Origin of the sequence: Lysinibacillus sp. FSL W7-1291 (assembly GCF_038593415.1) — a bacterium.
GTDB lineage: Bacteria > Bacillota > Bacilli > Bacillales_A > Planococcaceae > Lysinibacillus > Lysinibacillus fusiformis_D.
Genome location: NZ_CP151994.1, coordinates 403,699 through 461,369 on the forward strand (window position 1 = coordinate 403,699; position 57,671 = coordinate 461,369).

44 protein-coding genes (2 of these 44 only partly in view) are annotated in these 57,671 nt (G+C 37.8%); 26 read left to right on the plus strand and 18 right to left on the minus strand.

Going from position 1 to position 57,671, the window contains the following annotated elements:
* The 3 genes from NST76_RS01955 to NST76_RS01965 all read left to right on the plus strand — a co-directional run.
* Positions 1–505 carry the 3' portion of an undecaprenyl-diphosphate phosphatase gene (locus tag NST76_RS01955; RefSeq protein WP_036117790.1) on the plus strand. The gene continues 329 nt to the left of window position 1, outside the view, so the window shows 505 of its 834 coding nt (coding positions 330–834); the start codon falls outside the window, past its left edge; the stop codon is at positions 503–505.
* A gap of 340 nt (positions 506–845) precedes the next feature.
* The gene (locus NST76_RS01960) at positions 846–2,138 is read left to right on the plus strand and encodes a globin-coupled sensor protein (RefSeq protein ID WP_342544558.1); all 1,293 of its coding nucleotides are present in this window, start codon (positions 846–848) and stop codon (positions 2,136–2,138) included.
* A 641-nt stretch (positions 2,139–2,779) separates the two neighbouring features.
* A complete protein-coding gene (locus NST76_RS01965) occupies positions 2,780–3,742 on the plus strand; it encodes a D-glycerate dehydrogenase (RefSeq protein WP_058844775.1) in 963 nt (320 codons plus the stop codon).
* A 316-nt stretch (positions 3,743–4,058) separates the two neighbouring features.
* On the opposite strand, the gene NST76_RS01970 is transcribed toward NST76_RS01965, so the two are convergent.
* Entirely contained in the window at positions 4,059–4,859 is an 801-nt protein-coding gene (locus NST76_RS01970; RefSeq protein ID WP_089933090.1) for a TIGR00266 family protein, read from the minus strand.
* Positions 4,860–5,276: 417 nt separating this feature from the next.
* Here NST76_RS01970 and NST76_RS01975 point away from each other — a divergent pair, with 417 nt between their 5' ends.
* The 4 genes from NST76_RS01975 (at position 5,277) to NST76_RS01990 (ending at position 11,391) form a co-directional block, all read left to right on the plus strand.
* A complete protein-coding gene (locus NST76_RS01975) occupies positions 5,277–6,755 on the plus strand; it encodes an aldehyde dehydrogenase family protein (protein WP_036117723.1) in 1,479 nt (492 codons plus the stop codon).
* Between the two features lie 26 nt (positions 6,756–6,781).
* Positions 6,782–7,954: a saccharopine dehydrogenase C-terminal domain-containing protein gene (locus tag NST76_RS01980; protein WP_036117720.1), complete on the plus strand. Its 1,173-nt coding sequence runs from the start codon at positions 6,782–6,784 to the stop codon at positions 7,952–7,954.
* A gap of 9 nt (positions 7,955–7,963) precedes the next feature.
* On the plus strand, positions 7,964–9,157 hold the full coding sequence (locus NST76_RS01985; protein WP_340810251.1) for an acyl-CoA dehydrogenase family protein: 1,194 nt from the start codon (positions 7,964–7,966) through the stop codon (positions 9,155–9,157).
* A 134-nt stretch (positions 9,158–9,291) separates the two neighbouring features.
* The gene (locus NST76_RS01990; protein ID WP_230593746.1) at positions 9,292–11,391 is read left to right on the plus strand and encodes a beta-propeller domain-containing protein; all 2,100 of its coding nucleotides are present in this window, start codon (positions 9,292–9,294) and stop codon (positions 11,389–11,391) included.
* Positions 11,392–11,462: 71 nt separating this feature from the next.
* On the opposite strand, the gene NST76_RS01995 is transcribed toward NST76_RS01990, so the two are convergent.
* Positions 11,463–12,881, minus strand: coding sequence for a polysaccharide deacetylase family protein (locus tag NST76_RS01995; RefSeq protein ID WP_342544559.1), 1,419 nt, complete (start codon positions 12,879–12,881; stop codon positions 11,463–11,465).
* A 336-nt stretch (positions 12,882–13,217) separates the two neighbouring features.
* Here NST76_RS01995 and NST76_RS02000 point away from each other — a divergent pair, with 336 nt between their 5' ends.
* Positions 13,218–13,970 (plus strand): threonine/serine exporter family protein, encoded by a 753-nt coding sequence (locus NST76_RS02000; protein WP_036117711.1) that lies wholly within the window; start codon positions 13,218–13,220, stop codon positions 13,968–13,970.
* Between the two features lie 21 nt (positions 13,971–13,991).
* Positions 13,992–14,459, plus strand: coding sequence for a threonine/serine exporter family protein (locus NST76_RS02005; protein ID WP_170829849.1), 468 nt, complete (start codon positions 13,992–13,994; stop codon positions 14,457–14,459).
* 43 nt (positions 14,460–14,502) lie between these two features.
* Here the strand turns inward: NST76_RS02005 and NST76_RS02010 are convergent, their stop codons facing one another.
* Entirely contained in the window at positions 14,503–16,527 is a 2,025-nt protein-coding gene (locus NST76_RS02010; RefSeq protein ID WP_330493625.1) for an EAL domain-containing protein, read from the minus strand.
* A gap of 186 nt (positions 16,528–16,713) precedes the next feature.
* Between NST76_RS02010 and NST76_RS02015 the strand changes: the two genes are divergently transcribed.
* The 4 genes from NST76_RS02015 (at position 16,714) to NST76_RS02030 (ending at position 22,859) form a co-directional block, all read left to right on the plus strand.
* On the plus strand, positions 16,714–17,607 hold the full coding sequence (locus NST76_RS02015; protein ID WP_342544560.1) for an EamA family transporter: 894 nt from the start codon (positions 16,714–16,716) through the stop codon (positions 17,605–17,607).
* Between the two features lie 65 nt (positions 17,608–17,672).
* Positions 17,673–19,394, plus strand: a complete 1,722-nt coding sequence (locus NST76_RS02020) for an ABC transporter ATP-binding protein (protein ID WP_249645813.1) — start codon at positions 17,673–17,675, stop codon at positions 19,392–19,394.
* On the plus strand, positions 19,394–21,226 hold the full coding sequence (locus tag NST76_RS02025) for an ABC transporter ATP-binding protein (protein ID WP_330493624.1): 1,833 nt from the start codon (positions 19,394–19,396) through the stop codon (positions 21,224–21,226). Before NST76_RS02020 ends, NST76_RS02025 begins: the two co-directional genes overlap by 1 nt.
* A gap of 766 nt (positions 21,227–21,992) precedes the next feature.
* Positions 21,993–22,859, plus strand: coding sequence for a GNAT family N-acetyltransferase (locus NST76_RS02030; protein WP_330493623.1), 867 nt, complete (start codon positions 21,993–21,995; stop codon positions 22,857–22,859).
* A 265-nt stretch (positions 22,860–23,124) separates the two neighbouring features.
* Here the strand turns inward: NST76_RS02030 and helD are convergent, their stop codons facing one another.
* Complete coding sequence (gene helD, locus NST76_RS02035; RefSeq protein WP_330493622.1) at positions 23,125–25,353, minus strand: RNA polymerase recycling motor HelD; 2,229 nt, start codon at positions 25,351–25,353, stop codon at positions 23,125–23,127.
* 157 nt (positions 25,354–25,510) lie between these two features.
* Between helD and NST76_RS02040 the strand changes: the two genes are divergently transcribed.
* Positions 25,511–26,227, plus strand: a complete 717-nt coding sequence (locus NST76_RS02040; RefSeq protein WP_036117556.1) for a glycerophosphodiester phosphodiesterase — start codon at positions 25,511–25,513, stop codon at positions 26,225–26,227.
* 93 nt (positions 26,228–26,320) lie between these two features.
* Here the strand turns inward: NST76_RS02040 and NST76_RS02045 are convergent, their stop codons facing one another.
* Positions 26,321–27,343: a DUF2804 domain-containing protein gene (locus NST76_RS02045; protein ID WP_036117552.1), complete on the minus strand. Its 1,023-nt coding sequence runs from the start codon at positions 27,341–27,343 to the stop codon at positions 26,321–26,323.
* Positions 27,344–27,524: 181 nt separating this feature from the next.
* On the opposite strand from NST76_RS02045, the gene NST76_RS02050 reads away from it, so the two are divergent.
* Positions 27,525–28,019, plus strand: a complete 495-nt coding sequence (locus NST76_RS02050) for an amidase domain-containing protein (RefSeq protein ID WP_036117549.1) — start codon at positions 27,525–27,527, stop codon at positions 28,017–28,019.
* A gap of 97 nt (positions 28,020–28,116) precedes the next feature.
* Complete coding sequence (locus tag NST76_RS02055; protein WP_036117546.1) at positions 28,117–28,689, plus strand: nitroreductase; 573 nt, start codon at positions 28,117–28,119, stop codon at positions 28,687–28,689.
* Positions 28,690–28,743: 54 nt separating this feature from the next.
* On the opposite strand, the gene NST76_RS02060 is transcribed toward NST76_RS02055, so the two are convergent.
* The 7 genes from NST76_RS02060 to NST76_RS02090 form a co-directional block, all read right to left on the minus strand.
* Positions 28,744–30,126 (minus strand): dipeptidase, encoded by a 1,383-nt coding sequence (locus tag NST76_RS02060; RefSeq protein WP_036117543.1) that lies wholly within the window; start codon positions 30,124–30,126, stop codon positions 28,744–28,746.
* Positions 30,127–30,385: 259 nt separating this feature from the next.
* On the minus strand, positions 30,386–32,197 hold the full coding sequence (locus NST76_RS02065; RefSeq protein ID WP_036117541.1) for an AraC family transcriptional regulator: 1,812 nt from the start codon (positions 32,195–32,197) through the stop codon (positions 30,386–30,388).
* A gap of 185 nt (positions 32,198–32,382) precedes the next feature.
* A complete protein-coding gene (locus NST76_RS02070; protein ID WP_170829840.1) occupies positions 32,383–33,426 on the minus strand; it encodes an NAD(P)/FAD-dependent oxidoreductase in 1,044 nt (347 codons plus the stop codon).
* The gene (locus NST76_RS02075; protein WP_186436128.1) at positions 33,426–34,403 is read right to left on the minus strand and encodes an ABC transporter substrate-binding protein; all 978 of its coding nucleotides are present in this window, start codon (positions 34,401–34,403) and stop codon (positions 33,426–33,428) included. Before NST76_RS02075 ends, NST76_RS02070 begins: the two co-directional genes overlap by 1 nt.
* 98 nt (positions 34,404–34,501) lie before the next feature.
* The gene (locus tag NST76_RS02080; protein WP_058843599.1) at positions 34,502–36,103 is read right to left on the minus strand and encodes a helix-turn-helix domain-containing protein; all 1,602 of its coding nucleotides are present in this window, start codon (positions 36,101–36,103) and stop codon (positions 34,502–34,504) included.
* A 142-nt stretch (positions 36,104–36,245) separates the two neighbouring features.
* The gene (locus NST76_RS02085; protein ID WP_036117533.1) at positions 36,246–36,989 is read right to left on the minus strand and encodes a glucose 1-dehydrogenase; all 744 of its coding nucleotides are present in this window, start codon (positions 36,987–36,989) and stop codon (positions 36,246–36,248) included.
* A gap of 20 nt (positions 36,990–37,009) precedes the next feature.
* Complete coding sequence (locus tag NST76_RS02090; protein ID WP_342544562.1) at positions 37,010–37,765, minus strand: glucose 1-dehydrogenase; 756 nt, start codon at positions 37,763–37,765, stop codon at positions 37,010–37,012.
* A 191-nt stretch (positions 37,766–37,956) separates the two neighbouring features.
* Between NST76_RS02090 and NST76_RS02095 the strand changes: the two genes are divergently transcribed.
* Both NST76_RS02095 and NST76_RS02100 read left to right on the plus strand, forming a co-directional pair.
* The gene (locus NST76_RS02095) at positions 37,957–39,087 is read left to right on the plus strand and encodes a LuxR C-terminal-related transcriptional regulator (RefSeq protein ID WP_340810259.1); all 1,131 of its coding nucleotides are present in this window, start codon (positions 37,957–37,959) and stop codon (positions 39,085–39,087) included.
* Positions 39,088–39,388: 301 nt separating this feature from the next.
* On the plus strand, positions 39,389–39,937 hold the full coding sequence (locus NST76_RS02100; protein ID WP_036117528.1) for an RNA polymerase sigma factor: 549 nt from the start codon (positions 39,389–39,391) through the stop codon (positions 39,935–39,937).
* Between the two features lie 113 nt (positions 39,938–40,050).
* On the opposite strand, the gene NST76_RS02105 is transcribed toward NST76_RS02100, so the two are convergent.
* From NST76_RS02105 to NST76_RS02125, 5 genes are all read right to left on the minus strand, one after another.
* Complete coding sequence (locus tag NST76_RS02105) at positions 40,051–40,497, minus strand: MarR family transcriptional regulator (protein ID WP_036117526.1); 447 nt, start codon at positions 40,495–40,497, stop codon at positions 40,051–40,053.
* Between the two features lie 22 nt (positions 40,498–40,519).
* Entirely contained in the window at positions 40,520–40,924 is a 405-nt protein-coding gene (gene spx / locus NST76_RS02110; protein WP_036117523.1) for a transcriptional regulator Spx, read from the minus strand.
* A gap of 511 nt (positions 40,925–41,435) precedes the next feature.
* Positions 41,436–43,001, minus strand: coding sequence for an ABC-F family ATP-binding cassette domain-containing protein (locus tag NST76_RS02115; protein WP_036117522.1), 1,566 nt, complete (start codon positions 42,999–43,001; stop codon positions 41,436–41,438).
* A 34-nt stretch (positions 43,002–43,035) separates the two neighbouring features.
* On the minus strand, positions 43,036–43,221 hold the full coding sequence (locus tag NST76_RS02120) for an SE1832 family protein (protein WP_330493619.1): 186 nt from the start codon (positions 43,219–43,221) through the stop codon (positions 43,036–43,038).
* A gap of 192 nt (positions 43,222–43,413) precedes the next feature.
* The gene (locus NST76_RS02125) at positions 43,414–44,460 is read right to left on the minus strand and encodes a hypothetical protein (protein WP_058843602.1); all 1,047 of its coding nucleotides are present in this window, start codon (positions 44,458–44,460) and stop codon (positions 43,414–43,416) included.
* 230 nt (positions 44,461–44,690) lie between these two features.
* Between NST76_RS02125 and NST76_RS02130 the strand changes: the two genes are divergently transcribed.
* The 5 genes from NST76_RS02130 to NST76_RS02150 all read left to right on the plus strand — a co-directional run bounded on the left by NST76_RS02130 (position 44,691) and on the right by NST76_RS02150 (position 52,085).
* Complete coding sequence (locus NST76_RS02130; RefSeq protein ID WP_058843603.1) at positions 44,691–45,524, plus strand: oxidoreductase; 834 nt, start codon at positions 44,691–44,693, stop codon at positions 45,522–45,524.
* A 129-nt stretch (positions 45,525–45,653) separates the two neighbouring features.
* Positions 45,654–46,208 (plus strand): NADPH-dependent FMN reductase, encoded by a 555-nt coding sequence (locus NST76_RS02135; RefSeq protein ID WP_036117514.1) that lies wholly within the window; start codon positions 45,654–45,656, stop codon positions 46,206–46,208.
* Positions 46,209–46,320: 112 nt separating this feature from the next.
* The gene (locus tag NST76_RS02140) at positions 46,321–50,103 is read left to right on the plus strand and encodes an AAA domain-containing protein (protein ID WP_342544564.1); all 3,783 of its coding nucleotides are present in this window, start codon (positions 46,321–46,323) and stop codon (positions 50,101–50,103) included.
* Between the two features lies 1 nt (position 50,104).
* Positions 50,105–50,857, plus strand: coding sequence for a hypothetical protein (locus tag NST76_RS02145; protein ID WP_036117511.1), 753 nt, complete (start codon positions 50,105–50,107; stop codon positions 50,855–50,857).
* A gap of 157 nt (positions 50,858–51,014) precedes the next feature.
* Positions 51,015–52,085: a glycosyltransferase gene (locus tag NST76_RS02150; protein WP_141903947.1), complete on the plus strand. Its 1,071-nt coding sequence runs from the start codon at positions 51,015–51,017 to the stop codon at positions 52,083–52,085.
* Positions 52,086–52,320: 235 nt separating this feature from the next.
* On the opposite strand, the gene NST76_RS02155 is transcribed toward NST76_RS02150, so the two are convergent.
* On the minus strand, positions 52,321–54,510 hold the full coding sequence (locus NST76_RS02155) for a DNA topoisomerase III (RefSeq protein ID WP_340810261.1): 2,190 nt from the start codon (positions 54,508–54,510) through the stop codon (positions 52,321–52,323).
* 365 nt (positions 54,511–54,875) lie between these two features.
* Between NST76_RS02155 and NST76_RS02160 the strand changes: the two genes are divergently transcribed.
* The 3 genes from NST76_RS02160 to NST76_RS02170 form a co-directional block, all read left to right on the plus strand.
* On the plus strand, positions 54,876–55,493 hold the full coding sequence (locus NST76_RS02160) for a TetR/AcrR family transcriptional regulator (RefSeq protein WP_036117492.1): 618 nt from the start codon (positions 54,876–54,878) through the stop codon (positions 55,491–55,493).
* Between the two features lie 120 nt (positions 55,494–55,613).
* A complete protein-coding gene (locus NST76_RS02165; protein WP_036117490.1) occupies positions 55,614–56,756 on the plus strand; it encodes an acyl-CoA dehydrogenase in 1,143 nt (380 codons plus the stop codon).
* A gap of 183 nt (positions 56,757–56,939) precedes the next feature.
* Positions 56,940–57,671 carry the 5' portion of an AMP-binding protein gene (locus tag NST76_RS02170; RefSeq protein ID WP_340810262.1) on the plus strand. Its footprint extends 903 nt past the window's final position, so the window shows 732 of its 1,635 coding nt (coding positions 1–732); the start codon lies at positions 56,940–56,942; the stop codon falls past the right edge of the window.

Sequence of the window (57,671 nt, forward strand, 5' to 3'; positions counted from 1 at the left end):
GTTTAAAGATTTTATAGACGACCATTTATTTAAAGTAGAGCATGTAGTTTATGCTTTAGTGGCAGGAGCAATTCTAATGATTGCAGCAGATAAATTGGCACCAAGAAAACCAAAAGTAGATTCTTTAGACAAGATATCCTATGGCTTAGCATTTAAAGTTGGGTTAGTTCAATGTCTATCTTTATGGCCAGGTTTTTCACGTTCAGGTGCGACTATTTCAGGTGGGGTACTCTTTGGTATGAGTCACCGAGTTGCAGCCGATTTTACATTCATTATGGCAGTGCCAATCATGGCAGGGGCTAGTCTAGTATCCGTTCTGAAAAACTGGGATACTTTATCAATGGACTACTTTGGATTTTATGCAGTTGGATTTATTAGTTCATTTATCTTTGCCTTACTATCCATCAAGTTTTTCCTAGCACTTATTTCAAAGGTGAAGTTAATGCCTTTTGCGATTTATCGTTTAGTTTTAGCCGCAGTTCTTTGTGTAATTATTTTTATGTAAATAAAAAAGGTCACTCTTGGTCCTGCACCCCTAAAGTTAGAGTCAAAAATCTAAACTTTAGGGGTGCAGGACTCTTCTTTGATAAGAAGCAGTGGCTTTTTTTATTACTCCAGCCATCATTTTTTTGAAAAAATGAGTAAAATGGTCATAAAGACTTATTGAATAGTACAAATGTATAGAGGATTATAATGATAATAGCTATCATTTACCTCTTTATTATTCATTTGTTTATTTTGAGATTATAATTGATACATAGAATGTCCAAATATTTGTTGTTATTGAATAGCATTTAGGATAATAGACTTAGTTCGGTATATGATTATAATATGAGGTGGAGAAAATGTTTCAAATTGTAAATAGATCTAAGAAAAATACAATTGAAATTAGTGATGAAGCAGCTGTCGGTATTTTTATTGAAGAGCCAGAACGTTTATTTCAGTTAAATCTTGTAGGATTAAGTGTATACGACCTTCAATTGATTAAAAGCTTAAAGCCTTATGTGGAAAGAAACGTTGTTGAGGTGGTTGGTGCATTTTATCATGCTATTGAAAGCGTGCCCTCTTTACAGGCTGTGATACAAAAGCATAGTTCTAGCGAGCGCTTACGGCAAACATTACGCCATCATATTATTGAAATGTTTGAGGGGCGTATAGATGAAGCTTTTTTAGAGAAGCGAAGTCGTGTGGCAAAGATGCATGTGAAGATTAATCTCTATCCTAAATGGTATTTAGCAGCCTTTCACATTCTTGAAAAATCACTACGTAAAATTATTTGTGAGCTTCGACTATCTAAAGACGAGGAAGAGAAATTTTGTGATGCTGTTAGTAAAATATGTAATTTCGAGCAGCAGATTGTTTTGGAAGAATACGATAACTATGCCAGTATATTAATAGAGAAACAACGAAATAGCGTTAGGGAGCATGTAAAGGATGTCATAGGTGGCATTTCAACACAGTTGGAGGTTCAATCTCAAAATACGACTGAGACAGTAACACAACTTGTTTATAGTGCACAGCGTGTCAATGATTCTTTGACAGATAGTATGCAAGAGGCACAATCTATGCAAAAGGTGTCTAGTGAAGGTTATACTAAAATTGTATCTATTAATGAGCAAACTGGAACAATTCATCATAAAACAGTTGAGATGGCTAATATGGTGGAGCAGCTAGATGCCTCTTCTTCCAAAATAAATGCAGTTGTAGAAATTGTGAAAAGCATCTCAGGACAAACCAATTTACTTGCGCTGAACTCTGCAATTGAAGCAGCACGTGCTGGCGAACATGGTAAGGGCTTCGCAGTCGTTGCAAATGAAGTAGGTAAGCTTGCTGATCAAACGAAAAGCTCTGTTGAACAAATAGCTGAACTAATTATGATGTCGAACGGTATTACAACACAGGTGGTCCAAGCCATCCAGGATATACAGCAACTCGTGAATAGTAGTATTGAACGCAATGCCGAGTCGCTAAAAGCATTTGGTGCGATTTCTGGTTCTGTGGAAGATTCTATCTCTAATTTTCAAAATGTTGGTAGTCAAATAGCTGAATTAGTAAAGATTATTGAAACTATTGGTGAATCTTCTGGCGAATTAGAGAAAGTGGCCAATCGTTTAAATACAACAATTAGAGAAATTTAATAGAGATGATGTCAACGGCAGAAAAAGTAAGTTTGAAAGGCGAGGGGTTAATTTCCGTTCTGCCAGCGTCTCAGATGTGACGCTAAATCTCTAGGAGTGACGCTGGCTCCACTCCAATCAACCATGCGCAAAAGAGTCTTTTCCTAATCTTTCATACGAGCCTTAGTGAATAAAATAGCTCATTATTTGTATGATTAGAGTAAGGATAGGCTCTTATTTTAAATGTGGAGAAGCGATGAGTGACAACACCCCTCCATAAAGAGTAGTGAATACTTCCACTTTAGTTGAAAACCTTTGCTCAAAAGAAATATTTTTATTGATTGGGCTACTTGATTCCCATGGGGTAGTACTCGCTTACAGAATGCAAGTAGCCTACAATGGAACTTTCACAAAAATGTTATTGAAGGTTTTGTTTTACAACACTATGAAAAACTATGCATACAATCTATGCATAGTTTTTTTCGTGCTGTGGATTAGGATAGAATGATGTATTACACGGATAAACTAAAAATGAGGCTGATGAATTAGCTAATAACTATCAGTTATGGAAGGATACAGACTAGAAAACCCTAGAAAATGCTTGTTTTAAGTGTTACGCTATAGGCGAATTAGGGAAATGAGTAGAGGGGTGTTTTTGGAGCATGAAAAAGAAATTATTTATAACACGTAAATTTCCTACACATATTGTTGAACCATTACAGGAGTTTTATGAAATCTCGCAGTGGGAAGAAGAAGACCTGGTTATTCCACGAGACAAATTGCTAGCAGCTGTCGCTGACTGTGAGGTGCTATGGGTAACGATAGCCGATCAAGTAGATGAAGAGTTACTTTCACATGCACCCAATTTGAAATTAGTGACCAATTTAGCAGTTGGTTATAATAATATTGATGTGAAAGCTTTACGGAAACAAGGCATTATGGCGACAAATACACCAGGTGTCTTAACCAATACGACTGCGGATTTAGTATTTGGCTTACTGCTTGCAACTGCACGTAGAATTCCAGAAAGTGAAAGATATTTACGTGAAGGCAAATGGAACAGCTGGTATCCAATGCAACTGGTTGGTAAGGATGTATCAGGAGCAACAATAGGAATTATTGGCATGGGGCGAATTGGCCAAGCTGTTGCTAGAAGAGCAAAAGGTTTTGATATGAAAATCTTATATAATAATCGCAGACGTCGGCATGAAGCAGAAGAAATGTATGGCTTCCAGTATGTTTCATTGGAAGACCTTTTAAAGCAATCTGATTTTGTTGTGATTATGACACCTTATAATACTGATACGGAAGGACTCATTGGGGCACAGGAACTAGCTTTGATGAAGGAAGATGCTGTATTAATAAATGCTTCCCGTGGTGGGATCATTGATGAGGCTGCCCTGTATGATGCTTTGAAAAATGGTAAGCTGTGGGCTGCGGGGCTAGATGTTTTTGAACAAGAGCCGATTGCTATGAATCATCCTTTATTAACTCTTCCAAATGTAGTAGCACTTCCACATATCGGTAGCGCTTCGTTAGCAACGAGAACGGCCATGCTGATGCTAAATGTGAAAGCATTAACGGCTTATGGACAAGGCAAGGCAATCTCAAATCGAATTGATTAAAAAAGAGGAGCATATCATCTGCTGATATGCTACACATGTTGTTGAAAAAAGACGATGGCAATAGCAGAAAAAACTTTTTGGCAAGGTGAGGGATTGATTTCCGTTCCGCCAGCGTCCTTTCCAGGGGGCGTCCGATGAGCCACTTCACTCACTAAGTTTGCTCTAAATTGTTCTTTCAAAAAGTCGAATAATTTCTTAATAACAAAACATGACAAATAGAAAAACCGAACTATTCCGAAACACTTTATAAGTGTTTCATTGGATAGTTCGGTATTTTTGTTGGTTGAAACATTTTTTGTTCCAGCCTTATGTTTTCTTATTTATTGAATAAATCGAATATGCCACCGATGCCGCCTTCACCTTTAGATTGACCGCCCCCGCCTTGCGAAATAGGTGCTGCTGCAAAGACACGACTTGCTAAACGGCTAAATGGTAATGATTGTACCCACACAGTCCCTGGGCCGCGTAGTGTAGCAAAGAAGATCCCTTCTCCACCAAATAGTGCAGTTTTTACGCCTCCAACCATCTCGATATTGTAATCTACATTTGATGTCATCGCCACCAAACATCCTGTATCTACACGTAGCACTTCTCCCGGCTGTAACGTTTTTTCGTGAATCGCTCCACCTGCATGTACAAATGCCATACCGTCTCCCTCAAGCTTTTGCATAATAAAGCCTTCACCGCCGAAGAAGCCTACACCGATTTTTTTCTGAAACTCAACGCCAACAGAAACACCTTTAGCTGCTGCTAAGAATGCATCCTTTTGACAAATGATTTTACCGTTCAATTGGCTTAAATCCATTGGAATAATCTTACCTGGGTATGGTGAAGCGAAATAAACATGCTTTTTACCTGCACCAACATTTGTGAATGTCGTCATGAATAAACTTTCACCAGTAATTAGTCGTTTTCCAGCACCAAATAATTTCCCCATTAGACCACTTTGTGAGCTACCTCGTGAGCCATCACCAAAAATAGTTTCCATATGGATCGAGTCATCCATCATCATTAAAGCTCCTGCTTCTGCAACAACTGTTTCTTGAGGATCAAGCTCAACTTGCACATATTGCATGTCGTCACCAAATAACTTGTAGTCAATTTCATGATTATTCATAAAGGGATTCCTCCAAAAGTAAATTTAATGATATTGTATACGATTATAAATCACATTAGTTTCAATAGGAAATTAAATATTTTAGAAAAAAAGGGAATTAGCTAGAAAATGTCGAATATAAAAAACTAGAATGTGTATTATTTATTTTCATATAACGAAGGGTATTGTGAATATACATAACCTTAAGTGGCTTCTAAATTTAGAAGTCATCCTCTATATGGAGGTAATGACGTTAGATGAAAATAAAGCCTCTGGTAGTTGTCACCGATTATTAGGTAAATGCTAGTATGACCAGGTATATTGCATCTAGAAAATTCGGAATATTGACATATTTCATTCTGTTACAGACGCTGTACCAATGGAATACAACTGGTACAACAGCCGAGGCATCATAGAGTATTTCAGGGGGTGTATGTAGTGGAGATTAAAAACTATATTGGCGGTAAATGGGTCACACATTCACATTTACAAAGTATAGCAGTGACGAACCCTGCAAATGGTGAGCAGCTTGCTACCATACCACGTTCTACTTCAAATGAGGTAGATGAGGCTGTAGCTGCTGCCAAACAAGCACAAAAGAGCTGGGCACTTGTACCAGCGCCAAAGCGTGCAGACTATTTATATGCCATCGGTCTCAAAATGAAAGAGAAGAAAGAATATTTGGCGACCGTTTTAACAAAAGAGATGGGCAAGGTAATTGAAGAGGCTAGGGGAGAAGTGCAAGAAGGAATTGATATGGCTTATTATATGGCTGGTGAGGGTCGAAGATTGTTTGGCGAAACAACACCATCGGAGCTTGCCAATAAATTTGCCATGAGTGTAAGGGCACCTATCGGTGTGGTGGCACTCATTACGCCTTGGAATTTCCCTGTTGCCATTGCAACGTGGAAGTCATTTCCAGCCATTGTTGCGGGGAATACATTTATTTGGAAACCATCGAATGAGACACCGATGATGGCCTATGAAATGGGTAAAATTTTTGAAGAAGTGGGCTTACCAGATGGAGTCGCTAATATTGTGTTTGGTACAGGGCCTACAGTAGGGACAGCGTTAATTGAACACCCTGATGTCAAGGTTATTTCCTTTACTGGTTCTACGACAACGGGTAGTAAAGTAGCCGAGCTTGGCGGTAAGCACTTGAAAAAGATTTCTTTAGAAATGGGTGGAAAAAATGCTGTCATTGTCATGAATGACGCCGATTTACAGCTAGCTACAGAAGGGATTTTATGGAGTGCATTTGGTACTGCTGGACAAAGGTGTACAGCATGTAGCCGAGTCATTGTGCATAAAGATGTAAAAGAACAATTAGAAAAGCGTCTCTTAGATGAAATGCAAAAGCTAACAATTGGCGATGGTCTAGAAAAGGACGTTAAAATCGGGCCAGTGATTAATAAAGCCGCATTGGAAAAGATTAATCACTATGTGCAAATAGGCAAACAAGAGGGAGCCACATTATTAGCAGGGGGCAGAATATTAAATGAACCACCTTACGATAAAGGGTTCTATTATGAGCCAACTCTGTTTACAAATGTGAAGCCTGACATGATTATTGCCCAAGAAGAAATCTTTGGCCCAGTCGTTTCTATCATTGAAGTAGCAAGCTTGGAAGAAGCAATTGAAGTAAATAATGGTGTGAAGTTTGGCTTATCTAGCTCCATTTTCTCACAAGATGTAAATACAATTTTCCGCGCACAACGTGATTTGGACACAGGTATTGTTTATGTAAATGCAGGCACAACAGGTGCTGAAATCCATTTGCCATTTGGTGGCACAAAAGGGACTGGTAATGGACACCGTGATTCAGGTGTAGCGGCCCTAGATGTTTACACAGAATGGAAGAGTATTTATGTAGACTACAGCGGTAAATTACAAAGAGCACAAATCGATACAGAGTAACAGATCAACGAAAGGGGATGTTCTTGATGAAAGTTGTTGTATTAGGTGCAGGTTTAATGGGTAAAGAGGTAGCTCGTGATTTAATAAAAAATGATAAAGTGGAGAGTGTGTTTTTAGGGGATATCGATGTAAAAGTAGCACAGGATTTTGTAGATACGCTAGACTCTAATAAAGTGGAGGTTGTGGAGCTTCATGCAGAGCGTGATGATTCATTAATGGACGTTATGTCTAAGGGTGACGTTGTCGTCAATGCGCTATTTTATTCGTTCAATGAGCGAGTAGCGAGAGCAGCGATTGAGGCAGGCGTACATTCCGTAGATTTAGGCGGTCATATTGGTGGTGTGACAGAGAAGATATTAGATCTTCATGAGGAAGCAAAAGCAAAAGGTGTCACAATCATTCCGGACTTAGGTGTTGCGCCAGGTATGATTAATATTCTTGCTGGCTATGGTGCATCGAAATTAGATGATGTCGATTCTATTAAACTATTTGTAGGTGGTATTCCAACTGATCCAAAGCCTCCACTTCATTATACACGTGTGTTTTCTTTAGATGGCGTATTCGATCATTATACAGAGCCTTCCAAAACGATTCAGAAGGGCAAGCTTGAAGAAGTTCCATCCCTGTCTGGCGTTGAACCTATTTATTTTGATGACTTCGGTGTGCTAGAGGCATTTTATACATCTGGTGGCATTTCCACATTGTATAAGACATTCCCCAATGTCCGCACATTAGAATATAAAACGATCCGCTATAAAGGTCACGCAGAGAAATTTAAGCTTTTAGCTGACTTAGGATTCCTTGATTCCACTAATAAGGTAGAAGTTGATAATCAAGAAGTACCTGTTCGTGCCGTTGTACGAGAGGCGCTTAAAAAGAAGCTTGAACTGGGCACAAAACCAGATGCTGTACTGTTACGTGTCATTGTAGCTGGTGAAAAAGCACAACAGCAGGTAACGTATGAATATGAAATGGTTGTACGTAAGGATATGACAATTAATGAAACAGCCATGGCTCGTGCTACTGCTAATACCATTTCTGTTGTAGCGCAGATGATAGGAGCGGGTGCTATTACAGAGCATGGTGTATTTCCACCTGAAGCAATAGTTCCTGGTGATACGTATATCGAAGAGATGGCTAAACGTGGCGTGGTGATTAAAGAGACATCACATAAGTCTGCTATGATCGTGAAATGGTAGGTGCTAACCATGAATTTTGAAATGTCCACTGAACAGGAAATGCTACGAAAAACGGTAAGACAGTTTGTTGATGAAGAAATCATTCCCTACATTGCAAAGTGGGATGCTGATGGAGGCTTTGATGCTAAAATTTGGTCAAGGCTTGCTGAGTTAGGCTTAATGGGTGTTTGTGTTCCTGAACAATACGGTGGTAGTGGTATGGATTATAATGCTCTTGCCATCGTATGTGAGGAACTTGAACGGGGAGATACAGCATTTCGCACAGCTGTATCTGTCCACACGGGCTTAAATAGCATGACCTTAATGCAGTGGGGTACTGAAGAGCAAAAGCAGCGCTACCTTGTTCCGCAGGCTAAAGGTGTTCGTATTGGAGCATTTGGTCTTACAGAACCAGGCGCTGGGTCTGATGTAGCTGCCATGTCAACAACAGCTGTTCGTGATGGCGATCATTATACCCTCAATGGGCAGAAAACATGGATTTCCTTATGTGATATCGCAGATCATTTTCTCGTTTTTGCCTATACAGACAAATCGAAGAAACATCATGGGATTAGTGCGTTCATTGTAGAACGTTCGATGGCTGGCTTTACGTCAAAAGCGATTAAAGGAAAATATGGTATTCGTGCTGGTAATACAGGTGAGCTCTTTTTTGAAGATTTACGTGTGCCAGTTGAAAACCGACTTGGTGAAGAGGGTGAAGGCTTCAAAATTGCCATGTCTGCGCTTGATAATGGTCGATTTACAGTAGCGGCAGGTGCCGTTGGTTTAATCCAAGCTTGTATAGAGGCTAGTGTGAAATATTGTCATGAACGAGAGACATTTGGTAAGCCTATTGGAGAGCACCAGCTTGTTGGACAAATGATTGCTAATATGGAAGCCGGCTATCAAATGAGTCGTCTTCTTGTCTATCGCGTAGGTGAACTGAAAAATAAAGGTGTTCGAAATACTCGCGAGACATCCTTAGCAAAGTGGCAAGCGTGTGACTTTGCCAATAAGGCTGCTGATGATGCAGTACAGATTCATGGTGCATATGGCTATTCAGATGAATATCCAGTTGCCCGTTATTTACGAAACTCAAAAGCACCTGTTATTTATGAAGGAACCCGTGAAATTCATACCATTATGCAGGCTGATTATGTATTAGGAAGACGTCGAGATAAGTCTTTATCAAACATGTTGCCGAAATGGCCGTTTGAAGAATAAACGAGGGGGGAGGGAGTATTCCCCCCTTGTTTTTTTTTGTGAAGTCATAACCTACATTAAAAAATTCAGAAAAATGTAACTTTCCGATTTTTTATTAGTCTAATGGATAAACAAGTAAATGAAAGAGAGGAAAAATGATGAAAAACAAATGGTTGGTAATTATGTTGATACTTGTTGTAGCTATCGTGCCTGGCGTTTTCACATGGATGGTGAATACGGATGTGACTGCAAAGGCCGCTAGCACCAGCATGGCTACACAAAGCTGGCAAGCATCTTTTTCAGTAGCTTTAAAGAAAAACAAGATTACAGAGGACTATGTCTTTATTACAACGGCAAAAGGCCAAAAAGTGCCTGCAACAATTGAATTATTAGAAGATCAAAAAACAATAGTGGTCAAGAAGTTAGCACCAGGGAATTATCAATTACATGTGAAAAAGGAAGCCTTCGCACAAGGGGGGCTGAATGTCTCTTCACAGACGATTTCATTTACTATTATTGAAACGTTAACAGCCGTCAAATCTGAAAAAGAGCTCCAGCAATATTTTAAAAAGCTGTTAACGACTCAAAGAGTTGGATGGGGAGAGGAAGAGAAAGCTGAAAGTGCAGCAAGTGAAGATAAAGCCACTGCTAATAACGAGTCTACAACCAATAACCAAGTAGACGGTGTAGAAGAGGGTGATATTGTTGTCGTAAAAGACGGCTTTATTTACAGTGTAAAGGATCAGAGTATTACGGTTGTCAATGCTAAAGATCCTAAGCATTTGAAGTTAGCGACAAGCATTAAACTAAAAGAGTCACAATATATTTCTAAGCTTGCATTATATGACAATCTATTAATTGCCATTGGGGATGAATATATTGAAAAGGCTGGTACAGCCATGGTAACAGCCTCATTTTATGATATTTCGAATCCAGGCAATCCAAAACATGTACGTCATGTTGGGCAAGAAGGCTTTTTACAGGATATTCGTATTACGAAGGACACATTATATATAATTGGTAATATGTATCCGAATTATTGGATGCTGCAAGAAGACAAAAAAGCCGAATTAAAGCCTAAAACATTTGATAGTGTAGCAGGATCAGCGTACACAAGCCTACCTTTAGAAAAAATCTCTATATTACCTAATACAATGGATGGTACCTATAGTTTAATTACAGCTGTCGATTTAAAAAATGGAGCTAAGACAACAGCCAATACAAAAGGGTATTTAGGTGGAAGTAGTGGTCTTTATATGTCAGAAAATGCCCTATATTTAACGACACCAATTTATGAAAATAATCAGGCTGCTCCATCCAATAAACGAGTTATGGATATGATTTGGCTACCTAGGTCAGCAGACACTCAGATTTTTAAGTGGAATGTAGATGGAACGACTTTAAATTTTGCTGGAAGTACAGAAGTAAAGGGAACTGTCTTAAATCAGTATTCAATGGACGAATACAAAGGTAATTTCCGAATCTTTACAACCGAGGGCAATACGTGGGATGAGAAAAGTACTTCCTATAATCACCTCTTTATTTTAGATGAACATTTAAAACCACTTGGTTCGGTAAAGGATATGGCGCCTGGAGAAAAAATATATTCTGCTCGTTTTATGGGAGAAAAAGCATATGTAGTGACATTTAAACAAGTAGATCCACTATTTGTCATTGATGTAGCAAATCCAAAAAAGCCAGCAGTATTAGGGGAATTGAAGATTCCAGGCTTCAGTAATTACTTACATCCAATAGATGAAACACATTTAATGGGCATTGGTTATGATACAGAGCAACGCTATGATGCTTATACGAAACGTAATTTTACGGTGACAACCAATATGAAGATGTCACTATTTGATGTGTCAGACTTCAGTAACCCAAAAGAACAATCGACAGTAAAAATCGGTGGGAAAGGCTCTTACTCTGATGTGCAATATAATCCGAAAGCGCTATTCCGCAATAAGGAGTTCAATTATTTTGGCTTCCCAGTAGTATTGTATGATGCAGGTAAGGGTGATGAGATTGTGTACCAAGGTCATGGTGCTCAAATTTATGAAATTACTGCTGATAAAGGGATTGTTTTAAAAGGAAATATAATCAATCGTAATACTAATGAGCCATATGAGAATTGGGAGCAGGTTGTACAACGAGTAGTCTATATAGATGATGCTCTTTATACAATAGCGCGTAACGAGGTAAAGAGCTATCAGCTAAATGACTTCAAGCCTTTAGATACATTAACAATAAAATAATAAGAAAAGTCCAATGAATTCGTTTAAAAATTCATTGGACTTTTTCATTGAATATATGAAAAGGGTTCATACTATTGACGATATGGTAGTATTTCTGATACCGTTACGAATTCATAACCTTGCTCCTGTAAATAGGCAAGGACAGCATCAAGTCCATCTGCAGTAGATTGATGTATATCGTGCATTAGGACAATGGCATTATTGTGCAAATTATTTTTTACATGTGGCAATAATTGCTGTGCATTGCGATGCTTCCAATCCAATGTATCAATCGACCATAGCACTACAGGTATAGGGATCTCGGCATTAATCGTGTCATTAGTTGCACCATAAGGTGGTCTGAAAACTGTAGCACCATGATTAATTGCCTTTTCTATTTCATTGGCTGTAGTATTGTACTCTTTCATCACTTGCTCTTGTGTAAGCTTTGTTAAGACAGGGTGGTTCCACGAATGATTGCCAATTTCATGGCCCCGCGCCAATACATCTCTTGCAATATCAGGATAATATTGTACTCGACTACCGAGCATAAAGAAGGTTGCTTTTGCGTGATACTTATCGAGAATGTTTAAAATTTGTTCCGTCACTTTTGGATGTGGACCATCATCAAATGTTAATGCAATACGTTTCTTATTCGGATCACCTGTAGGCGGTGGATTTGTTGGTTTTACATTTTCCATAGCAATTTGAAACTCAGAGGCTAACAATGGGTTAATAAGTGAAAGGGGTAGTTTCACTATTGGGGCACCTGCTGCTCCGCTAGCAATCTCATATTCATTGAAATAGAATTGTAATGAATCGTCGACAATAGCAAAGCGATTGAAGTTAGACCATTTTGGCTCTGTAGCTTTCAGTAATTCATCAGTGAAAAGCTCATCCTTTATTTGAAGGTTTTTCTGCAAATCCTTTCGTACATTGGCAGCTAACGTTGATAAGTTGTTCTCGTCATTTTGTAGAAGGGTTTGAATTGTAATTTGCTCGCCTGTTTCGTTATTAATGAAGAATGTTTTCGTTGAGACTTCATGATTAGCTCCACCAAGGTACTCCATTTTTGTTAGAACAAAGGAATAATAATGCTCTCGGTATGGAAATGTTTCAAGACTAATATTTAATTCACCCATAGCTTCTTTATCTTTATCTTTATTTTTTTTCATAGATGCTAGATAGTTTTCTTTTGAATCCGATATGTATTGTAATACGGCGTCATTAAAAACTTTGTTATCTGTTTGTGGGTAATGTATAGCAAATGGTGTTCGTTTATCATTAGAAACGTCTGTAACAATACGTATGCCTGGAAACGCAGAACTTTCAGTCGATAAATTACTATTGACCGATTCTGTCTTAGATTCTTCTTTTGAAGCACTAATCTTTTGAAACTTAAATTCATCCTTTGATAGGATAATAACTAGTATAACTGTTGTTAAGGTTACAATAAGGCCCAGTAATAAAAAATCAATTATTGGACCGCGTTTTTTTCTGCGTTCCTGCATGGTGTTGGATACGCTCCCCTCTTTTTTATTCTCTATACAATCAGACGTGTTAATCATTAAAAAAGTTATACAAATTACGGATCTTTTAATGTTAATTTATAGTAATTATTTTAAATCGGCTATCCTTCTATAGGGTATCAATCGAATGTTGTTGTACTTCTTTTAAAGTGGTTGTAAAATACCTACTAAAATAGAAAAAACATGCTCAATAATTGTTAATTCATGAAAATTAAATTGAAAGAAAGCTAACTGTTTATGCTGAAATTTTCAGTTGAGTTTTTATTGGCAGTTCGATAATATTGGCAAGGAACCTTTTGAAGGAGGCAGATAGCTGTAATGGTCTTACAAGAAGCGGATAATGAACTTACGATTGACTGTTTGTTGCTTGCAGGGCGTATTATGATTGAAAGTGGAGCAGAAACATATCGTGTGGAGGATACGATGCTGCGGATGGCACATACTCAAAATATGCCAGATGCTCAATGTTATGCCACACCAACTGGAATCATTTTTTCGTTAGGCAAGACACAGCCGACGCGAATTACATCAATTTCCAGTAGGGTTACAGATTTACAAAAAATAGCCTTGGTAAATTCAGTATCTCGGAGACTCACATCTCACATCATAACATTAGAAGAAGCTTATGACGAGTTAAAGTCGATACAAAAAACAAATTATTTTTTACCAACTTATTTACAAGTTTTGTCAGCCGCACTTGCAAGTGGGTGTTTCCTGATTATGTTTAAGGGAGGATGGTCGGATTTTCCGGTAGCTTGTATAGCGGGTGGGATGGGTTTTCTAGTACTTGTGATGATCAACCATTTAACAAGGGTGAAGTTTTTCTCTGAATTTACGGCATCACTTGTTCTCGGCTTTGTGGCCTTCTTAGCAGTAAAGTATGGTTATGGAACTGAACTTGATAAAATTATTATTAGTTCTGTCATGCCACTTGTACCAGGTATTTTGATTACCAATGCTGTTCGTGATTTAATGGCGGGTCATTTTATGTCAGGGATGGCAAAGGGAGCAGAGGCCTTTTTAACAGCCTTTGCAATCGGTGCAGCAATTGCCGTCACGCTAGGATTTTAGGAGGCGGACAATATGCAGATGATGGACATTCTTATACAATTAATTGTTAGTTTTTTTGCGACAGCTGGGATCGCCATTCTTTTTAATGTTCCTAGAAAAACATTACTTCATTGTGGTCTTGTTGGAGTAATTGGCTGGATTATCTATTACGTTTTAACAGAGCAAGGAATGGATGTCGTCAAAGCTTCTTTCTTTGGCTCGTTTGTCATTGCCATAGTTGCCCATTTGTATGCGCGACGTTTTAAAATACCAATGATTATTTTTATCGTTGGTGGAATTATTCCGTTGGTGCCAGGAGGGATGGCATATAATGCCATGCGAAATGTTGTAGAGGACGATTACTTACAAGGCTTACAGTATGGCCTAAAGGCATTTTTAATTACAGGTGCAATTGTGATCGGTCTAGTCTTTGCGGAAGTAATTATTCAACTTATTTTCCGTTCAGTCCGTTCAAGTAAAGTAAAATTACAAAAGGTCTATAAAAAATAGAAGGAGGCTGCGTTTAGCTTAACGCAGCCTCCTTAATTACTTATTATTTTTTACTAAGCAATACTTCAATTTCATCTGGTGTAACTGGCTTACTAATATAATAGCCTTGAATGGCGTCACAACCATATGTGATTAATAGGTCTGCTTGCTCAGCCGTTTCGACACCCTCGGCTACAACTTTCAGTTCCATAGATTTACCAAGTTGTACCATACCATGCATAAGCTTTTGGCTCTTTTCAGATTTTAATAGAGAATTCGTAAACGTTTGATCAATTTTTAGTGTATCAATCGGTAAAATCTGCATATATCTAAATGATCCATAGCCAGTTCCAAAATCATCTAATACGAAAGAGATGCCTTCGTTTTCAAGCTTGCGCATTTGCTGTGCGATAGATGTGGCAGCTTCTGCCTCTAAAGCAAATTTTTCAGTAATTTCAATTTGTAGAAGATTTGCTGGACAACCTGTTTTTGCGAGCACTTCAAGTATGGATTTTGCCATATTTTTATCGCGGAATTCGCGAACAGAAGAGTTAATAGATACTTTTAAATCATGACCCGCCTTTTTCCAAAGTAATGCCTGCTCACAAGCTTTTTCTAGCATAAAGGAACCGATATTATTAATAAGGCCTGTTTCTTCCGCAATCGGAATTAATTCATCAGGCGCAACAACGCCAATTACCTCGTCTTCCCATCTTACAAGTGCTTCAACAGCTGTAATTTTACCAGAATAAACATCAATTTGTGGCTGATAAAGTACCTTTAAATTCTTCTGATCAAGTGCTTGAAGTAACCGTTTTTCAATTAAAGCTTTACGATTTAAAGCTTTATGTGTTGCTGTTGACAGGGAAACAACTTTGTCCCCACCAGCCTCACGCACTGTTGAAATGGTAGCAATTGAGGCTTTCATAAGTTGAGAGAATGTTGTTTGGTCTTCTGGATATCTTGTAATGCCACCACTAATAGAAATTGGTACAGCAATATTGCCGCTATAAATAGGGTGCTGTTGTAAGTAAGATAAGAACCCTTGAATAAACCACTCACTTAAAGGGGTAATGACAACAAAATCATTTTCATTTATACGAGCCATTGTGCTATCTTGGAAATACATTTTTATTCGATTTGTAAATTCAATAATAAGGCTTTGATCGATTTGTTGGTCATGTAATTCTTTTAAAGTATAAAATTTATCAATACTTAGATAAACAAATGAAAAATGTCTTTGCTCTTCAATCATATTGGTAATGACTTTTTCAAGTCGATGTGCATTCATCAGCCCAGTTTCTGTATCGATATAAGCTATTTTTTCTAGCTGATGTTGAATGGTTTTCGATTTAGTAATATCTTTTTCAATTAAGATAAATTGTTGTTCATTTGTTTCGAGATTAAAAGTAGGAATGGCTGTTAGCAATACCCAATAGGATTGGCCTATTTTTGTGATTTTTTCAACTTCGCCTTGCCACGTATGACCATTGTTTAAATTACGCCAAATCGTATTTGTGACTTTTTCGCTCGCTTCATTATCCGGGAATAACTGCCAAAATGTTTTGCCGATTACACGCTTTGGCGTCCATTGACTTGTCTTTAAAAATTCATTATTACATTCTAAGATAAATCCATCGTGATCGAGTGTGACAGTCATGAATGTAGCATCTAAACCTGACTTGATATTAACAAATGTACTGCAATGTGAAACAGCATTCGTCATTAATTCTGGTAGCATAAAGATTAGTAGAATAAAACGTTCTCCTTCTTCTGTATAAGGCTTCGCTAACAGGGCTGTCGTTATTTCTGTGTTTGACGTTGTGTATACTTGAATTTTATCTAAATACGTACTGTCCTCATTTTGTAAAATAGACTGAAATGTTTCTACAGGAAGCTGACGTAGTAGATTTTCGAGTATAGATGGAGTAGTATTTCCTTTAATATCATCGGCTGACAATCCAATCAGATGTTCTGCGCTCTTTCCCCAGATAGTCGCTTGTCCATCTTGATTTATGATAATTGCAGGAAAAGGAAGTGAATTTAAATAATGTTCATCAATCGTAAATGATTTATGCATATGACTCATGATTTTTCGATCTCCTTGGGTAATCAATATATACTAATATTATAGTTAATTATCGGGAATTAGTCATTATGAATATAATTGTAAATATTTGATAATGAAGAAAAATAGGACTTTTCTCGTGATGTGTAAGAAAAGATTTGAAGAAAAGTAACAATTTTTAGTACGTATATAGGAAGCAGGATTGGTATGGAACGTTTAAAAGGAATATTATTTATTGTCTCGGGTGCTATGTTATGGGGAGCAACTGGCCCTTTGATGGAGTGGCTACTTAACCATACACCATTGACCGTCTCCTTTATGTTAACAGTCCGTTTATCGGTTGCAGGTATATTACTACTTACATATTTATTGTTAACAGGAAAAAATATTTTTAGTATTTGGCAGCATAAACTCTGGAGTAGACAGCTCATTACTTTTGGTATTGCAGGGATGCTAGGTGTACAATTTGCTTTTGTTGCTGCTATAAATGAAAGCAACGCAGTACTTGCGACCTTACTACAATTTTTAGCGCCCATTTTTGTTGTGGCATATGTCTCTCTTAGTTTAAAGAAATGGCCACCAAAATATCAAGTGTTAGGGATTATTGGTACCCTTATAGGGTTATTTCTATTACTAACGAACGCTTCGTTTGAAAGTTTGCTTATTAGTCCAAAAGCCTTGCTTTGGGGTATAGCAGTAGGCTTAACATTTGCATTTTACACACTGTATCCTGCACGCTTAATGAAGGAGTGGAGTGTGCTATTAGTAGTTGGCTGGGGCATGCTGGTAGGTGGTTTAACATTAGGCTTAGTGAGCCGTGTGTGGCAGTCCAACCAATGGGTTGTTTTAACAGATTTTAAGATACTTATGTTAGTCGTGGCATTAATATTTTTTGGAACAGTAGCCTTTATTCTGTTTTTAAGTAGTATGAAATATATTACAGCAGTGGAGACGAGTATCCTTTCCAGTATCGAACCATTAACAGCAATGGTTATTTCAGTCATTGTATTCGGTACATCTTTAGGTTTTTGGCAATTAATAGGTGTTTTCGTTATGCTTGTTTGTGTAACCTGGCTTTCGGTAGCAGGCGAAAAAGCATAAATATACTATTGGGTTAGGATTTTTTAACTAGCTTTATATTTTATCTCTGACAAGGGGGAAAGAATGTGAAAGAAGTTTTTTCCTATGTAAGGCCATATAAATGGACTGCCATTTTTGCTTTATGTTTAATGCTTTTAGAATTATTTGTGGAGCTTGTACAGCCACTCATTATGGCGAAAATAATTGACGAAGGTGTACGAGCCCAAAATCAAGGGATGATTTTGCAATGGGGAGCTGTTTTACTTGCACTATCAATCGTAGCCTTTATAGCGGGAGTCATTAACTCTTATTTCTCCTCTCATACAGCACAAAGCTTTTCATATGATTTACGAAATGCCATGTTTGATAAAATTCAATCCTTTACACTAGCAACCTATCAAAAATTTTCCACAGCATCGCTCATTACTAGATTAACGAATGATGTCACACAGGTACAAACGGTACTGTTTATGAGCTTACGTATTATGCTTCGAGCACCGCTTGCTGTTATAGGAAGTATCGTAATGGCCTTTGTTGTAAATGCCAAATTGGCGCTGTTTTTAGTGATAGGCGCACCCATCATCTTTATTTTTCTTATTTTTATGGTGGCGAAGGGTGTGTCTTATTTTGGACGTGTACAGAAGAGGGTAGATCGTTTAAATAGGGTATTACAGGAGAATTTACAGGCAATTCGTTTAGTGAAGGCCTATTTACGTGGAGCATATGAGGCTACACGCTTCGATGAAGTTGCTTCACGCTTAAAAATGGATACAGTAAAGGCTTTACGCATTATGGAATATATTATGCCTGTTCTATTATTCATCATGAACATGAGCTTGCTTGCCGTTTTATGGTTTGGTACAAAGCAAATTGCCACAGGGACAACGCCACTTGGCGATATTGTAGCTATTGTCAATTATGCCATGCGTATGACCGGCTCGTTTTCAATGTTTGCGTTTATTATTATTTTTTATGCGCGTGCAAAGGCCTCCGCAGAACGTATGGCAGAAGTACTATCTATGGAAAATGAGGTGGAGGATATTTCCCACTCAGAAGAAGTAGATAGCACAATGCAATATGGAGAGCTAACCTTTGAACATGTTTGTTTTACCTATCCAGGAGGAGATGCTCCCGTCCTGTCAGATGTGAGTTTTCAAGTGAGGTCAGGAGAAAAATTAGCGATTATGGGGGCAACCGGTGCTGGAAAGTCAACATTGTTACAGCTAATTCCTCGTTTTTATGAAGTAACGCAAGGAAGAATTCTTGTGGAAGGGCAGGATGTTCAGGACTGGGAATTGCAAGAGCTACGTGAAATCATTGGTTATGTCCCTCAGCAATCATTATTGTTTACAGGAAGTATTGCAGATAATGTACGTTGGGGAGATACTCAGGCTGAAATGGATGCTGTACTACAGGCTACAATGCAGGCACAAATACATGCATCTGTGGAAGATTTCCCAAATGGTTACGACACTAAGGTTGGACAAAAAGGTGTTAATTTATCAGGGGGCCAAAAACAAAGACTATCTATTGCTAGAGCTCTTTTGAGAAAGGGGCATATTTTAATGCTTGATGATAGTACAAGTGCCTTAGATGTTAAAACTGAACAGTCTTTGTGGGAGGCATTAAGTGAAGAGAAGGCAACAATGCTTGTTGTCACACAAAAAATTCGCACAGCTAAAGGTGCAGACCGTATTTTACTGATCGATGCTGGAAAAGTGGTTGCATATGGTACACATGAAGAGCTTTTACAAACTTCAACGCTCTATAAAAAAATTGCAATCTCCCAACAGGAGGTGGAGGATTAATGGGATTTTTCCAAAAACCTTTTGGCTATGAGCCGATTTTGACTAAAGATGATCTGAAGCAAGCTGTGAAGAAAAAGAAAGGGCCTCGTGCAGCAGATTGGAAAAGTACATTGCTTCGACTATGGAAAATTGTCGACGAACAACGCACACTCCTCATTGTGGTTCTTTTACTAGTGATGCTCAGTTCAATTTTAGCTTTAGTTGGTCCTTATTTAATCGGTCAAATGATTGATAATTATGTTATGCATGGCAAGCTTTCAGGTTTAGGTAAGTGGATTGGTGTATTAATTGGTATTTATATTCTGTTAGCTGTTTCACTTTTTCTACAAAACTATTGGATGATTGGTATTGCTCAGCAGACTATTTATAGATTACGAACAAGTATATTTGCTCATTTTCAACGATTACCAGTTGCATTCTTTGATCGTCGCCAACATGGTGAACTGATGAGTCGTATGACGAATGATATTGAAGCTGTCAGCTCTACCTTAAATAGCTCTTTTATCCAAGTGTTTTCAAGTGTACTTACGCTTGGAGGAACCGTCATTATTATGCTTAGTTTAAGCCCTTTGCTGACAGTGCTGACGATGACAATTATTCCGCTGATGTTTTGGGCGATGCGCTGGATTACACGGCGTACAGCACCCTTATTTAAAGAGCAGCAAGTAGCTATTGGCGCTTTGAATGGGATGATAGAGGAAACAATTTCAGGGCAGCGGATTGTCAAAGCTTTCTCACAAGAAGAGCGTATGAAAGCAGAGTTTCGAGAAAAAAGCTCGCGATTAAGAAGAACCGGTTTTTGGGCACAGACTTACTCGGGCTATATTCCTAAAGTCATGAACTTTTTAAATAATATGAGCTTTACAATTGTTGCAGGTATAGGAGGCGTACTCGCGCTATATGGGCATGTGTCGATAGGGGTTATTGTTATATTCACTGAATATGCACGACAATTTACACGTCCTTTAAATGATTTAGCAAACCAGTTCAATACGGTACTATCAGCCATTGCTGGTGCAGAGCGCGTATTTGCCTTGCTTGATGAACAACCAGAGGCAGAAACCGTTTCAGCACAAAAGCATCAGTTATTGGGGCATGTGGCGTTTAAGCATGTGTATTTTAAATATGAGCTGGAAGAAGAAGCTTATACACTAAAGAATGTTAATTTTAAAGTAGAACCTGGACAAACGGTAGCCCTTGTTGGTGCGACTGGAGCTGGGAAAACAACAATCCTCCAACTGATTGCAAGGTTTTATGAGGTAACAAAGGGTGAGGTATTGTTTGATGGCATAAATGTACAGCAAATAGATCGTCAATCCCTTCGCTCACAGATGGCTTTTGTATTGCAGGACCCCTTTTTATTTGAGGCTTCTGTTCGTGAAAATATCCGATATGGTCGACTGGATGCAAGTGATGCAGAGATTGAGAAAGCTGCCAAGCAAGCGAATGCCCATGACTTTATCATGAAGCTCAAAGATGGCTATGATACGATTCTTGCTGCGGATGGACGCGAGATATCACAAGGTCAGAAGCAGTTACTCTCTATAGCAAGGGCGCTTATTGCTGATCCGAAAATTTTACTTTTGGATGAGGCGACAAGCAGTATCGATACTGTGACGGAAATGGCGATACAAGAGGCGCTTGATACGTTAATGCAGGGTCGCACTAGTTTTGTTATTGCCCATCGATTAAACACTGTGCATAATGCCGATATGATTTTAGTTATGCAAAAAGGTGAGTTAGTTGAAGCTGGACCTCAGCAAAAACTAATTGAATCGGGTGGCCTTTATGCGCAAATGCTTCATTCCTCCTCGCATCATCTTGAGGAATAGAGGAAAAAGGTGATATCAACGGCGGAAACAGCCATTTTGAAAGGCAAGGGATTGATTGCCGTTCCGCCAGCGTCCTTTCCAGGGGGCGTCTGATGAGCCGCTTTACTCCAAGCAATCATGTGCAAAAGTACCTTACCCTTATCTTTCAAACGAGCCGTAGTGAACAAAATAGCCTATTATTTTTGTATGATTAGAGAAAGGATAGCCTCTTATTTTCAATGTGGAGAAGTGATGAGTGACAACAACCCTCTATAAAGAGTAGTGGACACCTTCACTTTATTTAAAAATCTTTGCTAAAAAGAGCAGTAGCGGAGGAAGCCGCTCGGCGCTCGCCCAGAGGGAAGCAAGTAGCGTGCGATGGGAATCCATTTTCACCTTTCACAAAAATTCTATGGATGGTTTACGATGAAAAGAGTAATTTCATGTGAAATTACTCTTTTTTCGTTAAATTGAAATGTTATTAATTTGAATAAATAGTATAATATTATAAAAAATACATCTAATAGGAGTTGTTGTATAGTTTAAAAGTAACTGTGTAAAAAAGATTAATTATCTCTCATTTTGAGAAATTAGCATAATATTTTATATCTATAATTTCTAGTAAATTTCAGTCATTTTCATGAATTTTTATAGTATAAATCCTTTTATTATTCTGTTTTTTGAAGTAAAATTCTGATTAATAGTGGGTATTTATATATTTTGTTGCCAGTTTATTTTTATTCTTGCTACAATAGGGCAATAGTCTGACACAGGAACGGAGTAAAAGATGAATATTTCAGTGATGACAGTGTCTTTTCCATTAGATGGAGAAACATTGAAAGAAGTAAAACTATTATGTGAAGAAGCAACCATTCATGATTATCGAGTATATGAAACCATTATGAGTGTACCAATGGCTAGCTCTTTTGAGTCAAAGGGCTTTATGGTACTAGCATATGAGGATGAACAGGATCTGTTAGTAGGTGCAGCTAGTGCCATTGATTTGATGGGACTTCATACGTATGAATGGTCATTAGTAGTAACACCTGCATATCGACAGAAGGGTATTGGAGCTGCATTAGTTGAGGGTATACAAGCTGGCTTAGCAGATAGAGGAGCGGAGGGGCAATTAGCTGTAGTAATTGATGGCTCTCCTTATGGACATGCATTTATTGAAAATAAAGGTTATGCCTACAGCTTTTCGGAAGCAACATTAGAAACAAAAGCAGAACCAGTAGAATTACAAACGGATATTAGTATTCAACCTTATGCTGGTGAGCAGGGGGAATTGATTGCCATCTATAGTGAAGCTTTTGGTGATTTACCCGAAGAATCAGAGGAACTCATTACCTTTAATACATCTACAAATGGACGAAAGCTTTGGGTTGCTTATCGAGATGGCCTTGTTGTTGGAACTGTGACGACTGCTCAGGAAAATGAAATCCAATGGGTAACAGCACTTGCTGTTCATCCAAATTGTGAGGGACAAGGTGTTGGAACAGCATTGCTTTCTTTTTCAAAGGATTACGCGAGCAAAGTTGGTGCGAAATTTGTTATGCTCGATGTAGAAATTGACAATAAAAAAGCATTATCTGTCTATGAAAAGGCAGGTTTTATGAAGGCACAGCAAATCGATTATTATGTAAAACAGTAGGAAAAAGGGCGAGGAGTGGTATTTAACATCAACTCCTCGCTCGTTTTTTATCATAATTACCTACTATCTTCATATAGTATTAATAAGCTTTAAGAAAGGAGTCGTGATCATGCGCATGCCAGCATTGCCAAAAAAGAAGTCTCCTCCAAAGGAAGCCCCTAGATCATGGTGGAAAGTAGTTAAAGCTTATTTATCGAAAGGGAAGTTTTATCGATTGCCGCCAAGAAACTGATGATGAATGAAAAAGTCGCCTTCTAGCGACTTTTTAATTTTCTAATAAAAATGTATTTTTGGATGGGCCAATTAAATAGAGTTCATGCATTGCTCGTGTGAGAGCTACATACAGTAGTTTCCGATCAATTATTGTATCGTAAAAGGGTGTTTCAAAGGCAGCTACAATGACGGCATCAAACTCAAGCCCTTTAGCAAGATGACTTGGTACAACAAGCAACATTTCCTGATTAATCGATTCATTTTCTGTTAGCAGCTGTGAGGCAATTTTGTTGTCTTTCAATGTATGTTGCATCGAAATGGCTTCAGCAGTAGTTTTGCAAATTAAAGCGATAGATCGATGACCATGTTGACGAATAGCTTCAAAAATTTCTTTAATTTTTAAGGCATCAAATTGATCTGCTTGAATAAAACTTGGCACATTACCGTGACGAACAACTGGCTCAACCAGCGGTAGCTGCTCATTCATTTGCGCTAAAATTTGATTAGCGACTTCCATAATTTCAATGGTTGTTCGATAGCTTTTTTGCAATGTTCGGAAGCTTGCACGAGGAAATAAACTTTGGACAGGTTCCCAGGCAGTTAATGAGCGATAGCTATGAATTCCTTGAGCTAAATCGCCAACCATTGTAAACATGTCTGTATCAAGACCTGTTTTTAAAGCAGCAAGCTGAAACAAACTATAATCTTGTACTTCATCGATAAAGACAACACGCATTTTCCATTCATCTGGGATGCCTTTTAGACGTGCTTGTAAATAGTATAGTGCGGCTAAATCTTCGAGTGCCCATTGTTCTTTACGATGTGCCTGCAAAAATTGCTGTTGTTCAAGATAATGCCATTCAGGAGCTAGCTCTGTTAAAAGTTTGGCGTCGGTAAGAAGGGTGCGATAAAGTGTTTTAATGTTATGTTTAGGAAAGCGACGCATATAGGCAGTTGCAGTTGTTTTCGTTTCTTTTTCTATTGCTGGAATTCGTTCGTCGCGTTCATCGATAAATTTTGTGACAACACGTCGACGCTTTTCATCATCCCGTATACCATTTAAGGCTTTACCCAATGCTTCATCATATTTTTTATGGAGTGTAGCTAAGACAGCCTGTTTTTTTTGGCGGACATGGCTAGCTAACACCTTTTTTATATGTGCAAGGCGTTTTTCAATTGGCATATAAGAAAACTCATATAAAAACAGTTTCTTTAGATGAGCAGCTCGCATAATACAGTATTTTTCAATATAAACATCTTCGAATTGTTGCGCGATTTCTTGCTCCAGCTTCTGGATATAGCGCTCAATGACATCACGATAATAAAGTGAACCTTTCACTTCAGCGATCCACGCAGTAGGCTGATGATTTCCACCAGCAACGAGCAATTCTAATTGCTCATTTGGATTTTGAAGCTTTAATTTTAATTTAGTGGCAGCAAGAACGTAGTCTGTAAAAGTAGTTTGGCATATTTTATCGACACCAAGCTCTGGTAAAACATCACCTATATAATCAATAAATAGCTTATTCGGTGCTAAAATCATGAGCTGTTCAGGATTAAAATGCTCGCCCATTGTGTAGAGGAAATAAGATATTCGGTGGAGAGCGATAGTTGTTTTTCCACTACCTGCTGCACCTTGTACAATAATTGGTTGACGAAGATGTGCTCGAATAATTTCATTTTGTTCCTTTTGGATTGTCGAGACAATTTCAGTTAAACGAACATCTGCTTTCCCAGCCAATGCTTCTTGTAGGAGTTCATCGTTTGTTGTTAGATCAATATCCCGTATATCGAGTAATTCGCCGTTCTCGATCTTATATTGTCTTTTAGCAAAGAGATGTCCTTTATGAACTTCTCCACGGACATCGTACTCCATATCACCAAGACGTCCATCATAATAAACATTGGCTACGGGTGAGCGCCAGTCAACAATAATGGGTTCATGGGTTTCACGATGAAATAGTGAGGTTTTCCCAATATAAAGGAATTCTTCAGGATCACCTGTCTTTTGGAAATGGATTCGGGCAAAATAGGGCTTTTTCCGAACGGCTTCTAGACCTTCTTTTTGATTACGAGCCATTTCAAAGAATCTGGCGTTTGTTAAGATATTTAAATAACTTAAACTCGAATCTAAGTAATCAAGGTCAGCCATGGACTTGCGGATATTTTCTTGAGCGGATTGTAGATCTCGTTGTGATTCGTCTAATATTTGTTGCATATAACTTTGGGTATAGGTTAACCGCTCTACCTCAGCCTGAAAATCCGGATGTTGTACAGTCATTTTTAGCACCTCCTAGGTACTTACAATTTCAAAGTAGATTATCATACTACTATATATAATATTTACCATCAAGTGAAAGCTAAATAGTTAATTATGCTACTATTACATTGGGGTTGGAAAGTTTTTCTTTAAATGATAATAGAGGAGGTTAATGATTTTGGACATTTTTGCACATAGAGGTGTTTCGATAAACTATCCAGAAAACACGATGGCAGCCTTTCAAGCAGCATCAAAGCTTCCTATAGCAGGGATAGAGCTGGATGTTCATTTAACCGCAGATAAAGAGGTAGTGGTCATTCATGATGAAACCATTAATCGTACCTCCAATGGTTCAGGCTATGTAAAAGATTTTACATTACAGCAATTGCGTACATTTGACTTTGGTTCGTGGTTTTCTCCAGAGTTCGGAGATGAAACAATCCCTACGTTAGGGGAAGTGTTAGAGCTTTTTGCAGGTACCAACCATCGTATTAATATTGAACTGAAAACAGATATTATTTCATATGAAGGGATTGAAGCGCTCGTACTCAAAGAAGTGGCTGCACAGCAAATGACTGAAAGAGTAATCATTTCATCTTTTAATCATGAATCATTGCAAACAGTATCAAAAATAGCACCTTATATAGAAAGTGCGGCGCTGTTTGCAGAAGTGTTAGTAGATTTTACTTCTTACATTGCTCTTATTCCAGCTAAAGCGTTACATGTAAGTTTACCAACGTCATTTCGTAAATCAGTCAAACTAGCTCTCGCTGAAGGAGCAACTGTCCGTGTGTATACTGTTAATGATCAACGTGATGCTCGCTATTTACAGCAACTAGGTATACAGGCGATATTTACTGATGACCCAGAGAAAATATTACAGGCCCTTAATTAGAGCAAGGAAGGGGCTAGGAGACAAAAAGCTTCCGTGGAATAAGTAGCATTTTTGTAATACCCACGGAAAGCGACGTCTTCTAGAAGATCCGTTCTACCATTTCGCACGATGTTCTTCAATACATCCGAGCATTTGTTGAATAACAAGTGTTTCACCATTGTCGAGTAAAATGGAGCCATCGTAATAGCCAAATAGTTGATGTACCTCCGATTTAACTAATTTGGCATTAGTTTGAGCAACACGTTCAAAAAAAGGGGAGAAGGTTAATGAAACCTGATTAGAAAATTTCGTTTTTACTTTCCAACGTTGCATATAGTCTCCAGAATCATATTGAAACAAAAGATCCTCATGTATTTTGGTCATTTTACCATCAACAAAAACAGCATTTTCAGTCATGCCAGTACCATCTGTCCATTTACCTCCTAAGTTCAGTCCAATCCGTCTTCCTCGAACTCGCTGAGAGGCCATTCCCCAATTCCATAATGCTTGGCGTGGCCATACACCTCGTCCATAATCTAACACTGCAAAATTCTCTTCGGCCGAAAAATTATAACGGCGAGTACCAATTGTGACAACACCTGAAGTTGGGAGTATATGATGCTTGCCTGTAAATTGAAATGTTTTGCGATTCCAAGGGATGACAACATTTAAGGTTTCATCAGTTGGGGGATGTTGGACGATAAGCTTTGCACGTAAAACATCACCATCAAAGTCTGGTATGGACACCGATAGATGCGTTTCATTTTGTATATATAATAGATCAATCATCATTTCGCTATTTTTAAATGAGACGGATTCTAAAACCTGTGTCGGCATTTTTAATTTACCACCGAAGGGAATGGTAATCGTTTTTTCGAAATAGCGCTGTGTTTCATATTCAAGGAAATAAACGAAGCAGACAGCAGCATAATCTAAATGACTAATCGTAGCAGAAAACAAGATTTCGTCACCATAGATACACCAATAGTTCCATTTCTTTTTGCGCATGAGATGGCCGCTTAAATTGCTGTTAATAAGGGGCTTACGTGCAAATCCGATGGCTGCTGGATTTAAATTACCTTTTTTATCGCATAAAAGAGTAGGCTGTAAAATTTCTTTCTCAGCATGCTGCTTCACAATTAACATCCCTTCCAGTCATAAAATAAAATCTGCATTGTATTACTCTTTATTGTAGCAAAAATGTTCTTGAAAATGGAAAGGAACGTGCTGAATATAATTGATTTCAATAAGAATATGAGTAAGGACCTAACTAATAGAAAGTCATGAATAGACATATGATGGCATGAGGAGGGGATGTATGGCAAAAATGTATAACAGGCAGGCTGCAGTTCAATATGCTAATTTATGGTGGAACAGACGCAACCCAGCTTTTCCAAACTTTGATGTAGATTGCACAAACTATATATCTCAATGCTTACTTGCGGGTGGCGCACCAATGCGTGGCGCACCGAGTAGAGATAAAGGTTGGTGGATTCAACAAGGGAATTGGAGCTTTAGCTGGTCTGTGGCTCATTCATTAAGGTGGTATTTAGAGGGATCTACAACTGGATTGAAGGGTAGGCGTGTTCAATCGGCAGAGGAGCTAGAGCTTGGGGATGTCATTTTTTATGATTTTCAAGGAAATGGGAGAATTGATCACTCCGTTATTGTCACAAGTATTCAAAATGGTATTCCCTATGTCAATGCCCATACTTCGGATAGTATTAATCGACCTTATTTTTACGAGGATTCCACTGCCTATACACCGAGTATGACTTACTTTTTCTATCATATAGATGACAGCTTTGCTTAAGAAGAGATAGTTTTAAAGCATATCATTTTGTGATAATGTGAAAGATAGAAGAGACCAACTCTAATATGTTGTCTTATGGTAGAAGGAGAATAGAAATATGAGCGAACAAATTTTATCGGTTAGAGATGCAATTATTCAACGTCGTTCCATTAAAAAGTTTAATGGTCAGCCTGTAGATCGTGAGGATTTGATGGCTATTATCGATGATGCTGTCTGGGCACCAAATCACGGTAACCGTGAGCCTTGGCGTTTAGTAGTAGCCTGTGGAAAGGAATTAGCAGACCTACACCAGCTATTACGCGACCTGACAATTCCAAAATGGCAGGAGCTTTCAAGTGAAGATTTAGCGAAGCAAATGATGAAATTTACATTACCAGGTGGCTATGCTTTTGTAATCGTACCAGAGGATGCTCGTCAAAAAGAACGTTTAGAAGATTATGCAGCTGCAAGTACGTTTATTCAAAATATACAACTGCTTGCGTGGGATAGAGGCATTGGTTCTTGCTGGAAAACGCCAGGCTTCTTAGATAATCCGAAATTCCGTGAAGCTTTAAAGGTTCAGCCAGGTGAGCGTGTCATTGCCATGCTACAAATGGGTTATTTTGATGAAGTACCGAAAGGCAAGGAACGTAAACAATCAGCTGAAATAGTGACGATTTTTGGTGAATAACCGAAAAAAATCCCTTCACTTTAAAAGTGAGGGGATTTTTTAATGGGACGATATTTATTTTTGTAAATCAGAAACCTCGTATAAGTAATCACTTAACACACGTAAGCCTTTATCGAAGTTTTCTAAATGGAAGTGTTCGTTCGGTGCGTGGAAGTTTTCACTTGATAAGCCGAAGCCCATTAACACCACAGGTAAATCTAAAATTTCATCAAAGGCAGCTACAATAGGGATAGATCCTCCGCCACGTGTGTATGCAGTTGGTACATTATACACTTTTTCATAGGAACGTCCAGCTGCTTGGATAAATGGATGATCGAAAGGTGTTAAGAATGGACGCCCTTTATCAAATTCAGAAATATTGATTTCCACACCAGTAGGTTTATGTTTTTCAACATGGGCTTTTAATAGTGCTACAATTTCGTCAGGCTCTTGATTTGGAACAAGACGGCATGTGATTTTAGCACCAGCTTCCGCAGGTAGAACCGTTTTGATGCCTTCACCAGAGAAGCCACCAAATACACCGTTAACCTCTAGTGTTGGACGAGCCCAAGTGCGTTCTAAATAAGAAAAACCTTGTTCACCGAATAATTCTTTTACGCCAACTTCCTGTTTAACTGATTCCTCATCAAAGCCAAGTGCTAAATAAGCTTCACGTTCTTCTTCTGATAGTGGCAATACTTTATCGTAGAAGCCTTCAACTTGAATCGTTCCATGCTCATCACGGAAGGATGCTAAAATTTCAGCCAATGCATGGATAGCATTTTGGACGCCGCCACCGTAAAGACCAGAGTGTAGATCTCCTTTAGCTCCACGAACATCAATTTGAATGCCTGTTAAGCCACGTAATCCATAGCATACCGCAGGCTTACCAGGACCATAAAGGCCCGTATCAGAAATTAAAATTAAATCTGCTGCGAGTTTTTCCTTATGTTCTTCAACATAAGCAGGTAGATGCGGACTGCCGATTTCTTCTTCGCCTTCATAAATGAATTTGACATTGACTGGTAAAGTCCCTGTTGTTGCAAAGAGTGCCTCAATCATTTTTAAATGCATAAACACTTGTCCTTTATCATCACTCGCTCCACGGGCAAATAATTTATTGTCACGAATCGTAGGATTGAACGGCTCGCTATCCCATAAATTTAATGGATCAACAGGTTGTACATCATAATGACCATAAAATAAAATAGTTGGTTTCCCTTCAGCATGTAACCAATCCGCATAGACAACAGGGTGCCCAGCTGTTTGTGTAATAGAGATATTTTCAAGATTTAGTTTTTCAAACGCATTAGCTAGCCATTGTGCTGCCTGTTGAATATCTTCTTTATGCTCAGATAGAGAACTGATACTTGGAATTCGTAAAAATTCATTCAGTTCATTTAAATGTGCCTCACGATGTTCTGCAAAATAAGCATCTAATTGCTGTAAATTTGTCATCTAGCATCCCTCTTTCCAATATTTCGATAATAGAAATAGTATAACATAATGTGGTAGGGAAGTGCCGTCATATCAGAGCCACTGCTATTTTTATTTGGGAGGAGTTTACTAGTCATTTTCTAAAACTTTTCAATCAAGTTCGAATGATGATATAGAGTAAAGTAGATTGTTAAGAAAAATGTGACAAAGTCTATAAGAGAGAGCTTTGCCACACTTGGGAAACGGTAATATAAACCATTGGAACTATAAAAAGTTCGTCTTATTTTGTTTTCTTATCATTGGCACGCTCGATAAATAAGTCAGTTAGATCGTTCATTTGACCAATAACAGAAATGGGATCTGTAAACCAAAATTTGAAATTATCTATTTCGTACACTTCATTATTTTTAACAACATCTAAACTTTTCCATACAGGAGCCGTTGTAAAGTCGACTTTAGGCGTGTCGGCCGCTCTTGCAACGATAACACGGTCCCCTACAAAGTCTGAAATTTTTTCTGAAGAAATTTGTACCCATGGGGTTTTTATAGTAGTTTCTGCTTTTACAGCTGGCGCCATTTGTAAGCCTAATCCCGTATAAACAGGATACCCTGTATAACCATCGCCATAAATAGTGATGGTTCCTTTACCATCCAGTATATCCATAACAGTTATTGTTTCTTCAGGCTTAATAATACGAGCAATTTTTTGGCGAGCGGTTTGAACTTGTTGTTGATAGTTTTTTTGCCACTCCTGGGCAAGATTTTCTCGATTTAAAATAATACCAAATTCTTTAATGAGTTTAGGTATATTTTCTTCGTATTCAATATAGATGGTAGGTGCAATTTTAGAAAGCTGCTCATACATTTCTTTATTACCTGTAATAATTAAATCAGGTTCTAATGAAAGTACTTTTTCTATAGAGTCTCCGATCACCTCAATTTCTTTTTTATCTTTTTCAGGAATATAAGGGTTTTTTAGCTGTGCTTCATTCGAACCAACTGGTTTGACATCTAAAGCAAGTAAGTAACCTAAATAAAAATCAGTAACAATACGTTGCGGATTTTTTTTATACGTAATATCACCATTGATGGAGTGATAAACCATTGTTTCCTCTGATTCTTTGGTAGTGTCGTTGTTTGTACAAGCTGTTAATAATAAAGCAGCACATAAAACAAATGAAGCTACTATAGTATGGTTCCAATTGAATTTCATTGGTAAAAAGCCTCCTTCATATTGATAACAATTATCATTATATAAAGGTCCTTGATTGAATACATCGGAGGATTTTAGCTCAAAATTAGGATTATTCAACACTAGAGAAGTGGGTAAATATAATCTTTTATATTGGCCAGGCGTTAACCCAGTATGTTTTTTAAATAGGCGAGTAAAGTAAGAAGAATCTTCGTAACCAATTTGCTTCGAAACTTCTTGGATTGAATGATGTGTTTCAACTAAAAGCCGCTTTGCATGTTTGATACGAGTATGTAATAAATAATCAATTAGACCATAACCAGTTTGATATTTAAATTGTTTAGAAAGATAAGATACACTGTAATTCATTTTTTCTGCAATTGTATGACGCGATAAATTTTCATGAAAATGCTTATTTATATAATCTAATGTTTGAGAGGTTAACTGTTCCTCATGCAATCTATTTGAATCTAGTGTATACATTTCATAGATTAATTCTGCTAAGTATAATTTTGTCTTATATTTACTAGCATCAGTGTGCATTTCCCATTGTGTGTTTATGTTATCCATTAATGTTAACCAATGCTTCGGTGCATCATAAAAAATGAGAGGCTCTAAGGGCTCAGATATTGTGTTATCAAAAGAAACATTACAATAGATCCATAGACATTCTGAAGATGGTTCCTGCGTGACATGTATGTTTATAGGGTCACGAACAATCAAAAAGATGTTTTTATGGTGTAAAAGGGGAGTATGATGCAATTCCCATTCGCCGGACCCTTGAGCAATAAAACCGAAAATACAGTTACAAGTAATGACAGGCATTAACTGTGGATTTTTAGATATATGTATAATGGTTAATTTTGCCGAGTCCCAATCTGCTAAAGTAAGGTTTTTCAATTGATGGTTCACTTCTTTCAATAGGTTATATTACGATAATACAATTAATGATAATGATTCTCAAATAGATGCTTGTATCGTAGAAGTGAAAATTTTCTTAAAAACATACGAAAAAAAGTAAACTGCATTCAAATGATTAGATTGACTCTAATCATTTGAAGTGCAGTTATGCAAGATGTTTCTATTTAATTAGACATATAGCGTTGTATAATTTTCTCATTTTTTTCAGCGAAGCGGTCATTGTGAGAGGATACACCAGCCATATCGACTCCGGTAGGATCTAAATATAGCTTCGCACTATTAACGGCTAGAATGGCATCATTAAACGCACCAGCTATCAGGCGAACCTTACTAGGGTGAGTAATAAAATCACCAGCACCAAATATGCCTGGAATACTTGTGTGCATTTTAGGCGAAACAGATATACCATATTCTTCACATTCAAAGCCCCATTCCATAATAGGACCGTAGAAGGATCGTTCAAAGCCGTGATTAACAATTATTTCATCGACTTCAAATTGTGTGCTCTCACCAGATGTAACATGTTGGACAGTAACCCGTTCTATTTTGGTGTTGTTGCCGTGCAAACTAGTCACAACATAGGGGACTAGTGATGTGGCAACTTGCTTCATTTGCGAAACAGATGATTCAAACGCTTTGAAATCTTCTCGACGATGAACAACAATGACTTCCTTAGCAATTGGTGCAATGGCAATCGCCCATTCCACAGCAGAGTCACCACCACCTGAAATTAAAACACGTTTATTGGCAAACTTAGATTTATCCGTAACTGTATAGTGTAAATTAGTTAATTCGTAACGATCTGCTCCTTCTATATTTAACTTTTGAATTTTGGTAATACCACGACCTGCTGCTAAAATGACCGTTCTGCTAAAATGACGTTCTCCTGTTTTAGCAATTAACTCAAAAATTTTATCTTCCCGCTGTTCCATGCCAACAATTTCTTGCCCATAAACGATGGTTGGATCAAATGTTTTCGCTTGAGTAATAAGTGCATTTATTATTTCTTCACAGCGAACAGGCTCAACACCACCTACATCCCAAATTAGCTTTTCTGGATACGTTCTCATAAAACCACCGAGCTCATGCTTAATCTCAATAATTTTTGTTCTCATTTCGCGCATCCCACTATAAAATGCGGAATACATGCCAGCTGGTCCACCACCAATAATTGTTACGTCATAAATGTCTTGTTCATTTATTGACATTAGGGCACCAACTTTTCAACAATATAGTCGATTAGTAGTTCTGTGCCAATAGGACCTAGTCCAACTGCATAATCCTTTGTATCTAATGGGAACACGCGACCATTCTGTACAGCCTCCATGGATTGCCATAGCGGACTATCTTCTAAACTCTTCATCGATTCATCACTGCTATAATTTTCTAACACTCTCTTTTCAACGAAAATATAGTCTGGTTTAATTTCTGGTAAGATTTCAAGAGATAACGGTGTAAACCAATCTTCTGAATCTGCTAATTGTTCTGGAATTTTTAATCCTAGCTGACGATAGATTAAACCACTACCTGGTCCCTCTGCTTTAGCGCCCATGAAGCGATACTGTTTTGGTTCAACCCTTAATACCATGACTGTTTTATCGCCAATGGCTTGTTGTAGTTTTTCTTTAGCTTCTGTCACTTTGTTATTGTAAGCAGTCAGGGTTGCTTCAGCTTCTTTTTCTTTCTCAAAAACTTTACCTAATGCAGGAAGTGCTTCTTCTATAGAACCATTGGCATCCACGGCAAGGGTAGGGGCTATTTTACTTAGCTCTTCATATTTTTTAGCATCGATCACATTCCCTTGCACGACAATTAAATCAGGAGCCAATGAAAGTATTTGCTCTAAATTTTCTTCATATTGAGGGGTATTAATCATTTCTACATTATTTTCTTTAAAAAGCTTTGGACGATAGTCAGGCTCTATTTCATCTACCACTAAAACTTTTTGGGGCACAATGTCAATAGATAGTAAAAACTCTGCATAATTAGAGTTAAACACTAACATATTTTTAGGATTTGTCGGGATCGTAACATCGCCGAAAAGTCCTTTAACGGTTTTGGTAGTAGCCGCTGTTTCTTCTGATGACTGTGTGTTTTGATTGTCTTCCGTTGGCTCACTATTACATGCAGCCAAAGCGAAAACCATCATTAGCAATGGTAAGAAAGCATAATATTTTTTTAACATTTCTCTAATCTCCTTTTTTTGATAATGATTATCATTTTCAAATGTTAGCAAATTAGAGAAAGAGAAACCATAGAGGATTGTGTTTATTCAATTGGACTTTAGTGTTGTTCTTTAAAAAATTGATAGAGATTTTGTAGAATAATAGGTTTTCCAAAAATACCACAGTTGTTTAGTCCAAGTGACGTATCAACGAAAAGAATACGATTGTTTTTAACAGCATCTAACATGTTCCATTGATCACTATTTAGTAAGTTTTTCATATTTTCCTCAGAGCTGAAATAATCCATTATTCGTTTTTCTAGCAATAAAAAAATAGGGTTGGCCTGTAATAAATCTTCTAGTGACAAGTCATTAAAGCTATATTCTTTCCCTTGTAAATTTGGAGGCATAGAAAGATCGAGTTCGTTATAGAGTAGCCGAGCAATCTCGCATGATCTTTCACCGATATATCGATAACCAAAATGCTCAACCCTTAAATATACTAGCGTAGGTTTTCTTCGTAGAACATTTGCTAAGTCCTGTTTATACTTTTTAACGTTAGTAAGAGATTCGTTAATTAATGAAGCTGCTTGCTCCTCACAGTGAAATAGTGTCCCGAAATAGTTGATTAAGCTCGTCATTTCATTTGGTAATCCACTAATAACAGGAGCAATTTCACGTAATTCATTTTTAATTTGATCATCTAGTATATTGCCAATAATTAATGTAGGCTGTTGGCGTTGAATTTGGTCAATATCAATGATGTAATGCCCCATATCCATAGTATGAATTTGATGGGAGTTAAATAATGCCCGTTGATAACTGGGCACTAGGGAAGCAGTAGTCACTACACTATGAGGGATAATGTTTAGTGCCAGTGCAATCTCAGCATACAGGGGAGATAAAAAACATATCCGCTGCTGAGCAATTGATTTTATATAATTTTTTGGAGAGACGCCAACTATTGCTTTAAATCGTCTACTAAAGTAATGGGCATCTTCAAAGCCGACATTTTTAGCAATGTCCTGTGAGCGTGCTGAAGTAGTGAGTAAAGCCTCCTGTGCACGATAAATGCGATAAGTTGCTAGATATTCTGATAAAGATAAGCCATATTGCTCCTTAAATTTTCGAGAAAAGTGCCATGGGCTAATACCGATACTATTAGCTAATTGTTCTCTTGTAATCAATTCATTGTAATGGTTATGTATATATTCAATTGATAGTTGTAATTTATTTTCGACCGTGAGTTTTTCGTTATTTTGCGGCTGATATACATGTTTTAGTAAGGTGTATAAAATATATTGATTCATAATGATGGAAGTGTTTGAAGTATGATCTATAGGCTCCATTAAATCACGGCTAATCGTAGCCAATACTACCTCAGGAATTTTGGTCATTTGGGATTCATTTTCAAGAATAGGTTGCCGTTCACTAAGGGTATGAGTAGTGAGGTCATATATGTCAAAATAAATGATCCATCCTGCTAATGCATAATTGCTATTGTCCAGTATCTCGACAACAGAATTTTTCTCAACGGCTAATAAATTGCCTAGGTGTACATGTTGTACCCGACCATTTATACTCCATGAAGCTTGCCCATCTGTAATTAAAATGAGTGCATTATTTGTCATAACATGGACAGTCCCACCTTTTATCCATCCATTCGTAATACGGTGTGTAGCTTGCCATTGCGCAAACCAAGATTGATGTGATTGATACATAGGAACACCTCTTCAATGTAAAGTATAGCTATGTATTAGAATAACAAATATTGTGCGAGTAGGATTATAAGAGTGCGATATCTTATAGTAAATAAAAAAAGATCTGATTTCTAGAAAACATTGAAATCAGATCTTACTAAAATTAATGAGCAGTATAACCGCCATCAACAAGAAGCGTTGTACCATTGACAAAGCTTGCGTCGTCGCTTGCTAAGAAGAGAACAGCTTTTGCAATTTCTTCTGGTTTACCAAGGCGACCTTGTGGATGAAGGGACGCTAAATATTCTTTCTTTTGCGCATCGACTTCAGCTAGTAGAGGAGTGTCGATATAGCCAGGACATACTGCATTTACGCGAATGCCTTGTTTAGCGTAAGCTGTACATAGATTTTGCGTTAATAATTTTACGCCACCCTTTGCAGAGGAGTAGGCTGTAGGGTTTGGCAAGGCAACAAAGCTATGAATAGAGCCAGCGTTGACAATGACACCACCAGTTCCCTGTGTAAGAAACTGTTCGATGGCATATTTATCAGAAAGAAATACACCTGATAAATTAATATCAATCGTTCTTTTCCATTTTTCGAAAGAAAGCTCATGTGCTGGTGCATCGTCAGCTACGCCTGCATTGGCATACATAATATCAAGTTTACCGTAGTTAGTAACGGTTTCCTTAATCATGTTTTGAATATCTTCTTCGCTAGTTACATCTGTTTTTACGAAGAGTGTATCAAAACCATTGTTATTTAATTCGTCAGAAACAATTTGTCCACGATCTGAAAAATCGGCGATAACTACTTTAGCGCCTTCTTGTACAAAGAGACGAACTGTGGCTTCACCGATACCACTAGCCCCACCTGTAACGATTGCTACTTTATCTTTTAGTTTCATTTCAATGACCACCTTTATTGTTATTTTGCTGTTGCTCCGCCATCAATGACGAATTCTGCACCTGTTGAGAACGAAGATTCATCAGAAGCTAAAAATAATACGGTTTGCGCTACTTCTTTAACAGAGCCTAAACGTCCTAATGGGAATAAATTTTTTCCTAATTCATCTTTAGTGCTTCCAGTTGTTGCTGATGCATAGTCTGCCATACCTGTATCAATATAGCCAGGATGGATCGAATTGACGCGTACGCCATATGGAGCATATTCCATTGCAGCATCTTTTGTCATAATGCGAACGGCACCTTTACTTGCTCCGTATAATACGTGTCCAGCAGCGCCTGTTAAGCCAGCGATGGAAGAGGCATTAATAACTGAGCCCTTATTATGTTTAGCCATAAGTGGCATAATATATTTCATACCTAGGAAGACACCAGTCACATTGATGGACATTAAGCGATTCCAATCAGAAAGCTCGATTTCTGCAAGTGGTTTAATGATATAGATACCTGCATTATTGAAAAGAATATCTACTTTGTTAAATGTTTTGATTGTTTCATCTGCGACCTTTTTCCAGTCTTCCTCATTGCTAACATCATGATGTACAAATAATGCTTCACCGCCAATTGCTTGGATATCGCGGATAGTGTCGTTACCAGATTGTTCATTTATATCAGTAATAACTACTTTTGCTCCTTCTTTAGTAAATAATAGTGCCGTTTCTTTCCCGATTCCTGTACCTCCACCTGTAATAATGGCTACTTTATTTTCCAGTCTCATTTCAAGCACGCACCTTTCATTATTTCTGGTTATATGGTTACCTTGGGATTCAAAAGTATTCGCATTGTTTAGCGATACTTTCATCTTACTCTTTTCAATTTGAAATACTATCCTATAAGATGCTGTATAATATAGTAAGTGAATATCCTCCATTTATAGGGTATTGTTAGTGTGAAGGAGAAGAATTTCCTATGACGCATCCATTTCAGTCAATTGAAGAAGTTACATTACAAGAGTTTGTGTTATTTATTAAAATTCATCATCAACAAATTGAAGAAAATGTCAATATTTACCTCAATTTAGCACCTTCTATAGCCGAAGAGGATCGAAAAAGGGCAGCGATGCTACTGGATTCATTTTTGCGTTTGATGACATATACGAACATTGATGAACTAAATGATGATGATAAGTCTTTTTTTAATACGTGGCTTCAGGCACAGTTATCTATAATTGATCGGAAGAGCTTTAATTTATTCCAATTAATTTTTGAGAAATCATTGATTACCTTTATGATTCAACAAAAGAGTAGCCGAACGAATGCCATCTTAATGTATGTATTATCGTTATTTACGTTTCTCGTACAGCTTTACGATGACTGTGAGGGAGATGACAAAAGGAATAACGGATCTACTGAAAATCAAGAGTTACGGCATTTACAGTTATTAGATAAGCTAAATAAATTGCTGATCAGTTCCTCAGGCTATCAGGATTTAGCCTATATTTTAAAAAAATGTGAAGAGTATTTTAGTTATAAAAGATGCGTATTTTATGCATATGTTCCATGGTCCAACCAATTTTACGGGGTTATTGGGGCGGAACTTCCTAAAGTGCAAAGTATGAAAGGGCAGTTGAATGGGGAAAACGCTATACTTAGTTCAAGAAAACCTATTTATTTGAAAAATCCTAAAAATTACGTAAAAGAGGAGCATATTCAATTATTTAATTTATCCTCCATCATCTTTATTCCTATTATGAGGCGAGACCAATTATTTGGATGGCTAACATTTGATCAGCTAGGCGAGGAATTTGATTGTACAAAGGAAGAATTATCACTTCTTGAAGAAGTAGGGAAGCGTCTAGGTTTATTTTTATCACGTAAGGGCGAGAAGGTAGAAAAAAACACAGAGCTTCATTTAACAGAACGGGAGTCGATGATTCTTGGCTTGCTTGCTGAAGGATATGATAATAAAAAAATTGGTGGTTTATTATTTTTAAGTGAGCATACGGTCAGGGATTATGTTAGCAGTCTCATGACAAAGCTTAAAGCAAAGAACCGTACACAGGTCGTTGCCTCCGCCTTTCGTCTAGGGCTGTTAAGCTAGCATAAATGCACTTCTGCTAGGAGTGCATTTTTTGTGTCTTTATAAACCGAAAAATGCGTCTTTAATTTTCTGATAATAAACGCTATTTAATATATAATGTTAAAAATAGGGAAGTATTGTTATGAAGTGATTTTTAGTAGGAGAAGTAATATAGTAGTAAAACAATTTTTACGAATATTACAAGCAAAAGTGATTAAGCTTACACGATTGTAATGAAATTGAAAGCCAATGCGATAGAGTGTAATACATTATTTTGCGAGAATGTGTATAGAAGCAAGAACAAGAAGCGGAGGCATACACAATGAATGAAAAATTAGAAGGCGTATACGAGGAATACAATCGTTATATATATCACTTATGTTTGAAACTAACTCGCAATAATGTAGAGGCTGAAGATTTAATGCAAGAAGTATGGGTAAAGGTTGTACGCTATGAAGACAGCGTTGCCGAGGTAGAGCATATTAAAGCTTGGCTGACAACTATTACAATGAATACATTTAGAGATCGCTATCGTAAAAAAGTACGTCGAAGCAAATATATGATGAACCAACCTGAAACATTAGACGTACCGATTTTAGATTTGGTTCCCAATAATGAAATTTCGACGGAAGAAAAAATTGAAAAGGATATTGTAACAAAACTCGTACAGGATAAAATGGAGCAATTAGATGCTATTTATAGAAAGACTTTATGGTATTTCTACATAGACCAATATTCACTTGCAGAAATCTCTACAATTATGAAGGTTTCTATTGGTACTGTGAAATCTCGTTTATTCCGTGCAAAGGCTCGATTAAAAGAAATGCTCATGTCTGATACAGCAATTGTGGAATCTGTGCTACCAGCATAATAAAAACAGATTGGTCGCACACCACAAGTACTTAGGCGGAAGTATTCGGTCGATTAATCTAAAAAAAGATGCACTCGCAAATAGTTGCGATGCATCTTTTTAGTTTGTGCTCTTTATTCTGACCGATTAGATTCAACATCTAATAGACATTTTGAAAAAATCGTTCGTAATGTTTGCAGTTCTTCAGCTGTGAGCATACCAAACATATTGTTAATAATTTCACTCACTTGTTGACGCGATTCTTTTAAGATGTTCTCACCCTCTGTAGTAATAACTAGTTGTGAGGCTCGTCGATCTGTGGCATGCTGTGTTTTTTCAATAAAGCCAGCATTAATCAGCTTTGTTGTTAAAACGGTAACACCACCAGTTGTTACTTTTAACCGCTCAGCAATAGCAGAAGGGCGTTTTGGGCCCTCCTGCGATAAGTAGTCTAAAATTAAAATATGGGATTTTGAAAAGCCGAGCACATTATGATTATTCCACTCGTTTGCCCACTTACGCTCAATAGATGAAACGACTTCAAACAACGAGGTAATGGCTTTTTGTTTTTCTTGATCCATAGAGGTCATCTCCAAAACTGTTTTAACTTTCTTGTGCCAATCTTGTCATCGCATTTAATTCGTAAGCACGTACTTTACGTGGGATAAAACGACGGATGTCCATCTCATTGTAACCAACTTGAATACGTTTTTCATCTATTAAAATAGGGCTACGCAACATTCTTGGGTGTGCTTGAATAATAGCGTATAGCTCTTGGATAGAAAGTTGGTCGATGTCGATATTTAAGTTTTTAAAGTCATTTGAGTTTGTTGCAATGATTTCATCTGTACCATCTTCAGTCATGCTTAGAATTTCTTTGAATTCTGCAAGTGTAAGAGGGTGAGATGTGATACGTTTTTCTTTATATTCAATATTGTGATCTTTTAACCATTTAAGTGCTTTTCTGGATGAAGAACAGCTCGCTTGTGAGTAAATTGTAACTGTCATTCTTCATTCCTCGCTTTCTGTATTAGATTATATTTTATAAATAGCTTACTAGTAAGTTATATAGTTTATATATATATCTTACTAGTAAGCTATATATAAATCAATAGTTAATTGAAAGAATTTCTCAATCAAATTAATATTTTTTCAATTCTATTTAATTATACGAAGAGAAGAGTAAAAAGTTTCGCTCTTTCTGCTTACAATGATGTAAGTTTCAGCTGATATTACAGATTTTGAAGAGAGGCCAGCGTGGCAACTCAGTGAACCGTTATTACAAGAAGTGACTATTATGTAACTTCTAAAAAAACTGTAGGTAATTGATGACGAATTAATAGGGACTACTAGATGAATGAGCTGATCTCGTAGGAGAGCATTAGTTGGAAGTAGGAGTAAAATAGTTAGTCCACTGATTATAGTATGTTTAAATGTGGTCAATTATACATAGAAGTTTGAAAAAAATAAAAAAAGCAGTCCCATAACATGTGGGAACTGCTCTTAAAATGAGCTGGTCTTAGCTTTGTTGTCCAGAAGTGAACCAATCTTGAACGTTCCAGACTTTTGTTGCGAGGCCATCATAGAAATCTGGTTCGTGGCTTACCAGTACAATAGTGCCTTTAAATTCTTTCATGGCACGTTTTAATTCATTTTTCGCATCGACATCTAAGTGGTTTGTCGGTTCGTCAAAAAGAAGCCAGTTCGCTTCTTCCATCATTAATTTACATAAACGAACTTTTGCTTGCTCTCCACCAGATAAAGAATTCAATGGACGTGTAATATGGTCGGTTTTTAGACCCGCTCTTGCTAATGCTGCACGTACTTGAGCCTGCTCCATCGAAGGGAAGGCATTCCAAACATCATCAATTGGTGTTATTTTTTCTGCTTTTACTTCTTGTTCAAAGTAAGACGGATACAGGTAATCACCTCGAATGACTTTCCCATCAAGAGGGTTAATTTTACCTAGCATTGTTTTTAATAATGTGGACTTACCCACACCATTCATGCCAACTAGAGCTATCTTTTCTCCTCGTTCAATAGCAAAAGATAGTGGGGGTAGTAATGGCTTGTCTTTATCGTACCCAATGACCAAGTTCTCTGCCTCTACTACATAGCGGCTGGAAGAACGTGCTTCTTTAAATCCGAATTCAGGTTTTACCGCTGTTTCTGGGCGGTCAATTCGCTCTAAACGATCAAGCTGCTTGGCGCGAGATTTTGCACGACCAGTAGTGGAGTAACGTGCTTTATTTTTAGCGATAAAGTCCTCTTGTTTCTTAATGAATTCCTGTTGCTTCTCATAAGCATCAATATGTTGACGTTTATTGATTTCAGCAAGCTCTAGGAATTTTTCGTATGTTGCTGTATAACGAGTTAATTTTGAAAACTCAAGTTGGAAGATGACATCCACCGTTTCATTCATAAATTCTGTATCATGTGAAATTAAGAGGAAGGCGTATGGATAGTTCTTTAAATAGCTTTTCAGCCAAGTAATATGTTCCTCATCGAGATAGTTCGTCGGCTCATCTAGTAAAAGTACTTTTGGTTTTTCTAGTAACAGCTTAGCTAGTAGGACCTTTGTGCGTTGTCCACCAGAAAGTGCAGCTACATCACGTTCTAAGCCAATAGCATCAAGGCCTAGTCCACGTGCAACCTCTTCAATTTTCATATCTAATGAATAGAAATCTCCTGCATCAAGTGCGTCTTGAACCTCTGCCATTTGTTCTAACAGTACTTCTAATTCCTCAGGTGTAGCTTCTGCCATCTTACCTGTAATTTCATTAAGTTCTTCTTCTTTTTTATATAATGGTAAAAAGGCATCACGCAAAACATCACGCATTGTTCTACCAGCAGTCAGTACTGTATGTTGGTCGAGATAACCATAGTGTGTACCAGGAAGCCACTCTACTTTTCCTGTATCGTGAATCGTTTGTCCTGTAATAATGCCCATTAATGTCGATTTACCTACACCATTAGCTCCTACAAGACCAATGTGGTCACCTTCTACTAATCGAAATGATACATCTTTAAAGAGTGTACGATCACCGAAAGAATGACCTAAATTTTCAACTGTTAATATTGCCATATATGTTCCTCCAACTGTCCATCTTGTTTACATTTTAAAGTGCTGCGAGCTGCTTGTTTAGTTCTGCTAACTTGGTTTCCATATTCGCAAGGCGTTCCTCGGCTTTTGTTACCTGATCGTTGTGCCCAGTAGACTCCAATTTTTCTATATCACCTTGTAAATTCATATAGTCCATTTTTAACTCTTTAATTTGGTATTCAATATCGCTTTTTGTTGGCATGATGATTACTCCTTTTTGAGAATATTTTATCGTGAATGCGTGTAAAAGCGATGGAGGTTTTTCTAATCCCCCACCGCTTAGTCATTAAAATCAATCGGGTACTGGTTGAATTTACTTATATTCCAACGTCCATAAGAGGAGTTGAAGTGAAAAATTCTTATATATTGTATCATAATCATCTTCGAAGTAGCACTAAGTAGAAGCGATATTGTGTCGATCATAAGCAAAATCTAAGAGTAATGCTTGGAGTGTTTCATTGTTACTAGCAAGATTGAGTTGTCGTTGTTTTCTTACAGCTCGTTCACTGCGAGCTTCGTGTAATAGAAATTCCATGACAGCATTTTGGATTTGAGACTGCTTCATTTTACGACCAAGTCCAAGATGAATAAAACCATTATGCTCTCGAGGAAAAGCATGAAGAAGCTCAGCTTCAGTTTGTGCAAGTGTAATGCATGGCACACCATAAGAGGCAATTTTATAAGGCGTATAATTAGCATTACAAATAATGACATCAGCTTTTGGTAATAGTTTGAGAAGTGCGTTTTTATCACGAAGAATGGCCGTATTGCGACGACTAAGTACCATCATTTGCAAATCATCCGTTGCATGGCGATAGCTATCATCAATCATTACTGTAATTTGTAGTGGAATTTGTAGCTGTGTTAAGTGTCGAAGTGTTCGGTAGGTTAAGTTATGCTCGTCCCCATCCTCAAAAGCAACGACGATATGAGGAGGATTTTCAGGTGTTTTACTATCAGGAATATCATCAAATTGTTGGTAGGCCTCTGGTAGTGCAAAAACAAAGCTTCCACCAATATAATGCGATGGTAAATAATCTTTCACTTCTTGATAGAGTGCTAGTAATACACAGTCACAGGCTTGACCACCTTCACCAAAATCATCAAAATGAATCAGTGTTTTGCAGAAAGGTCGTAAATCCTGTACTTGCCAGCCTTCAGAATTACGGCCATCTCTAACGATTAAATCAGGTTGAAGTCCTTTGATTTGCTTAGGTAATTCGTTAAAGTGGTCAAATAAAATTGGAGAAAGACCTTCATTCATTAAAATTTGGATGCCATCATTTGAAGGAGTCTTGACAAATATAAAAACTTTCTCATTCGTAAGTAACTTAGCCAATGTTGAAACCCGTTCAAAAGGATACAGCCCTTTATCAATACAGCTTTCAATAATGAAAACAATCGTTTTTTTTGGTTCAATTGCTTGTGTTTCTTTTTGCAAATGTATCCCACCCTTTCCTCTGTCTCTTTAAATTATGGCGAAGAAAGAGCAAGTATGTGTAAAATTTAGGATTTGATAATCGATGACTTTGAGGAAATCTTGTAATTAGCTATCTTGAGGGGGATTATAAATAACTTTTTAATGATCAAAAAAATGGTCGATATATATAGTGAAATCAAGAATAGAAAAGATACATACAACATGAAATTATGTAGAAGGGGGGAAGAAGGATGAGCATGCGTGCAGCGATTGTTATAGGAGCGACAGGTTTAACGGGCTCCTCTCTAGTTGAGCAATTATGTGAAAATGATGAATATGTTTCAGTAACCATAATTGCACGGAGAAAACCAATCTTTACGCATCCAAAGTTAGAAGTGAAGATTCGTGATTTTGATAGGATAGAGGAAAAAGATATTGAATTTGCCCATGAATTGTATTGTTGTTTAGGTACAACCATAAAAAAAGCAGGCTCTCGTGAGGTGTTCGAAAAAGTTGATTTTGAATATCCATTAGCGATTGCTTCTTTAGCCAAAAAGCGTGGGATCCCTCATTTTCTTGTCATCACTGCAATGGGTGCTAATGAAAATTCTCCGTTTTACTATAATCGAGTGAAGGGAAAACTTGAGCATGATTTAGTAGAGTTAGGGTTACAACGGCTCTCTATTATTCGACCTTCACTATTAGTAGGAGATCGAGATGAATTCCGTCTAGGAGAGAAGGCAGGAGAAAAGCTATTAAAATTTGCACAACCTTTATTAATTGGACCTTTCAAACGTTCTAGAGCAATTGAAGCCTCACAAGTGGCCAAAGCGATGATTATCATTGCTCTATACGGTAAAAAGCAGCCTGTTACTATTTATCCATCCAATGAACTGGCAACATTGCAATACCCTGAAATACCAGAAGAGGATGCTTCAAGAGAGACGCTATTTCATTGGGATAAGCTTGAAAAAGGTGAGAAAGTAAATCGTGATGTTATCATTAATCGAGATAAATTTAAGATGGAGGAAACGGTTATTGATAAGGAGGTACACTTCCAACATCGTGAACAGGACAAAAAATAATGTGGGTTTGGTTTGTAAATGTTCCGTCTAAAGACTGAATTTATCCCGATCGCTACGACAAACCTTTGCGAGCTACTTTTCATTTGTTACAATATTCTTGTAGAAGATGAATGTGGAGGCAAAATAAAGATGAAAATTTTACTCGTTGATGGCACAATGTTTGGTCGTAAAACAGGTGCTATTTTAGAACAAGTGGAACAATATATTAAAGAATTAGATGCTAGTTTCGAATTAGAAATGATGCATTTTAATCAATATAAGCATCAAATTGTGGATGGTTCACCATTAAATGATGATATGAAGAAAATGATTCAACAATTTGAAGAGGCAGACGCTTACATCATTGCAACGCCTATTTTTCAAGCGTCCATCCCAGGTGTTTTGAAAAATGCTTTTGACTACTTACATCCTAAAACGATGCGCTATAAGCCCGTATCTATCGTCGCAAACGGTGGCACATACCAACATCATCTTGTAGTCGAAAATCAATTAAAACCTATTTTAGATTACTTCCGTGCCCTTGTTACGCCTAACTATGTATACACACATACATCACATTTTGATGCAGATAATAACATTGTTGATGAAGATGTTCATAGTCGTTTACGTGAATTAGCACGTGTATTTGTTCAATATTGCGAAATGAGCAAGAACTTGCCGAAGGAAACAATTGATCAACATTAAGATAGCCCTTGTACGGTGGTAAGAAATCACTGTGCAGGGGATTTTTCTTTGTAAGTATTCTTTTAGGATGTGCTAAAATAAAACTTTAGTGACTCGGGAGGGAGGGCTGCTCATGCAGGACATAGCTTTACTAGAAAAACAACGCTGTAGTCTTATTTTGACCAATAAGGCGAAGGAAGCGGTAGAGGAATGCTCAGCAAACGAGCATGCCTTTTTTACGTTACAAAGATCTTTTACTGTTTACATTGAAAAACGCAAAGCAAAAAAAGTTGGTGAAACCTTTTTATCCATCTATTTTAATGCGGAGGACAATGAAAAATTAAGCGATTTACTTGCGGAAAAAACAGTCATTATGGATTGTGTGCTGAAGCTAGAAGGTTTGTTGGCGACTAATATTCGTTTTGTGCATATGCGTGGTCCTATCAATACAAATCGCCGCCTAGCAGCCGCATTACAATTTGTCACAAAGCCTAACAATGGAGCAGGCATTCCACTGGAGCTTCATACAAAAATAAGGCAGTTACCGATAGCGGAAGAACGCACAGAATATGTAAAAAAACGTATAGCTAGCTGGGAAGGCTATTTAAAAATTCAAGAACGTGATGCAACGATTGACGATATTCATACAGAATTTAAGCAAAGCTACTTCAACGAAGACTTTACACGCTTAACGATTGTTTGTCCCTACATAAAGAGTAAAGAGTGGAAAAAGTTAGAGGGTTTAAGTGTAAGTATTCAAGGGGTTCGTGGTGAAATTGGGCAAGTTTTAAAGGCGAATGCAGGAAAACAAACGATTGAAATTGATTTAAAGCCTTTTATACAGGAAATGGCTCGTAAGGATCAGCTGAATCTTCGTTCGAAGCAAGCAAGCTTTAGTAATTTTGCGACCTTAAGTCAAATTCGAAGATTACGAAATGGCTTCACAAAGCTAGAGAAGGGTGAGGCAGTTAACCCTAATTTAGAAACTATCCTGTTTGAACGGCGCCCAACAGTCCGAGCGTCCAAGCTACGAGAAGATATTACGTTTCAAAATAATTTAAATGAATATCAAAGACGAGCAGTATTAGGTGCATTATCTGTTGAGGATTTGTATGTCATACAAGGTCCTCCAGGAACGGGAAAAACGACTGTCATCTCAGAGATTTGTCAGCAAAATGTCAAGGCGGGCTTAAAAACACTAGTAGCATCACAATCAAATTTAGCCGTCGACAATGCATTAGGACGTTTGCTAGCCAATCAAGAAATTCGAATTTTACGCTATGGAAGAACGGAAAGTATCGAGGAAGAAGGCAAAAAATTCATAGAGGAAAATGTCGCTCTCCAATGGCGTGAACAAACACTGGCTGCAATCGAAGAGACAATAGCAATATTTCCAGAACGCGAGCTAGAGCTAAAAGCCAATCTTGCAAAAGCAGAAGATGAACTAGAAAAATTGGAGCAATGGCTAGAACAATTAACTCAGGAAATTGCCGCAAAAGAGCAAGCAGCAATTGAAGAACCCATTCTACAGCAGGAGATTCAAGCATTAAAAAAAGAATTGAAGGCTGCTAAAACAGAGCAACAAACATGTGAAGCACAAAAAGAGCATTATGAGAAACAGCTCGCACAAATCGAACCAATTGTACAGCAGCTTGAACAGACACTTGCTGATTATCCCTCGGTCGAGCAACTACAGTGTACGATTCAGGAAACTACAGAAAAAGTGGAACAATTAGAAGCGGCTGCTCAGTATAAAGAACTACAAGAACAAAAGCAGCAGTTAACTCAGCAATTTCAAGAAATACAACAGAAATATGAAATCGAAAGTAAGCGTCTAGTCATTATGAAGGAAGCTCAAAAGTATATCTACACCTTAACTTCGTTTGAGCTTATCGAGCGATTTTTACAGCACTATCAAATTCGCCCTTCCCATGTACTTTCTCAGCAAATGAGTCGCTTGCAGCATTTGGAAGATGCGAAAGATTTAGAGGCATGGTCAACGATCAATGCTCGCCTCCAAAAGGCGATTGCCAAGTTAGAGGCTTTAGTTATTCATGAAGTGAAGGAACGAGCCCTTGCTAAAAGTAGATTACAACCCGTACAATCATTTTCTCTGCAAAACCTCACAGGAGTATTCGCAGAGCTGAACACGGCTTTTCAGGATGGTCAATTACCAGCAACTGATGTTCTAGAGAGTTATCTGCTTGGGCTATATATGCGTCGTGATTTCGTTTGGCAAAAGGGAGTAGCACTAAAGCAACAACAAGAGCATAAAGATCAGGAATTTGAATCTTTCCGTAAAAATCTAGTGACTTTGATTCATCAGGAATGTGCAATCACTAGCTTTGATGTGCAAAGTTTACAACGTCAACTCCAACCATTTTTACAGCATACAGAGCGTTTACAACAGTTAGCAAACGCCTTCCAGATTACTGAGGAGCCAGAAGAATCTGTAGAATATTTAAAGATTCTTACCTCACAAGCTAGGGAGTCTCTTCAACAAGCAAAGCAACAGCTTGAGGCAATGGAACAGGCGAAAGTACAACTAGTTCCGAAGCAAGCCTCTCTACAGACTGTCACAACAAGCTTACAGGAAGTGGAGCAGCAGCTAACACAAATGGAAGAGCGTATAAAGGACATTAATATTGCTGGATTAAAGAAAGAAAAGCAACTAGCAGTTTATACACAGCTTTTACAATCTACGCCAGAACGTACTGCTGAAGAGGTGCTGGAAGCTATTCAAACTTCTAAACAGGCCATTGAAGCATTACAGCGGCAGCAAAAGCAGCTACCTCTTCGCCAAAAACTACAAGAACAATGGCGTGAAAAACTACAAAACGCAACAGAGTATGATTTAGATGAAATTCGAAAATTATATGTACGTCATGCGAACGTTATCGGAACAACATGTGTAGCTTCCGCTAGTAAAGAGTTTATGGAGAATTACCCAACTTTTGATGTGGTCATTATTGATGAAGTTTCAAAGGCAACGCCACCAGAATTACTGTTACCAATGCTTAAGGGGAAAAAAGTTATTTTAGTAGGTGACCATCATCAGCTTCCACCATTACTTGGGGATGATACGCTGGAGGAAACATTGAAGGCAATGCTAGAAGAAAATCCAAACTTTGAAGGTGCACAGGAATTAAAAAATCTGTTGCGTGAATCATTATTTGAGCGTTTATTTAATAATTTGCCTCCAACACATAAACAAATGCTAGCATTACAATACCGTATGCATGAGAAAATCATGCAAAGTATCACACCATTTTATGCGAAAGAAGAAAATGGATTACAATGTGGGTTGCCAGATTCAGATGCAGCAAGAGATCATGGCTTAGAGGGTCAATTTGTAAAACGTAATGATCATTTACTATGGATTGATATGCCAACGGAGAAGCCTTATTTAGAGGAGCAGGTAAAAGGTGGGACGAGTCGTTATAACGAAGGGGAATTACAAACGATTCGCCGTATCTTAGTAGATCTTAATGAGGCAGTGAAGGCGGCAAAAGAAGCAGGGCGTATGCCGCACGATGCTCTGAAAAGCGTAGGTGTCATTAGTTTCTACGGTGAGCAGGTAAAGAAAATCAATCGTCTGCTGCAACAGGAATTACAGCTACCACACTTGCAGTTTAGAACAGGTACTGTCGATAAGTTTCAGGGGATGGAAATGGATGTCATTTTAGTGAGTATGGTTCGTAATACACCTAAAGGCGGGGATATTGGTTTTGCCAGAGATTATCGTCGTTTAAATGTTGCGCTATCTCGTGCCCGAGAGTTACTTCTACTTGTAGGAAGTGCCGAGATGTTTGCGAAGCGTGCAAAGCATCAAGATACAAGAGAAATGTATACCAATTTATTAAACACAGTAAAATCCTACGATGGCTTGCGTAATCATGAAGGGTTGGTGATGTAGAGTGTCAAAATTACAACAACGACTAATGCGTGAACTTCAACAAAATCGCAATATAAAGATTGTCAAAACCGCTGAATGGTGTATTCCTATTCGAACGGTCAGTGTGACCTATGAGCCAGTTAGGCGTTCAACAATGGATGTTTTAATGACTATGTTACTGTTAAGTATTCAGGAGGCTGATTTTGGAAGTGCCCAGGAATTGAGTGAGCTATTACTGGTCGACCCGCTATTTATTGATGACTTAGTTTCTTTAATGATTCGCGTAAATCTTGTAAAGAGCGAGGAACAGTTTTATAGGCTAACTGAAAAAGGGCAACAGCAGCTAGAACGGGGGATTTTTGAAGAGGAGTTAGAAGTAGAAACATCTACACTTTACTTTAGCCCCTGCCACCAATCATTTCTCACAATTGATACAAATAATGATGAATATGATGAATTACCAGAGCTATACCGTTATATCGATAAAGAGGCTGAACAACAGGAGCAGTTTGAGGAGTCGCTAGTGATAGCTGCATTACAAGAAGTGAACGCAGAGGGGGAAGAGAACTCCCAAAAAATCATCTCAAAAATTGTTCAAACAGAAGCCCAACAAATTAATGATAGTCCATGTTTAGAGTTTGTTCTTTATGATAGGGAGCAGGATCTACTCTTTGTACGAGTGTGGAATACATTACTTAATCAATGGGATCATCATTTAGAGCAACAGCTTACAGACAAAGAACAGTTAACATGGCGTGAGCAATATTTAACTTAATTCAACTGGTATTCAAAAGCCAGAACAAAAACGAACGTGGACACACGTTCGTTTTTGTTTTTATATGATAAATCATAAAGATAGGTAAGAAATTTATAAAATCGTTTCGATAAAATGTGGCATTAGCATATATTACTTTATGAAAAGGAGGGGACAGATGTTAACGATTAGTTTATGTATGATTGTTAGAAACGCACAATGTACGATTGAAAGATGCTTAGATTCGGTTCAGCATATAGTGGATGAGATTAATATCATTGATACAGGATCGACTGATCGTACGAAGGATATTGTCCAAAGTTATACCTCTCGAATTTACGATTTTCCCTGGTGTGATCATTTTGCCAAGGCACGAAATTTCTCCTTTCAACAGGCAACAAAGGATTATATTTTATGGCTCGATGCAGATGACGTCATGACACAGGAAGACCAGCACAAGTTGAGTCAACTAAAGCACTCTTTATATCCATCTGTTGATGCTGTAACGATGGATTATTACCTAACGCTTGATCAGGATGGCGTAGTGGAGTGTAGTGAACGAAAGTATCGTCTTGTAAAAAGAGCGAATCATTTTCAATGGGAGGGAGCTGTCCATGAAAATTTAAAGGTATCTGGTCAGCTCTATCATAGTGATATCGCTGTCACGCACTTACCAGTAAAAAAAGATATTCATCGTCCTATTCGTATTTATGAGGGGTTAATAAGGGAGGGGCATTCGCTTTCAGCAAGAGACATATTTTATTATGCGAATGAATTGAAACAGCATCAACGTTATGTGGAGGCGATTAATCAATATCATCTATTTTTGGATAGCGATATAGGTACTACAGATGATCGTATTGAGGCTTGTTTACATGTAGGGGAGTGCTATCGTCGACTACACGATGATCAACAAGCACAGCAAGCTATTTTGCAATCCTTCTTATATGATCGACCAAAGCCAGAAGCATGTTGCCGTATGGGCCAATTTTTTATGGAGCAATCAAAACATAAAGAGGCTATTTACTGGTATTCTCAAGCCTTGCAACAAGCTCCTGTCTATTCAATGACGATCCAAAAACGTTGTTACTCCACATGGCTTCCTCATTTACAATTAAGTCTGTTATATAGGGAGCTACGGTTATTTGAAAATGCCTATCAGCATAATCTAGAGGCACAAAAATGGAAACCAAACCATCCAGAAATAAAGGATAACGAAAAATACTTACGCAATCAATTAGGGATATAAAGCCTTTTATTGGAAAGGTACATCAATAAACAGGACATAAATAGCTTGGCCAATTAATACAGATACACCAACAACAATCGTCATAAAAATCACATTACGTGGTCTAAAATTTTTTGCCTCCATTAAAAACCTCCTTTAAGATAGAATATTCAGTCAATTCAAGATATGTTTAGATGGAATGAGTATGCATAAGAAAAGAGCAAATTCACATTTAGTGAGAATTTGCTCTTGTTCATTAATCAAGCTTTAACCCTTTCAATGCTTCAGCAAGGGCGTTGTTTACAGGCTCTTCATCTTTTTGTTGTTTTAAATACTTTTGGACGGAGCGTTTATCAACCTTGCCTCCGCCTTCTTTTTTCCGTCTTGCCTCAAAGGCCGATAATTTTTCACGATAACCACATTTACACACAAAAATTTGACCATCGCCTTCTCCACGAAGCTCTAATTTTTTATGGCATTGAGGACAGCGTGCATTTGTAGTACGTGAGACATTTTTACGATGACCACATTCACGATCTTGGCAAACAAGCATTTTTCCTTTTTTGCCATTCACCTCGAGCATCGGTTTACCACAATCTGGGCAGGATTTAGTAGAGATATTATCATGCTTATACTTTTTGTCACTACCTTTAATGTCCGTAACAATTTCCTTCGTATAATTTTTCATCTCGCTAATAAATACATCCTTTTTTAGCTTGCCCTTTGCAATAAGCTCAAGTTTTTGCTCCCAATCTGCTGTGAGCGCAGGTGATTTTAATTCCTCTGGCACTAAGTCGAGTAGTTGACGACCTTTAGAGGTAATATAAATATCCTTGCCACCACGCTTTTCAATTAAGAAAGAATTAAAAAGCTTATCAATAATGTCAGCACGTGTTGCCACTGTACCAAGACCACCCGTAGATTTTAATGTGTCGGCTAATTTTTTATCACTCGTTGCCATATATTTTGCTGGGTTTTCCATGGCTGATAACAAAGTGGCTTCATTAAAATGAGCAGGTGGCTTTGTTTGACCAGATGTTTGAGCAAGAAGTTTTATTTTTAAAATATCTCCTTTATCAATACGGGGAAGTATTTGTTCCTTTACATCATCTGCTGTGTCCTCATCCTCGAAGCGATGTTCATACACTTCCTTCCAGCCAGCTAATAAAATCGTTTTTCCACGAGCAATAAAACTTTCTTCGCCAATTTTTGCACGAAGTGTTAGCTGTTCATATTCAAAAGCTGGCAGTAGCACAGCTAGGAAACGCTTTACAACTAGATCATAAATTTTACGTTCTTTATCCGAGAAAGCAGAATAATTCACATAGCCCTCTGTTGGAATAATCGCGTGGTGATCAGATACCTTGCTATCATCGACAAAGGCTTTTGTTGGCTTGATTGGTTTAGTAAGCAGTTTGTTGGCGATGGCGCGATATTCACCTATACCACAAGCCTTTAAGCGTTCAGGTATTGTGGCTACAATGTCTTGAGAAATAAAGCGAGAATCCGTACGTGGATAAGTTAACACTTTATGTTGCTCATATAGCTTTTGCATAATATTCAATGTTTCTTTCGCTGAGTAGCCAAAGATTTTATTGGCATCACGCTGTAATTCAGTTAAATCATAGAGACCTGGGGCAAATGTTTTTTTAGGTTTTTTTTCAATGTCAGCGACGATGGCATGGCTATTTCCTAGTTTTCTTACCAACGTATCTATTTTTTCTTTATCAAAGCTACGACTATTACCATTTTGGTCTTGCCAAGTGAGCTTCAAGTTGTCCGTTGTTTGTGCTTCAATCCCATAATAAGTTTGTGCTTTAAAGTTTTTAATTTCATCTTCGCGCGTCGCAATTATTGCTACAGTTGGTGTTTGTACACGTCCACAGTTCAGCTGTGCGTTAAAGCGGGTAGTTAAAGCACGAGTAGCATTGAGCCCGATATACCAATCTGCCTCAGAACGAGCTACAGCAGAGGCATAAAGATTATCATAGGCTTTGCCTGGCTTTAGATTAGCAAAGCCATCTTTTATTGCCTTATCTGTTACAGAGGAAATCCATAAGCGTTTTAGTGGCTTTTTGATCTTCACCTTATCGAGTATCCAGCGAGCTACTAATTCACCCTCACGTCCAGCATCTGTTGCAATGATAATTTCGTTTACATCATTGCGTGTAAGCTGACTTTTGACCGCATTAAATTGTTTCCCAGTTTGTTTGATAACTGTTAATTTTAAGCGTTCAGGTAGCATTGGTAAATCTTCAAGATTCCACGTTTTATATTTCACATCATAACTTTCAGGGTCAGCTAGTGTGACAAGATGTCCAAGCGCCCAAGTAACGATATACTTATCTCCTTCAAGGAAACCATTTCCCTTTTTATTACACTTCAGTACACGTGCAATGTCACGTGCTACAGAAGGTTTTTCAGCGATTACTACGCTCTTTGCCATTGTTAACACCCTTTCATAGTTCCATGGTTTTAAATATAGCATAGGTTGAGTGGGTTGGCAGTTGAACTGCAATGGAAAAATGAAAAAATAGGAATGAAGAAAATTTGTCATGAACAGCAGAGATTCTTCATATGGTATGTATGTGTTTGGGAACTTTTTAAATTCTGTTCTATGTAAAGTTTATGCTCGTAATTTTACGAAAAATCTATTTTGTTGCTAGACACCAAATTTTGAGAATGCTATATTTATGTTGTCATAGTATTTTTATAATTAGGAAAAAATAGAATAATCTATGGATTTGAGTAGTTTTTCCTGATTATAAGGAGTGATGGAGTATAGAGCTAGATGAAGGATGATAGGTGCTTATGGTAAAGAAAACGTTAAAACAAAGAATTGTAGAAGCTTCAGTTGAATTGTTTCAGCAAGATGGTTATCACAATGTAACGGTGGATCGCATTGTGGATTATATTGGGGCATCAAAGGGTGGATTTTATCATAATTTTAAATCAAAAGATGAACTGTTATATGAAATTCATGATGTCTTTATTTCATATGTTATTCAACAATCACAGGATGCATATGACAAATACGATACACCTATTAAACGTCTATGTGCCATGCTGCAAACGCTGACACAAGTGTTTGATATGTATCAAGCACATATTACGATTTTTTATGAAGAGAGTCGTTCACTCTCAGATGAATATAGTGATATTATTCATAAAAAACGAGATCACTATCGAGACATCTTGCAAAAAGTAATAGCAGAGGGCCAGGAAGCAAAGGTTTTTCGTACAGAATTACCTTGTACGATTGTCACAATGGCAATTGTAGGGATGATTAACTGGACATACAAATGGTTTAAGCAATCGGGGCCATTAACAATGGAGCAAATCACAGATGTTTTTACTGATATGGTATTGCGTGCTATTGTGACGGAACAAGCAATGGATGAAGCTAAACAATTTATGATAAAGGGGTAGCCAGTAGGAAACACTGGTTTTATTATTTGTTTTTACAAACCGACTAGTCGGTATTTATCTGTAAGTGACGATCATTGAATTCCATCTATTATGGCAAATTTGACATTAGGGGGATTAGGGATGAATTTTGAATTAACAAAAGAGCAAGAGATGATTCGTGACATGGTGCGTGATTTTGCTGAAAAAGAGATTAAACCGTATGCTCGTGAGGTTGATGAGACATCAACAATGAGAATAGAGAGCTTTAAGAAGATGGCAGAACTAGGCTTATTGGGTATCCCATTTCCTGAAGAATATGGCGGCTCAGGTGGAGATACGGTGTCCTATGCTTTAGCTGTTGAGGAAATTGGTCGTGCATGTGGGGGTACAGGACTAAGCTATGCAGCTGCTGTTAGCTTAGGAGCTTCACCAATTTACAACTTCGGCACAGAGGAACAAAAGCAGGAATGGCTAGTTCCATTAGCAAAAGGTGAGACATTAGGATCATTCGGTTTAACTGAGCCTAATGCAGGTTCAGATGCTGGTGGCACACGTACTACAGCCGTTATTGATGGCGATGACTATGTTATTAACGGAGAAAAATGCTGGATTACCAATGCAGGGTACGCTCGACAAATTATTGTAACTGCAGTAACGGGTAAACGTGAAGATGGTAAAAAAATTATTTCCTCTATTATTGTGCCAACAAACACACCAGGTGTAACGATTAACTGTAATTATGACAAAATGGGTGTACGTGGCTCCAATACATGTGAAATTGTGTTGCAAAATGTTCGTGTCCCTAGAGCAAATCTATTAGGGGATGAAAAACGAGGCTTTAGCCAGTTTTTAAACACACTAGATGGTGGGCGTATTTCTATTGCCGCGCTATCTGTGGGGATTGCACAGGCTGCCTATGAAAAAGCATTGAAGTTTGCACAGGAGCGTGAACAATTTGGTGCACCTATTTCGAAGCTACAGGCGATCCAATTTAAATTAGCCGATATGGCGATGGAAATAGAGCTTGCTCGTACATTAGTACATAAAGCGGCATGGCTAAAAGATCACAAGAAACCATTTGGCAAAGAAGCGGCGATGGCTAAACTATTTGCTTCTGAAATGGGTTTCCGTACATGTAATCAAGCTATCCAAATTCATGGTGGCTCTGGGTATATGAAGGAATACGATGTAGAACGCCATTTACGTGACATTAAGTTAATGGAAATCGGTGAAGGAACATCTGAAATTCAACGTCTCGTCATTTCTCGTCTAATTGGCTGTTAATCATAATCAATTATGCCTTGGCATAATTGTGTCCGGAATTGGCTTTGTGCTTGCACAAAGCAGTCCTTTCCGATTCCGTGACACCCGCTGAACAGTAGCTTAAATCAGCACTCATCTTACCATCTATAAAGGTGGGAGACTTCTGCTGAAAGAAGTTAAATAGCATGAATAAGGGGGATCTTCATGGCAGAGCTTGTGTATCAAACCATTGGTCAGTTGCTAGATGAACAATCTAAAAAGTATCCGCAAAACGAAGCGTTGGTCTATGCTGATAGGGGTTTACGCATGACTTATGAGCAGCTAAATCGTCAAGCACGACTCGTGGCGAGAGGTTTAATGGCTTTAGGAATTGAAAAAGGTGACCATATCGCAGTATGGACAACAAATGTGCCTGAGTGGGTGCAGCTTCAATTTGGTACGGGGAAGATGGGTGCTCCTATCGTTACGGTAAATACCAATTATCGTGCAAGCGAGTTGGAGTATCTATTAAAACAATCTGATGCCAAAACGATTTTTTTAGTTGAAAATTATCGAGACCATTCTTTTATTCATACACTGCAAGAGTTATGTCCAGAGCTTGAACATTGTGAACCAGGTAATTTGCAATCAAAGCGACTACCTTTATTAAAAAATGTTATTTTAATCGGCGAAACCAAATATCCAGGTGTACTCAATTGGTCAGATGTTTTGACTGCTGCTGAGCAAGTAACCGAGGAACAGCTAGATCAAAGAGAGCAATCTCTTCATTATGATGATGTCATTAATATTCAATATACATCTGGTACAACAGGCTTTCCTAAAGGTGTGATGTTAACGCATTTTAATTTAGTCAATAATGCAGTCAACATTGCAGAATGTATGCAGTTAACTGCAGAAGATCGTTTATGTATCCCAGTGCCATTTTTCCACTGCTTT

Bases quoted from the DNA above. Each gene is read 5' to 3' on its own strand.
- NST76_RS01960 (WP_342544558.1), top strand. From the start codon at position 846: ATGTTTCAAATTGTAAATAGATCTAAGAAAAATACAATTGAAATTAGT.
- NST76_RS01965 (WP_058844775.1), top strand. From the start codon at position 2,780: ATGAAAAAGAAATTATTTATAACACGTAAATTTCCTACACATATTGTT.
- NST76_RS01970 (WP_089933090.1), bottom strand. From the start codon at position 4,859: ATGAATAATCATGAAATTGACTACAAGTTATTTGGTGACGACATGCAA.
- NST76_RS01980 (WP_036117720.1), top strand. From the start codon at position 6,782: ATGAAAGTTGTTGTATTAGGTGCAGGTTTAATGGGTAAAGAGGTAGCT.
- NST76_RS01985 (WP_340810251.1), top strand. From the start codon at position 7,964: ATGAATTTTGAAATGTCCACTGAACAGGAAATGCTACGAAAAACGGTA.
- NST76_RS01990 (WP_230593746.1), top strand. From the start codon at position 9,292: ATGATGAAAAACAAATGGTTGGTAATTATGTTGATACTTGTTGTAGCT.
- NST76_RS01995 (WP_342544559.1), bottom strand. From the start codon at position 12,881: ATGCAGGAACGCAGAAAAAAACGCGGTCCAATAATTGATTTTTTATTA.
- NST76_RS02000 (WP_036117711.1), top strand. From the start codon at position 13,218: ATGGTCTTACAAGAAGCGGATAATGAACTTACGATTGACTGTTTGTTG.
- NST76_RS02005 (WP_170829849.1), top strand. From the start codon at position 13,992: ATGGACATTCTTATACAATTAATTGTTAGTTTTTTTGCGACAGCTGGG.
- NST76_RS02010 (WP_330493625.1), bottom strand. From the start codon at position 16,527: ATGAGTCATATGCATAAATCATTTACGATTGATGAACATTATTTAAAT.
- NST76_RS02015 (WP_342544560.1), top strand. From the start codon at position 16,714: ATGGAACGTTTAAAAGGAATATTATTTATTGTCTCGGGTGCTATGTTA.
- NST76_RS02025 (WP_330493624.1), top strand. From the start codon at position 19,394: ATGGGATTTTTCCAAAAACCTTTTGGCTATGAGCCGATTTTGACTAAA.
- NST76_RS02030 (WP_330493623.1), top strand. From the start codon at position 21,993: ATGAATATTTCAGTGATGACAGTGTCTTTTCCATTAGATGGAGAAACA.
- helD (WP_330493622.1), bottom strand. From the start codon at position 25,353: ATGACTGTACAACATCCGGATTTTCAGGCTGAGGTAGAGCGGTTAACC.
- NST76_RS02050 (WP_036117549.1), top strand. From the start codon at position 27,525: ATGGCAAAAATGTATAACAGGCAGGCTGCAGTTCAATATGCTAATTTA.
- NST76_RS02055 (WP_036117546.1), top strand. From the start codon at position 28,117: ATGAGCGAACAAATTTTATCGGTTAGAGATGCAATTATTCAACGTCGT.
- NST76_RS02060 (WP_036117543.1), bottom strand. From the start codon at position 30,126: ATGACAAATTTACAGCAATTAGATGCTTATTTTGCAGAACATCGTGAG.
- NST76_RS02070 (WP_170829840.1), bottom strand. From the start codon at position 33,426: ATGTCAATAAATGAACAAGACATTTATGACGTAACAATTATTGGTGGT.
- NST76_RS02075 (WP_186436128.1), bottom strand. From the start codon at position 34,403: ATGTTAAAAAAATATTATGCTTTCTTACCATTGCTAATGATGGTTTTC.
- NST76_RS02080 (WP_058843599.1), bottom strand. From the start codon at position 36,103: ATGTATCAATCACATCAATCTTGGTTTGCGCAATGGCAAGCTACACAC.
- NST76_RS02085 (WP_036117533.1), bottom strand. From the start codon at position 36,989: ATGAAACTAAAAGATAAAGTAGCAATCGTTACAGGTGGGGCTAGTGGT.
- NST76_RS02090 (WP_342544562.1), bottom strand. From the start codon at position 37,765: ATGAGACTGGAAAATAAAGTAGCCATTATTACAGGTGGAGGTACAGGA.
- NST76_RS02095 (WP_340810259.1), top strand. From the start codon at position 37,957: ATGACGCATCCATTTCAGTCAATTGAAGAAGTTACATTACAAGAGTTT.
- NST76_RS02100 (WP_036117528.1), top strand. From the start codon at position 39,389: ATGAATGAAAAATTAGAAGGCGTATACGAGGAATACAATCGTTATATA.
- NST76_RS02105 (WP_036117526.1), bottom strand. From the start codon at position 40,497: ATGGATCAAGAAAAACAAAAAGCCATTACCTCGTTGTTTGAAGTCGTT.
- spx (WP_036117523.1), bottom strand. From the start codon at position 40,924: ATGACAGTTACAATTTACTCACAAGCGAGCTGTTCTTCATCCAGAAAA.
- NST76_RS02115 (WP_036117522.1), bottom strand. From the start codon at position 43,001: ATGGCAATATTAACAGTTGAAAATTTAGGTCATTCTTTCGGTGATCGT.
- NST76_RS02120 (WP_330493619.1), bottom strand. From the start codon at position 43,221: ATGCCAACAAAAAGCGATATTGAATACCAAATTAAAGAGTTAAAAATG.
- NST76_RS02130 (WP_058843603.1), top strand. From the start codon at position 44,691: ATGAGCATGCGTGCAGCGATTGTTATAGGAGCGACAGGTTTAACGGGC.
- NST76_RS02135 (WP_036117514.1), top strand. From the start codon at position 45,654: ATGAAAATTTTACTCGTTGATGGCACAATGTTTGGTCGTAAAACAGGT.
- NST76_RS02140 (WP_342544564.1), top strand. From the start codon at position 46,321: ATGCAGGACATAGCTTTACTAGAAAAACAACGCTGTAGTCTTATTTTG.
- NST76_RS02150 (WP_141903947.1), top strand. From the start codon at position 51,015: ATGTTAACGATTAGTTTATGTATGATTGTTAGAAACGCACAATGTACG.
- NST76_RS02155 (WP_340810261.1), bottom strand. From the start codon at position 54,510: ATGGCAAAGAGCGTAGTAATCGCTGAAAAACCTTCTGTAGCACGTGAC.
- NST76_RS02160 (WP_036117492.1), top strand. From the start codon at position 54,876: ATGGTAAAGAAAACGTTAAAACAAAGAATTGTAGAAGCTTCAGTTGAA.
- NST76_RS02165 (WP_036117490.1), top strand. From the start codon at position 55,614: ATGAATTTTGAATTAACAAAAGAGCAAGAGATGATTCGTGACATGGTG.